At 43.5% G+C, this 57,671-nt stretch carries 47 protein-coding genes, 3 rRNA genes and 3 riboswitches (2 of these 53 running past the window's edge); of the genes, 46 read left to right on the forward strand and 4 right to left on the reverse strand.

The genetic code is table 11. The features are described from left to right. Positions 1 to 503, forward strand: partial view of a DUF421 domain-containing protein gene (locus HWX64_RS01000; protein ID WP_175986518.1) — the 3' portion only. Its footprint begins 181 nt before the window's first position; only the last 503 of its 684 coding nucleotides appear in the window; its start codon lies off the left edge, out of view; it ends in the stop codon at positions 501 to 503. A gap of 456 nt (positions 504 to 959) precedes the next feature. Next, positions 960 to 2,657, forward strand: coding sequence for a transglutaminase domain-containing protein (locus HWX64_RS01005; RefSeq protein ID WP_175986519.1), 1,698 nt, complete (start codon positions 960 to 962; stop codon positions 2,655 to 2,657). Positions 2,658 to 2,707: 50 nt separating this feature from the next. Here the strand turns inward: HWX64_RS01005 and mscL are convergent, their stop codons facing one another. Continuing rightward, positions 2,708 to 3,076, reverse strand: coding sequence for a large-conductance mechanosensitive channel protein MscL (gene mscL, locus HWX64_RS01010; RefSeq protein ID WP_175986521.1), 369 nt, complete (start codon positions 3,074 to 3,076; stop codon positions 2,708 to 2,710). A 203-nt stretch (positions 3,077 to 3,279) separates the two neighbouring features. Further along, a complete protein-coding gene (locus HWX64_RS01015) occupies positions 3,280 to 4,470 on the reverse strand; it encodes a glycoside hydrolase domain-containing protein (protein ID WP_175986522.1) in 1,191 nt (396 codons plus the stop codon). A 148-nt stretch (positions 4,471 to 4,618) separates the two neighbouring features. Here HWX64_RS01015 and HWX64_RS01020 point away from each other — a divergent pair, with 148 nt between their 5' ends. The 19 genes from HWX64_RS01020 to HWX64_RS01110 all read left to right on the forward strand — a co-directional run bounded on the left by HWX64_RS01020 (position 4,619) and on the right by HWX64_RS01110 (position 21,694). Continuing rightward, positions 4,619 to 5,821, forward strand: a complete 1,203-nt coding sequence (locus tag HWX64_RS01020) for a DHHA1 domain-containing protein (protein ID WP_175986524.1) — start codon at positions 4,619 to 4,621, stop codon at positions 5,819 to 5,821. Positions 5,822 to 6,610: 789 nt separating this feature from the next. Beyond that, positions 6,611 to 7,369 (forward strand): flagella basal body P-ring formation protein FlgA, encoded by a 759-nt coding sequence (locus tag HWX64_RS01025; RefSeq protein WP_175986526.1) that lies wholly within the window; start codon positions 6,611 to 6,613, stop codon positions 7,367 to 7,369. Beyond that, on the forward strand, positions 7,353 to 8,507 hold the full coding sequence (locus HWX64_RS01030) for an AAA family ATPase (protein WP_175986527.1): 1,155 nt from the start codon (positions 7,353 to 7,355) through the stop codon (positions 8,505 to 8,507). The genes HWX64_RS01025 and HWX64_RS01030 overlap by 17 nt, the downstream gene beginning before the upstream one ends. 10 nt (positions 8,508 to 8,517) lie before the next feature. Further along, positions 8,518 to 9,867 (forward strand): CpaF family protein, encoded by a 1,350-nt coding sequence (locus HWX64_RS01035; protein WP_175986529.1) that lies wholly within the window; start codon positions 8,518 to 8,520, stop codon positions 9,865 to 9,867. Continuing rightward, a complete protein-coding gene (locus HWX64_RS01040; RefSeq protein ID WP_175986531.1) occupies positions 9,864 to 10,790 on the forward strand; it encodes a type II secretion system F family protein in 927 nt (308 codons plus the stop codon). Before HWX64_RS01035 ends, HWX64_RS01040 begins: the two co-directional genes overlap by 4 nt. 4 nt (positions 10,791 to 10,794) lie before the next feature. Then, entirely contained in the window at positions 10,795 to 11,727 is a 933-nt protein-coding gene (locus HWX64_RS01045; protein WP_071617304.1) for a type II secretion system F family protein, read from the forward strand. A 35-nt stretch (positions 11,728 to 11,762) separates the two neighbouring features. After that, the gene (locus HWX64_RS01050) at positions 11,763 to 11,969 is read left to right on the forward strand and encodes a hypothetical protein (RefSeq protein WP_175986533.1); all 207 of its coding nucleotides are present in this window, start codon (positions 11,763 to 11,765) and stop codon (positions 11,967 to 11,969) included. A 25-nt stretch (positions 11,970 to 11,994) separates the two neighbouring features. After that, on the forward strand, positions 11,995 to 13,389 hold the full coding sequence (locus HWX64_RS01055) for a VWA domain-containing protein (RefSeq protein ID WP_175986534.1): 1,395 nt from the start codon (positions 11,995 to 11,997) through the stop codon (positions 13,387 to 13,389). A 15-nt stretch (positions 13,390 to 13,404) separates the two neighbouring features. After that, the gene (locus HWX64_RS01060) at positions 13,405 to 15,042 is read left to right on the forward strand and encodes a hypothetical protein (protein ID WP_175986536.1); all 1,638 of its coding nucleotides are present in this window, start codon (positions 13,405 to 13,407) and stop codon (positions 15,040 to 15,042) included. After that, positions 15,035 to 15,613, forward strand: a complete 579-nt coding sequence (locus HWX64_RS01065; RefSeq protein ID WP_175986538.1) for a hypothetical protein — start codon at positions 15,035 to 15,037, stop codon at positions 15,611 to 15,613. The genes HWX64_RS01060 and HWX64_RS01065 overlap by 8 nt, the downstream gene beginning before the upstream one ends. Before the next feature lie 26 nt (positions 15,614 to 15,639). Continuing rightward, entirely contained in the window at positions 15,640 to 16,017 is a 378-nt protein-coding gene (locus HWX64_RS01070; protein WP_175986539.1) for a hypothetical protein, read from the forward strand. Then, the gene (locus HWX64_RS01075; RefSeq protein ID WP_175986541.1) at positions 16,010 to 16,666 is read left to right on the forward strand and encodes a hypothetical protein; all 657 of its coding nucleotides are present in this window, start codon (positions 16,010 to 16,012) and stop codon (positions 16,664 to 16,666) included. Before HWX64_RS01070 ends, HWX64_RS01075 begins: the two co-directional genes overlap by 8 nt. After that, on the forward strand, positions 16,659 to 17,084 hold the full coding sequence (locus HWX64_RS01080; RefSeq protein ID WP_175986542.1) for a hypothetical protein: 426 nt from the start codon (positions 16,659 to 16,661) through the stop codon (positions 17,082 to 17,084). Before HWX64_RS01075 ends, HWX64_RS01080 begins: the two co-directional genes overlap by 8 nt. 2 nt (positions 17,085 to 17,086) lie before the next feature. After that, positions 17,087 to 17,488 carry a pilus assembly protein gene (locus HWX64_RS01085; RefSeq protein WP_175986544.1) on the forward strand — a complete coding sequence of 134 codons (402 nt, stop codon included), beginning with the start codon at positions 17,087 to 17,089 and terminating at the stop codon, positions 17,486 to 17,488. After that, a complete protein-coding gene (locus HWX64_RS01090) occupies positions 17,485 to 18,129 on the forward strand; it encodes a hypothetical protein (RefSeq protein WP_175986546.1) in 645 nt (214 codons plus the stop codon). The genes HWX64_RS01085 and HWX64_RS01090 overlap by 4 nt, the downstream gene beginning before the upstream one ends. 17 nt (positions 18,130 to 18,146) lie before the next feature. Beyond that, positions 18,147 to 18,353, forward strand: a complete 207-nt coding sequence (locus HWX64_RS01095; protein WP_175986547.1) for a hypothetical protein — start codon at positions 18,147 to 18,149, stop codon at positions 18,351 to 18,353. Between the two features lie 118 nt (positions 18,354 to 18,471). Then, complete coding sequence (locus tag HWX64_RS01100; protein ID WP_175986549.1) at positions 18,472 to 18,885, forward strand: hypothetical protein; 414 nt, start codon at positions 18,472 to 18,474, stop codon at positions 18,883 to 18,885. A gap of 346 nt (positions 18,886 to 19,231) precedes the next feature. Continuing rightward, positions 19,232 to 20,617: a VWA domain-containing protein gene (locus HWX64_RS01105; protein WP_175986551.1), complete on the forward strand. Its 1,386-nt coding sequence runs from the start codon at positions 19,232 to 19,234 to the stop codon at positions 20,615 to 20,617. A 186-nt stretch (positions 20,618 to 20,803) separates the two neighbouring features. Further along, the gene (locus tag HWX64_RS01110; protein ID WP_175986552.1) at positions 20,804 to 21,694 is read left to right on the forward strand and encodes a sporulation protein; all 891 of its coding nucleotides are present in this window, start codon (positions 20,804 to 20,806) and stop codon (positions 21,692 to 21,694) included. Positions 21,695 to 21,787: 93 nt separating this feature from the next. On the opposite strand, the gene HWX64_RS01115 is transcribed toward HWX64_RS01110, so the two are convergent. Further along, positions 21,788 to 22,474, reverse strand: coding sequence for a hypothetical protein (locus HWX64_RS01115; protein ID WP_175986554.1), 687 nt, complete (start codon positions 22,472 to 22,474; stop codon positions 21,788 to 21,790). Between the two features lie 608 nt (positions 22,475 to 23,082). Between HWX64_RS01115 and HWX64_RS01120 the strand changes: the two genes are divergently transcribed. The 12 genes from HWX64_RS01120 to rrf all read left to right on the forward strand — a co-directional run bounded on the left by HWX64_RS01120 (position 23,083) and on the right by rrf (position 43,128). After that, positions 23,083 to 24,552, forward strand: coding sequence for a nicotinate phosphoribosyltransferase (locus HWX64_RS01120; protein ID WP_175986555.1), 1,470 nt, complete (start codon positions 23,083 to 23,085; stop codon positions 24,550 to 24,552). A 71-nt stretch (positions 24,553 to 24,623) separates the two neighbouring features. Continuing rightward, positions 24,624 to 25,451: an ammonia-dependent NAD(+) synthetase gene (gene nadE / locus HWX64_RS01125; protein WP_175986557.1), complete on the forward strand. Its 828-nt coding sequence runs from the start codon at positions 24,624 to 24,626 to the stop codon at positions 25,449 to 25,451. Between the two features lie 427 nt (positions 25,452 to 25,878). Continuing rightward, complete coding sequence (locus tag HWX64_RS01130) at positions 25,879 to 26,835, forward strand: MoxR family ATPase (RefSeq protein WP_175986558.1); 957 nt, start codon at positions 25,879 to 25,881, stop codon at positions 26,833 to 26,835. A 1-nt stretch (position 26,836) separates the two neighbouring features. After that, on the forward strand, positions 26,837 to 28,054 hold the full coding sequence (locus tag HWX64_RS01135) for a DUF58 domain-containing protein (protein ID WP_175986560.1): 1,218 nt from the start codon (positions 26,837 to 26,839) through the stop codon (positions 28,052 to 28,054). Further along, positions 28,051 to 30,252 carry a transglutaminaseTgpA domain-containing protein gene (locus HWX64_RS01140; RefSeq protein WP_175986561.1) on the forward strand — a complete coding sequence of 734 codons (2,202 nt, stop codon included), beginning with the start codon at positions 28,051 to 28,053 and terminating at the stop codon, positions 30,250 to 30,252. Before HWX64_RS01135 ends, HWX64_RS01140 begins: the two co-directional genes overlap by 4 nt. Positions 30,253 to 30,292: 40 nt before the next feature. After that, positions 30,293 to 30,394: riboswitch (purine riboswitch) on the forward strand. A 642-nt stretch (positions 30,395 to 31,036) separates the two neighbouring features. After that, positions 31,037 to 32,590 carry a glutamine-hydrolyzing GMP synthase gene (guaA, locus tag HWX64_RS01145; RefSeq protein ID WP_175986563.1) on the forward strand — a complete coding sequence of 518 codons (1,554 nt, stop codon included), beginning with the start codon at positions 31,037 to 31,039 and terminating at the stop codon, positions 32,588 to 32,590. A 140-nt stretch (positions 32,591 to 32,730) separates the two neighbouring features. Continuing rightward, positions 32,731 to 32,832, forward strand: a riboswitch (purine riboswitch). Positions 32,833 to 32,951: 119 nt separating this feature from the next. Continuing rightward, entirely contained in the window at positions 32,952 to 34,286 is a 1,335-nt protein-coding gene (locus HWX64_RS01150; protein WP_175986565.1) for an NCS2 family permease, read from the forward strand. 183 nt (positions 34,287 to 34,469) lie between these two features. Next, positions 34,470 to 35,312 carry a glucose PTS transporter transcription antiterminator GlcT gene (glcT, locus tag HWX64_RS01155; RefSeq protein ID WP_175986566.1) on the forward strand — a complete coding sequence of 281 codons (843 nt, stop codon included), beginning with the start codon at positions 34,470 to 34,472 and terminating at the stop codon, positions 35,310 to 35,312. Between the two features lie 190 nt (positions 35,313 to 35,502). Then, on the forward strand, positions 35,503 to 37,581 hold the full coding sequence (gene ptsG / locus HWX64_RS01160; protein WP_175986568.1) for a glucose-specific PTS transporter subunit IIBC: 2,079 nt from the start codon (positions 35,503 to 35,505) through the stop codon (positions 37,579 to 37,581). A gap of 531 nt (positions 37,582 to 38,112) precedes the next feature. After that, positions 38,113 to 39,664, forward strand: a 16S ribosomal RNA gene (locus HWX64_RS01165). Between the two features lie 311 nt (positions 39,665 to 39,975). Continuing rightward, a 23S ribosomal RNA gene (locus HWX64_RS01170) occupies positions 39,976 to 42,911 on the forward strand. Between the two features lie 100 nt (positions 42,912 to 43,011). Further along, positions 43,012 to 43,128: ribosomal RNA gene (rrf, locus tag HWX64_RS01175) — 5S ribosomal RNA — on the forward strand. The 16S, 23S and 5S rRNA genes sit together here, the layout of an rRNA operon. Before the next feature lie 692 nt (positions 43,129 to 43,820). On the opposite strand, the gene HWX64_RS01180 is transcribed toward rrf, so the two are convergent. Then, a complete protein-coding gene (locus HWX64_RS01180) occupies positions 43,821 to 44,693 on the reverse strand; it encodes a TetR/AcrR family transcriptional regulator (RefSeq protein WP_175986570.1) in 873 nt (290 codons plus the stop codon). 159 nt (positions 44,694 to 44,852) lie between these two features. Between HWX64_RS01180 and HWX64_RS01185 the strand changes: the two genes are divergently transcribed. From HWX64_RS01185 to purN, 13 genes are all read left to right on the forward strand, one after another. Beyond that, positions 44,853 to 46,364, forward strand: a complete 1,512-nt coding sequence (locus tag HWX64_RS01185) for a DHA2 family efflux MFS transporter permease subunit (RefSeq protein ID WP_175986571.1) — start codon at positions 44,853 to 44,855, stop codon at positions 46,362 to 46,364. A gap of 783 nt (positions 46,365 to 47,147) precedes the next feature. After that, positions 47,148 to 47,681, forward strand: a complete 534-nt coding sequence (locus HWX64_RS01190) for a DUF2179 domain-containing protein (protein WP_231937957.1) — start codon at positions 47,148 to 47,150, stop codon at positions 47,679 to 47,681. After that, positions 47,678 to 47,878 (forward strand): NETI motif-containing protein, encoded by a 201-nt coding sequence (locus tag HWX64_RS01195; protein ID WP_175986573.1) that lies wholly within the window; start codon positions 47,678 to 47,680, stop codon positions 47,876 to 47,878. Before HWX64_RS01190 ends, HWX64_RS01195 begins: the two co-directional genes overlap by 4 nt. A gap of 87 nt (positions 47,879 to 47,965) precedes the next feature. Next, positions 47,966 to 48,067, forward strand: a riboswitch (purine riboswitch). Between the two features lie 148 nt (positions 48,068 to 48,215). After that, entirely contained in the window at positions 48,216 to 48,695 is a 480-nt protein-coding gene (gene purE / locus HWX64_RS01200; RefSeq protein ID WP_175986574.1) for a 5-(carboxyamino)imidazole ribonucleotide mutase, read from the forward strand. Then, positions 48,682 to 49,842, forward strand: coding sequence for a 5-(carboxyamino)imidazole ribonucleotide synthase (gene purK, locus HWX64_RS01205; protein WP_175986576.1), 1,161 nt, complete (start codon positions 48,682 to 48,684; stop codon positions 49,840 to 49,842). Before purE ends, purK begins: the two co-directional genes overlap by 14 nt. After that, positions 49,839 to 51,137: an adenylosuccinate lyase gene (gene purB, locus HWX64_RS01210; protein WP_175986578.1), complete on the forward strand. Its 1,299-nt coding sequence runs from the start codon at positions 49,839 to 49,841 to the stop codon at positions 51,135 to 51,137. Before purK ends, purB begins: the two co-directional genes overlap by 4 nt. Before the next feature lie 106 nt (positions 51,138 to 51,243). Next, positions 51,244 to 51,969, forward strand: a complete 726-nt coding sequence (gene purC, locus HWX64_RS01215) for a phosphoribosylaminoimidazolesuccinocarboxamide synthase (protein WP_175986579.1) — start codon at positions 51,244 to 51,246, stop codon at positions 51,967 to 51,969. After that, positions 51,957 to 52,211 (forward strand): phosphoribosylformylglycinamidine synthase subunit PurS, encoded by a 255-nt coding sequence (purS, locus tag HWX64_RS01220; protein ID WP_175986581.1) that lies wholly within the window; start codon positions 51,957 to 51,959, stop codon positions 52,209 to 52,211. Before purC ends, purS begins: the two co-directional genes overlap by 13 nt. After that, complete coding sequence (gene purQ, locus HWX64_RS01225; RefSeq protein ID WP_175986583.1) at positions 52,208 to 52,894, forward strand: phosphoribosylformylglycinamidine synthase subunit PurQ; 687 nt, start codon at positions 52,208 to 52,210, stop codon at positions 52,892 to 52,894. The genes purS and purQ overlap by 4 nt, the downstream gene beginning before the upstream one ends. Continuing rightward, positions 52,878 to 55,112, forward strand: coding sequence for a phosphoribosylformylglycinamidine synthase subunit PurL (gene purL / locus HWX64_RS01230; protein WP_175986585.1), 2,235 nt, complete (start codon positions 52,878 to 52,880; stop codon positions 55,110 to 55,112). The genes purQ and purL overlap by 17 nt, the downstream gene beginning before the upstream one ends. Further along, positions 55,088 to 56,509 carry an amidophosphoribosyltransferase gene (gene purF / locus HWX64_RS01235; protein WP_175986586.1) on the forward strand — a complete coding sequence of 474 codons (1,422 nt, stop codon included), beginning with the start codon at positions 55,088 to 55,090 and terminating at the stop codon, positions 56,507 to 56,509. Before purL ends, purF begins: the two co-directional genes overlap by 25 nt. Before the next feature lie 12 nt (positions 56,510 to 56,521). Beyond that, a complete protein-coding gene (gene purM, locus HWX64_RS01240; protein WP_175986588.1) occupies positions 56,522 to 57,562 on the forward strand; it encodes a phosphoribosylformylglycinamidine cyclo-ligase in 1,041 nt (346 codons plus the stop codon). Positions 57,563 to 57,575: 13 nt separating this feature from the next. Then, positions 57,576 to 57,671, forward strand: partial view of a phosphoribosylglycinamide formyltransferase gene (gene purN / locus HWX64_RS01245; protein WP_175986590.1) — the start only. It continues 480 nt past the right edge of the window; the window shows 96 of its 576 coding nt (coding positions 1-96); the start codon lies at positions 57,576 to 57,578; its stop codon lies beyond the right edge, outside the window.

The following is a 57,671-nucleotide window of genomic DNA, read 5'->3' on the forward strand; positions in this document are numbered from 1 at the left end:
TTTTGTCTTTTTTATATGCTGTCGGTTTGTGGACATTGCTGATGTTGGGTGTAGAATTTCTTACTTTGAAAATAAAATCGACACGCTCTGTATTAGTAGGGAAACCTGCAATAATCATTCGAGATGGTGTCATTGACCGAAATATTGCGAAAAAAAACAAATTAGATATGAATCAAATATTAAGCTTACTTCGACAAAATAATGTTTTTTCCGTACGTGAAGTCCAATACGGCACACTCGAACCTAATGGTCAAATCAGCACACTGCTAAAATCTAAATATCAACAACCAGACAAGCAAGATCTCAACCTGCCAGAAAGCTTTGTAGATCTACCGATCAGCTTAATTATTGACGGTGAAGTTTTATGGGACAATTTAAGTGAGTGTGGATTTGATGAAGAGTGGCTAAATAATGAACTAACAGCTAATGGGTATAATGATAAAACCAAGATTTTCTATGCAGATTGGAGAAAAAGTGAGGGTATTCATATAAGTCCTAAATAAAAATACATTGTGTTTATCAATGCTAACATGTGAAGAGCCCGGAGTTTCTAGGAGTGGAGGCTGGACATCTGCCTCCTAATCCCTGACACGAAACAAAAGAGGCTTCTCATTAGTAACCAAACTAATGGGAAGCTTCTTTTTTTCATTTCTTATTTTTTACTAGAAAATAAAAATCTAACTTTACTTTTCCTCTGCCTTTCCCTTGCTTTTTATAAATAATTTCCGATTGTGTTCTTTTAAGGATTGCCATTCTTTTTAAGGAATTGGATCGCCACTAAGCACAAGCGAGTCTTGCACAGAAATCAACTGCGGTGATCAAGGTTTATTTTCCGAAAATTCAGGTTTGAAGAATAAGGTAAAATGGGAAAAAAGAATCAGGAACCAAAAAATGTATAAAACGTACATATGAGAGATGATGCAAAACGGAGATGATTAATAAGCCTGGGGGAGAATCTTATGAAACGTAACAATCCAATAGCTTTCATAATGCTTTGTTTTATGACCGGTTTGCTGTCCCTGTCCGCATGCAGCAGTTCGGCTGATACGAAAGCTGAAAAAGAAGAGACGAAAGAAGAAGATAAATACGAAAAGCTCGTGAAAGAGAAAAACGGTGAGTTTGAGCTCGAACCGATCGAGCTGACCTCCTACAGCGAGGAAATAGGTGCGACCATGGAGGAGCCTTCACACAAGGAATTCGCCGCGAATGGGGAAGTGGTGATCAAAGGGGCTATCGAGAAGCATTCCGGATTGAAATCGGACTATGCCTGGATCAAGGTTCGCTCAACGGAGGAAGGACCGGCTGGCGACCAGCTTGAATATTACACGCCAATCGGGGATGGCAAGTTCAAGCAATCGATCCATTTCTTCAACGGCGAGGGAGAATACAGCGTGAAGGTGCAGCTGCCAAGTAAGGATCAAGAGAATTATTTTTATGACACGGCCTCCTTTATCGTCCATAATGTAAACCCTGAAATGAAGCGGGACGTGACATATACTCCGTTTGGCAGGGATGCCGAATTGAATGTGAGTCTCGATTCCAGTTATACGAAGGAAAGTGAAGTGTTCGCCCTGCAAGGTAAGGCGGGCCAGTTGACGGATAGCGATACCATCATGCTGAAGTTGAAAAAGGACAGTGAAACATGGACGCATGTCATTCCTGTTAAAGATGGAACATTCTCCTATGACGTGCCTTTATTTTATGGAAAAGGGGTTCATGAGCTTGAAGTGCTTGTTCCTGATGAGGAGCGGGAGAATTACTATCAGACAGCAACAACGATTTTAATCGATAACGAGTCTGAACGAATGATGAGTCCGGTTGAATACTCCGAGACCTACATGGAGCGTGGGGTCACCTTGGAATCCCCGCAATATGGAGGGGAAGAGACAGATGGATTGTACACGGTAAAAGGGACAATCGATCCGAAAGCCGAGTTCGGTCCGGAAACCGATCATATCTATATCAAGACGAAAAAAGGAGAGGATGAAGCGCTTGACGTCATTCCTGTGGAAGACTTCACATTCGATGATTCCTTCTACCTCCGATTTGGTCCCGGTACATACGAGGTGACCTTGAGTGTACCGGAAATCAAGGAAGAAAACAGTGATTCCTTCAGGTTCTACGGCTTTGCCAAGTTCGAAGTGGAATCGACCGGTGAAGATAAAAGGGATCTCCTGCCTTCAAGAGGCGTGGAATCTGATCATCCAACAATTGAAGAATTAGCTCAAAAGCTGACAGCCGGGAAGAAGACAGACCGTGAAAAAGTGAAGGCAATCTATGATTACACAGCGAAGAATGTCAGCTATGATGTAGAAAAGCTTGAAAATGAAGAATTCGAGTGGGATGATAGTGCCATGAAAACGCTCGACGAGGAAACGGGCGTATGCCAGGACTATGCTTATCTTGCCATCGCGCTCTTAAGGGCAAGTGACATTGAAGCGAGATTCGTTGAAGGGATGGCCCGGGGCGGATGGTGGCCGCAGCGGCATGCCTGGGTCGAAGCAAAAGTGGACGGTAAATGGCTGACGATGGATCCGACTTGGGGCTCCGGCTACATCAAGGATGATAAGTTTGTAGCGGATTTTAATGAGAAATATTTTGACCCGGATCCGGCCGAATTTGAAAAGACACATACTCGTACGGGGATATCCTATTAGTCAAAGAAAAAGGCATTCCTTCATTCTTAGAATGTGGAAAGCCTTTTTCTTTATTTCTTCAGTAAATCGCGGATCTCCGTCAAAAGTTCAACTTTCGGATCTACCACGGGTGCTTTTTCAGCAATTTCTTCTTTTCGTTTTAAACGATTGAATGCCTGGATGAATACGAATAGGGATAGGGCGATTATAATGAAATCAACAATTGCTTGAATGAATAGTCCATATTCGATCACTGCATCCCCAACTGTAGCCGTTAAATGTTCAAAGCTGATGCCTCCAAGGAGTGTACCTACCAGCGGCATGATGATGTAGTCCACTAACGCGGATACAATCTTCCCGAATGCAGCAGCAATGACCACTGCGACGGCTAAATCGATTACATTTCCTTTTAGGGCAAACTTCTTAAACTCTTTCAACATTTTGGACACCTCCTTCTTTAAAAGAGTATAAACAATAATTGATAGAATAAACAGATTGGTTATTTTTACTACATTGCTTTAAGAAGAGGGTTAAGAGACTTTGAAATAACAGTTGTATGATAAAGTCATGAAAACGTGGAAAAATAAATGCAGCTAACCTTATAAAGGTCAGCTGCATTTATTTTTTATTGGAGCCCAAGAAGTTATGGCTGCCAAAGGACCTCGAGCAAATCCTCATCGAACAAATTCGTATCGATATTACATGCCTCGGCATCGATGCCGTACTGCCAGCCGAGAGCAAGAGAGTTGTCAGGGGCTTCAGGGGCAAAATCAGGAGCATCAGCCTGGGTGGTGATTCCCACACTCGGTGAAGACGTCCAAATATAGTTCTCTTTCAAAATATCATTATTGCTTTCCACCGCTTGATTGTATTCTTTAAAGAGAGCTCTTTCCGTATCGAATATTCCATAAATACCAGATTCATATTTAGAAGAAGCTATTGTTTCATACCAGCCCCGGATAAACTCTGAATCCACCGGATAGGTCGGTTCAATATCTGCAAATAACGCGACACCTTCCGGGATCCCCAGCTCATCAGCAGCCTGGATGGCAGCCTTCGCTTGATTCACGCCATTTTCAAATCCGGTCGCATCACTGAAATTATTATAGATGGGAAGGATCGTATCCCCTTTGGAATGGATTAGTTCTACCTGTTCAGGGGATAAGCCGATCGAGACCCCATCCCGTGTTTTGATGTAGCGTCCGAACACTTCCGGGTCACCGAAATTATCCCTCACGCATGCATAGAACCCTTCCGTCGTTTCACTGGCAGAATCGATACCCCAGACGACTTCCGGGTTTGGATCCTGATTGCCATCACTTCCATCGCCACCGTTTCCATCCTCTCCCCCGCCGTTATTACGGCCGCTGGTTACGTTCCCTACATCATTGGTGACCTTCACATCCACATTGACTCCAAGATTGTTCAGTACGTTGTTATCCAAACCGTAGCTTCCGCTTCCGTTTAGGTAGTTTTTAAGGGTATTGGAAAGTGTGCCTTCTGCCTTTCCTTCAAATTGGTTATCAATCGAGTTAGAGAACGTCGATTTCCCACTGCCTTCTGCCTGGTTGTCGATCTCATTTTGTATGTCATAATCCGTATCACTGGTCATGTCATTCACAATGGTGGTTTCCACATTGGAGTTTCCGTAAATATTATTTTGTACATTGGTATGAATGGTGATGGTTGCATTGGATTGCCCAGTTGAAGGATTCATTCCGGCGGATTTTCTTGTTTCATCGCTTCCATCCTTAAGAAAATAAATCAGTGTCCCTAAATAAAGGATGATAAAGACAGAGACGATGGTCATGATCATGTTTTTGCCCAGATTCATATTCTCACCTTTTCACATTGATATCACAGGAATGACGCATTCTTCCCACTTGAATTCCTGATATTTTATGAAGGACTGGGTGTTTGTGTGCGGGCCCTTGGTGTTGGATATGATAAAGTAATAGAAAAAGGAGAGGAAAGGGAATCCAATGACGACAAAGTTATATTACGAAGATGCGTACCTGACAACATTTGGGACAACCATCCACCATCAAGGGCAGGAAGAAGACGGCCGCTGGTATGTTGTATTGGAGCAGACAGCTTTCTACCCGACTGGCGGGGGACAGCCGTATGATGAGGGAAGCCTTAACGGTATCAAGGTGCTAGATGTAGAAGAGGCTGCCGGGGAAATCCGGCATTATATAGAAAGGCCGTTTGAAGAACTTCCTGAAGCGGCCATGGGGAAAGTGGATTGGAAGAGACGGTTTGATCATATGCAGCAGCATGCCGGACAGCATATTCTATCCGCAGCTTTTGCAGAAGAGCTCGGATATGAAACGATCAGCTTTCATTTGGGAAAAGACATCCTGACCATCGATCTCGCCGTCGAAAAAATCTCTGGGGAAGATGCACTTAAAGCAGAAAAATTGGCCAACCTCGTGATCAGGGAAGCAAGGCCGATCGAAACGAAATGGATGACGGCAGAAGAAGCGGCTGCATATCCATTACGTAAGGCGCTTGCCGTATCCGATGATGTACGGCTGGTCATCATTCCGGACTTTGATTACAACGGCTGCGGGGGCACACATCCCCGCTCAACTTCAGAAGTGGGGGCCGTTAAAATCCTCGATTGGGAAAAGCATAAAGGACACATACGTCTCCAGTTCGTGTGTGGAGACCGGGTCCTGGAACAGCTTCATCAAAAGAATGAAGTACTAAAGGATCTGACAGCCCTGCTTCAATCCCCTCAAGAAAAAATGAAAGACGCAGCCCGTCAGCTGATCGATAAAGTCAAACTGCAAGAAAAGCAGATGGACGAATTGAAACAGGAACTGATAAAGTATGAAGCGGCAGAACTTTGCGGTAAAGTAATCCCGCTTGCAGAGGGCACCGGATTCATTAAAGGGTCCTATCAGAACCGCCCCATCCAAGAGCTTCAACAACTTGCCCGCCAGGTCATAGCCGAAAAAGAAGAAGCGGTTGTATTCCTTGCAGTCCAAAATGATGACAAACTTCAAGTTGTCGGAGCGAAAGGGAAGCAAGCGGACCAAAACCTAAAAGAACTCGCTCCCGAAATCTTCGCCCTGATCAACGGAAAAGGTGGAGGGAAAGAAGACTTTATCCAGGGCGGGGGAGAACCGGCCGTTTCCCCTGAAGCATTGCTGGATGAGATTGAAAAACTCCTTAAATAAGAAAGAAATGCTCCTCGTCAAAAGACGGGGAGCTCTTTTTATGGGGCGGGGTATTTAAACAGACACCCCTTCACAAATAATTACAATTACCTACTAAATTTAACATTTGTAATAAATCACCTAAAACTTACCATTTTTACCTCTGCTTCGACTGTTGATTTATATCTGTTGAAACTTTTGGCACGGAACTTAATGCCTTATATCCTGTGCTTTTCGCTTGTGTGTATAGTTCTAAAATAACAGACAGGATTCGACAAATCCCTGCGGTCATTGACGTTAGTAGTATGGGGTGATAATTAATATATAGGAAAAAATCATGAACAAAATATGACAATCAGGTTTTTAAACCTGAAATTGGTGGTAAATAAGAGTTGATTAAATTCCAAAATATTGAAAAGTGATACATTTGTATCATTTATGGGTGGAATTGACATCATGTTTATTTTTCATTCGTATATAGGTCTAGTGAAAAGGATTTGAATGGATACATAAGCAAGCAGAATGTAAATCATCCAGACCAAAGGAGAGAGAAGCATATGAGGAGATTGGCATCACTATTGATCAGCTGTTCGTTCATTGGCCTCCAGTGGAATCGAAATCACTAACAGATCCGTAGACCCTTCAACAGCAGGGGGATGTCCTGGCAAAAGAAAGACGATTTCACTGAAGAACTAGAAAGTGAAGAGTGAGAGGGAGAGTTTGTTTGAGGCGATGGAATGATGAATTTAATAGCTAGAACCATACTTGTAAGAATGTAGTTAATAACTCGGACAATGGAGTGAAGATGGAATGATTGAGTCCAAAAAAAGGGCATTTATATTTTTATTTTTAGCTTTTCTTTTAGCGCTTGTAGCTGGTTACTTAGTTTATGACAAGGTAAAAGATCTTAATTCCGAACTGGGCGGAATGACTAAGGTGTATGTTGCAAAAGGAGACATACCTTCAAGAACTTTGATAAAGGAAAACCAAATTCAAGCAATGGAAATACCGAATAAATTCGTAACAGAATCCCATGTTACAGGAAAGCTTGAATTAAAAGATAGGGTTTCTGTAGTCCCTCTAAGTGATGGAGACATTATTACAACAAATATGATTAAACCTGCCTCAAATCTAAATAATGAAAACGATAGAGTAGTAGCTATTTATAGGAATGACAAAATTCAATTTGATCAAGTAATAGCAGCCTTAGATAGAATTGACATCATAGTGTCCAGAGAGGTTAATGGCGAAAGAAAAACAGAATTATTTATGGAGGACGTTCCCGTCTCTTACGCTGAAGGTGATGAAAAAAGTTTTGCCGGGGTTGCCGTGGTAGTACCGAAAGAAAAAGCGTCTGAATTAATCCATGTACAAAACTATGCCGAACATATAAGGATATTAAAAGCAAATGTAGGAAAAGAATCAGAACCGGCTCAGACAGAAACTACTTCTGAAGCCAAACCTGAGGAAAAACCAAAAGAGGAAACGAAAAAAGAAGATAAACCAGCTAGTCAGGATAAACCAAAAGAATCAAATCAAGGAGATACAACAAATGGAAAAGAATCTTGATATTCTACTAGTTAGTGAAGATGAAATCATTACAAACCAAATACTCAATACATTAGAACAGGAAGAGAGTACCGTAACAGTTATCAGTCCGGAAGATACTGTAAGGGAAGTGAACAGACAGACCAGGGATATCATTGTGTTTGTTCAGTCAGATAATGATAATTCAGTAGAGTTGATTCAATATATTAAAACGGTTAACCCTACTACGTATGTGATCTTTCTGGCTGTAAGTTCAGAAATTACGGTTTTGAGAAATGTAACAAGAGCAGGAGCGGAGGATTTCTTCGTCTTACCGGATGAGATGTCTCTCTTCTTGAGCAGGTTTCCGACGATTAAGAAAAATTACGCATTGAAACAAAGCAGTCAAGAAGATAAGCAAGTGGTCTTTGGAAAAGGAAGGGGTCAAATCTTTTCCTTTTATAGTGCTAAAGGGGGGAGCGGAAAATCCGTTATCTCCTCGACATTTGCGCAAACCTTAAAGCTTGAATCAGCAGCAGAGGTCATTCTGCTTGATTTTAATTTTCAATATGGGGGGATAGAGACCATCATGTCCATCGAATCGAACCGGTCAATAGCAGATTTGTCACCGGTTATAAATGAGCTGAATGAGAACCACGTAAGAAACGTTTCTCAAACTGAATCTCACTCTCAAATGGAAATCCTGGTCAGCCCTTGTGATGCGGAAGTAGGGGAAACGCTGGATGAACAATTTATTGCTAAGTTATTAAGAACATGTCGAAGATCGTTTGATTACGTTATTATCGATCTACCTTCCGAAGTGAATAATTTAATGGTCACCACCTTAGAAGAATCAGACAAAATATATTATGTACTTTATCCGGAAACATCCTCGTTGAAGGTGTTAAAGCACTATGAAGAATTATGTACCAGGCTGGGGATCGATCTGCAGTCGCGTATGGAAATCATTCTTAATGAAGTTTCTAAAGAAAACGAACTTCAAGAAGGTGATTTAAAGGATATCTTGAGATTCCCGATTTCAGCATCCATTCGCAGAGATCTAAAAGGGCTGCAGCCATATGTAAATAAAGGAGAACCAATCAGAAAGTCTCCTAAGGAGAAGCGACTTATTCCTTTTGCTAAGGATGTCAGAAAGTTTGCTAAGTCAGTCTTAAACTAGGAGGGAAACGATGTCGTCTCTATTTGATAAACGAAAAGAAAAAATGAGTAAGAATCGACCGACTTCCTATGAATATGAGAATCACCTGGTGGATGATCTTGTAGAGCATTATAAATCCAGGTTATTAAGAGATACAAACCTCGAAGCCCTAACACAACTCACTCAAGGTGAGATGAGACTAAAGATTGAACAACTTGTATCACAATTCATGTCGGAAGAAAGAGTGATTATTTCACGGAATGACAAAGAGTTACTAATATCTAGAATTTTAGATGAGTCTGTGGGATACGGGCCTCTAGAGCCTCTGATTAATGATGAAACGATTACAGAAATCTTAATTAATGGATATGAAGAAATCTATGTTGAGAGGCTAGGTAAGCTAGAAATCAGTCATGTGAAGTTCAGGGATGATGAACATGTTAGGCACGTAGTAGACCGTATTGTTGCACCTCTTGGCAGGAGAATTGATGAAAGCTCACCAATGGTAGATGCAAGGTTACCAGATGGAAGCAGGGTGAATGCTGTCATACCTCCGATTAGTTTAAACGGTACGTTGGTTTCCATAAGGAAATTCAGAGCTGAACCGTTCAAAATGGATGATCTGCTTAACTTCAACACGTTAAATTCCAATATGTCTAAGTTTCTTGATGCCGTAGTTAAATCCAAATTAAATACATTGATATCGGGGGGGACAGGATCAGGTAAAACCACGATACTTAATGTCTTAGCTGCTTCTATACCATTTGGAGAACGCGTCATAACGATAGAGGATTCTGCAGAGTTAAGGCTGGATAGACCGAATGTAGTAGGGATGGAAGCAAGACCTGAAAATGTAGAAGGAAGAGGAGAGGTTTCTATCAGGAACTTGGTGAAAAATGCTCTTCGTATGAGACCCGACCGTATTATCGTAGGAGAGGTACGAAGCGGGGAAGCCTTTGACATGCTTCAGGCCATGAACACCGGTCATGAAGGTTCCATTACTACAGTCCATGCCAATTCACCTGAGGATGCGCTTCGACGTGTGGAAGCCATGGTCGTGATGGCGGGGATGGACCTTCCTTCTCATATTGTCAGAGAATATATAGTCGGTGCTTTGGATATCATCGTACAAGCAACTCGTCTAACGGATGGTACCAGGAAGATTATTTCAATCTCAGAAGTTATGAAAAATGCGGATGGAAGTCATGAAATGAAAGAAATCTTCACCTATAAACGTACAGCTATGAAAAAAGATGGCACGATCGAAGGATACTATACAGCTACTGGTTATGTTCCGAAATGTCTAGAGCGTTTGAAGGTATTTGGGAATGAAATATCCGAATCTGCCTTTAGCCCTCTATATGAGGAGGTGAGCACTTGATTGCAGCTTTAGTCACTACTCTGGCTACATTGGTATTTATAATTGCATTGAATTTTTTCCTCGAGTACAGGAAAGAAAAGCGGGAGTGGAGGAAGCAAGTTCACGACTTTTATAGTAATGGCGAGAAGAGAAAAAGTTACATTGTACTTTTGGGAGACCGATTTGATCGTACAGAGACAGCCAAACCCATTTATGAAAAGTTAAGATCTGCCAATATTCCATTGACGCCATCTGAGTACTTTGGAGCACAGGTAGTAGCCGCTATGGGGTTTGTTATCGTACTTGGCAACTTCTTTAACCTTAATTTTCTTATTAGCATTTTCGTATCGCTTATGTTTCTTGAGGGCGGAAAGAGGCTTGTCTTCTTATTAAGGAAAAATATAATAAAGCAGCGTCTTGCCCAGCAATTACCGGAAATATGCAGGCTTCTTGCAAACGCAACAAGGTCGGGGATGACTCTTAATCAGGGTGTCCAGCTTGCAGCTCAAGAAATAAGTGAACCTGCAAAGAGTGAATTTAAACGACTGGCTCAAGAAATTTCATTAGGTATTGATTTCAACACTGCAATCAGATCTATGGAGAAAAGGATCGATAATCGAGAATTCAAGTTATTTGTCGCTACCATACTCATTCAAAAAAAGGCAGGGGGTAATTTATTTTCTGTGCTGGATGAAATGGGTCAGACACTGGAAGAAAGGAAGATCCTGATGCAGGAAATCAAAACAATGACTGCGGAACAAAGATATGTAGCATATATCGTCCCTGTCATTCCAATATTTCTTGTTTTAATGATGAATAACATCATTGAGGGTTTCCTTGATCCGTTATTTACAGGTCTAGGTGTTATACTTTTGCTCCTATTCATAGGAGGGACCTTTTTGACATTCTTCTTAGTGCGAAAGGTTACCAACATTAGGGTGTGATGGCATGGATGGATTAATCGTAATTTTTTTAGTACTGACTCTATTATTTTTAGGCCTAAGCTTAAAAAGCTTCTATTCTTATATAGTGACAAAAAACGAATTGAAAAAAGAAGTAGCTCAAAAAACCTATATCTATAATTCTTTCGAAAAAAAAGCTACTAGAAAAGAAAAGATCTTAACCAAAATCTTTGGGTATGCGGATGATTTCACAGCAATCGGTCAGCGGGTTAATTTTTTCAGTGAAGATCACGAAATTAATAAGCTATTAATCAAAGCGGGACATCCATACGGATTGACTGTTGAGAGATTCCAGGGGTTAAAGATGTTCTTTCTGGTAATCGGACTGATAATAGGTGGAATATGCCTGGTTTTGCAGCTGCCGTTTTCGCAAGTCGCTGTTATCCTTTATCCCATTGCAGGTTATGGAGGGGCAATTCTCTGGTTAAATGGTAAAGCCAAGAAGAGACAGGAAGATCTTTCATTCCAGCTTCCTGACTTCCTTGACACGATGAGTGTCACACTTCAAGCAGGAGTAGGGCTAAATCAGGCTTTGCAAGATATAGTACCCTATTTTGAAGGACCAATCAAAGAAGAATTTGGTCGGTTCATCCAAGAATTAAGTGTAGGGGTTCCCAGGGGAGAAGCATATCAAACTCTCTTGGAACGGAACGACAGCAGGGAGTTCCAGCTCCTTATTAAATCATTGATTCAAGGCGAACGCCTTGGTGTTCCAATTTCAAAAACATTTAAACTGCAAGCTGAGGAAATGAGAAAAATCAAGAAAGAAATGATCAAAGAAAAAGCGGCGAAAGCATCACCGAAAGTAACGCTTATAACAACCTTTCTCGTTCTTCCATCAGCCCTAATACTTATTGGCGGTTTAATGATTATAAATATGTTTAGTGAAAACCGAAACATCCTACAGATGTTTCAGTAAATAAAAAATAAAACAACTTAAGGAGAGAAAAAATCATGATGAACAAATTAACAGCTCTATATGTAAAATTAACAACACCGGTGAAAAATGAAAGAGGTGCACAGTCACTTGAATGGCTTGGGCTCGCTGCATTACTGATCCTGGTATTAGGAATTGTTTCTACTGCAGTAAGTGATAGCAAAGGAAGCATTACAACGATAATCAGTAACATCTTCCAAAAAATCACTGACATGGTAGGCTAATTCACAATAATTAGGAGGCAGAAAAATGTACTTAAAGAGAATACTGCCTGTAGTACTAGGGGTATCGATATTTATTATCGGTTGTGGAAATGAAGAGAATGAAAAAGCAGATACTGCATCTCAGAAGGTAGAACAAACAAATGATGAATCTACTAAAGACAATAATGAAGAAAAAAACACTGAAAAGAATAAGGAAGAAGTTAAGTTAGATGTCAAACCACTGCCGTCTTCTTATGAAGAATTGGAAGAAATGCCTGTTGGTGAAGAATCCAAGCATATTCCCTTATTAACGCAAGAAGATAAAGAAAAAGCAGTGGAACGATTTAAAGGCTTGCCTGATGTTAAAAATAACCCATCAGAAGAGGAACTTGATTATTATTATCAAGAATTACTAAGTATGGTTCAAAGAGACTTTAAGGGCCCGGAAGAAATGATGAAACAGCTAAAGTTTCAGTCTTTTGGGAATCCAGAAATTGAAGACTCACGTTACCAATTCAAAGAAAATCTTAATGTTGAGATTATTCTTGATGCTTCAGGGAGTATGGCTCAAAACGCAGGTAATAATACGAAGATGGAGTCAGCCAAAGAAGAAATCCTGAATTTTGTAAAAGAGCTGCCAGAAGGAACAAAAGTAGGGATGAGGGTATACGGACATAAGGGAAGCAATGCAGATTCTGATAAAGAACTCTCTTGTAAAAGTTCTGAAATCGTATATCCAATAAACACCTATGAAACTGCCAAATTTCAAACAGCTCTGGACCAAGTGAAGCCGACAGGATGGACACCAATCTCTCTTGCTCTAAAAGAAGCTCAAAAAGATTTATCAAAGTTTAATGGAGAGAACAATACGAATATTGTTTACCTTGTAAGTGATGGGATTGAAACGTGTGACCAGGACCCGGTAGAGGCGGCAAAAGATCTGTATGATTCCAATTTAAACCCTATTATCAATGTGATTGGTTTTGATGTAGACGGTGAAGGTCAAAGGCAGCTAAAGGAAATTGCTGATACGACTGAGGGGATTTATTCTAATGTTGAAGATCAAGCAGGGCTAAAGGCAGAACTTAAAAAAATAAATAATGTTGCGGAAGCATGGGATAAATGGAAAGAAAAAGGTGAGGAATCAATCGAACTGAAAGAAGTCCAAAACAGTTTGGATATCTTCGAATATATAACCAAGGAAGATGTAAAGGCAACAGATGAAAGAGTTCAGATTAATTTATTACTCTCAACTTTCACTGAATTTGATTATATGAGTAAAGAATCAAGGGATTATTTACAAAATAAGAACAATGAGTACCATAAGTGGATCAGTGGAGAGATTGATGAATTTAAAAATCAATTGAAGGTATTAAACGAAAAGAACTATCAAGAAGCGAAAAAAGCACTGGAAGAGAAGTATCAACTTAATAGTCAATAGAACTGGGGTGATTATATGAAAAAAGTAAATAGCACAAAACTATTCAGCTTGATGTTAATTAGCATTCTTTTATTCTGGAATGTATTCCCGCTGGTTGGTGTGGCCGGTTCGTTTATCACCCCAGGAACACCCATCAAACCTGGCCAGGCAATCAGCCCAGGGGATCCTATTAGCGGAGGAGATTTTCTTGTACCAGGTGATGTCTATCAGCCGGGAGATGCAATAGTTCCGGGAGATTCATATAATGATGGGAAGAACATAAGCTCCGGGACACCGATTTTAGAAAACTTCCCATTGACTAACGGAACTTTCATCATTCCCAATGCTCCTCCGCTCCCTCCTAATTTTGTTTTTATTGGAGATAGCTTTACCCCTGGGGACCCGATTTCCCCTGGAGATCCATCGGGAGCCGGTGAAACCAGTTCAGGAAACGTGGATGGTAATGGTAAAGCTATTGAAGGCGGGGATCCAGGAAGTAACGGTAAAGCCGTTGAGGGAGGAGACCCTAATGGAGATGGTAAAGCCGTTGAAGGAGGAGACCCCAATGGAGATGGTAAAACTATTGAAGGCGGTAATCCTGATGGAAACGGTAAGGCTGTCGAAGGCGGAGATCCAAGCGGTAACGGAAATGCTGTAGAAGGTGGAGATCCGGACGGAAACGGTACAGGGTTCGAAGGCGGAGATCCCGATGCAAGTGGGAATTCTGTGGAAAATGGAAACCCTGACGGAGAAGGGAAAACTTCCGAAGGTACTGCCGACGAATCTAATCCATCTGTATTAAATTTGTTTGTTAGTAGCACCGATACCAATAGAGGTCCAGCGGGAGTTATGGTAGGTCTTCTTAAAGACTACAAAAGGTACGGACTAAGTGTTTTTGACAAAATTGCGCAAGCCGGCGCCTCTTATTATGCAGGTTTTAATTTTAAAGACTTAGGCAACGGAAAATACTCCGTTTATGGAAAGAATAAGTTAAACAATAAAATTTCAGATTGGTTTTATCAAAGATATAAAACGTATAAATTTGATGGGAATGAAGCACACTTTGGTCCCAATTCAAGACATATTGGAAAATCTAGGTTTGACAGTTTCTTTGAAAGTAAATCGATTGGTGGGGGCGCAGGCTTTTGGGGTAATACAAAAAATTCATTAGTAAAGTCCCTTAACGAATCATGGAATCCCGCCTCTAAGAGTTTTTGGAAATTTAGTAATTCATTAAAGCTGGGTGGGCCTGTAAATGCAGTTTTATCTTCGTTTAATTCAATTTACGATTATGGATTTGGCGATGATCCGATCAAACGATCAAAAGGAATAGGAAGTACAGATTTTGCAGCAACTCTTACTACTGATGTTGCAATAGGCGTTGGATCTACAGCTATTGGCAGTGTTGCTTCTAGTATGGCTGCTGGTGCACTGGCAGGCTCAGCTGTTCCGGTTGTTGGAACGGCCGTAGGAGCAATTGTGGGATTAGGAGCAGGGTTAACTACCACTTACTTAATTAACGGCACAGCTACTGGAAGAAGGCTTAAAGCAGGGGCTACTAAATTAATTAAAAATGCCTATGATGGTGGGGTTGATTTAGCTAAAAAAGGGGCGAAAGCTGTATCTGATGGTGTTTCATCTGCTTTTAAAAGGATAGGTGGTTTATTTGGCTAAAGAAGTTGTATCGTTTAAGAAGAGTAGAATAGTCCAAACTACATTTCTCTTACTCTTGATGGGATTTTTGTGTAGTTTTGTTCCTGAAGAAAATTGGACATTGTTAGGGTTTAATGTGGTTCTCTCATTAACAATTGGCTTTGTTTTCTACTTGCTGTGGAGGTATAACCGTCAAAACAGCAAGAGGTATTTTTCGCTACTATCATATTTTATGTTAGTAGCGTTATCGGTCTTTTTTTCAATTCCGTTATTTAGGGTGTTTGCTGATAGTTTTATTTTTTGGATAGCATTATTTTTCCTTATAGCTATGGCAGCGATCCCTTATTTTATATCTGAAAGAATTGCCAGAGGAGTACAAAACCCTACTAAATCTGCCCTGGGACGTGTCTACATGATTACTGTCCCCCTTATTATAGTTTTTGGCACAATATTATTTCTAAATGCGAACCTAAGCGCGAATCCTGATGCGTTTACAATCTCTATCTTTCTATTCTTTGGAGCTGTGTTTTTTCTTTTCATTGCTCCCATTCTTCTTATAACACCAGAAAGAATGAATGAATTAAACAAATAATTTTTATGCATAAGGGGTTGTATTTTATGTTTAGTTTAAAAGGACTGCTTCAAGCAGTCGGTATTACTTTGCTATTTACTATTATCATTTCGTTTATTATCGGTTTGTTTAATATGCCGTCACTGCCGGTAATCATTTACTTCCTATTTTTATTTTCCAATGTAGTTATAGGAATTGTAGCACCACTCAAAAATAAGCATACCCCTTATGCTGCAGCTTTTTTGGGAAGTGTATCATTAACCGTCTTGAACTATTTTGCTGCTTACTACATGTTTAATGTCTATGTTCTGGCTGATCCGGTGCAAATTAATAATAATCTATTGTTAAGTACTTCCTTATCACTTATAGCTGCGTTATTTGTTGTGAAAATAGTATATAGAAAGTTAGGTAGAGAAAATGTTTAAGGATAGCTTAGATATTTATAATCGGAATCTCCTTAAAATAATTCTATTAGGACTGGTTCTCGTTGTTCCAGTTTCAATATTTTGCTTTCAGGCAATTTTTTATGTATTTCAAGAGGTGGACACTCAGTATGCTAATATCTATGCAGCCTTAATCACATTGATTAATTTCACCTTGCTTTATCCGCCATTTATTAGAATTGCTTTATCAGAGGTGAATGACGAAGAATCTAGTACACTTAGGGAATTAATTAAAGAGTTTGTTAATGGTTTTGGGATGATTATATTATTTACTTTAGCTCTTTTTACTATTGCCGTTTGGGGGATTGTACTAATAGTCCCCTCTATCATTTGTGTAATTCTTCTTATCTTATTTCCACTATTTATAGATCAAAAGAAAGTTTCGCATATTTTCAAGAGAATTGGCAACGTGTTGATTAAAGAGAACTTCTTCATACTGATAGATTTGCTTATTATTCTTAGTATTAATCTTTTAGCATGGTCGGGCATCACTTTTCTCTTAAGCTCGTTTGATAATAACTTCTATGTTTACGTTATTTCCAGGTCATTGATCAACGCGGCTCTTTTCCCTCTTATCTATATTTACTTGACATTAAAATATAAAAACGGAGGAGAAGAATTGTATGTCTAAAAAACCAATGAAAAAAGTAAATGTTTTTCTTACGGTGTTTTTAACTGTAATAACTGGCGGGACTTATTTGGCTTTTTGGTTTATTAATAGAAAAAAAGAGATCAACAATATTACATCCGAAGATAAAATTCCCTATAAGTGGTGGATTGTTTGTGCAATATATTTGATTCTTTCATTGGTCATTAACTTCATTGGGGGAGCATTCCTAACACCTTATGGAGAAACTACCATTGAATCCATCAACCTGATATTATCGTATTACTTCTTAGGCTTATTGTATTACTCTGCTTTTAGAACTAAGGAAGTTATAGAAATGAACAGTCAGGATGTAGAAATAAAACCTGTATTATTGGTTTTATTTCACGTTTGGTATTTACAATTCAAGATTAATAAGATTGAAGAATTTGGGAGAGGTTAAAAATGAGTAAACTCTTTTCTAAGAGAATGAAAAACGAAAATGGTGCTCTTACGTTTGAGTTTTTAGGTATTCTACCTTTCTTCTTTATGTTCTTCCTGCTTTTATGGCAAGTCGTAGCCACTGGTTATGCTGTTTATACTGTTAAAACAGCTGTAAATGAAGGAGCCAAGACTTATTCAGCTACTAAAGACAGTATAGAAGCTGAAAATACGGTAAAAAATGCACTTGGATCAAGTTCAGTAATCTCATACAAAGGGGTTACTATCTCCCCAATGGATGCTAACGGGAAATTTGAAATGAATGTATCAGTTGACCATCCACTTGTGTTCATCCCGAAGCAATGGAAAGATAAAACAGCCCTTTCGTTTGATCAGTCAGCTGTAGGTCAGGTGCTTGTAAAATGAAGAAGTATATCAATAATGAAAAGGGAAATTCCATCTTCTTTATTTTATGGTTGTTTGGAATCGTGGCAATTGTATTTTTAATTGTAGCTAATGTTTCGAAGGTATATATAGTCCAGGCACAGGCTGATAATTCAGTGGAACAAGCAGCATTTGCGGGGACATCGGTATATATCACTGAAACGACCAAAACCATTGAGGAATTTGATAGAAGCCCCTTCTCAACTGCACAGAAAGTCTTAGATTTAGGGAAATCAATTCAAGAACAAGTAGAAGATAAACAAACTGAGTTTGAAAATTCAGGTCAGTCTTCTGATATTGCATATTTAAATGCTTTGAATGAAGTATTGACTAAGGAATTGGAAGAACATCCTCAACTGAAAAAGACATTTAAAGACCACTTTTCTCAAATTTCTATAGAGAACAAAGTTAAAAGTGCAGCTCAATCAATGATTAATGCAAACGGAGCTAATTCTGAAGAAACCGAAGTGAAACTGTCAGAGGATGATTGGAGAGTGGAAGTGAAATCTACAGCTACTTTTGAAAGCATCAATGATAATAAATTCGTAGAATACTTTGAACGGAAAATTCCTCAAAAAGGGTATGGACCGAAATTAAAGTACTTGGAAAATATCTATAACTGATCAAAGGTGGTTTTAAAATGGCCATAAAAGAAAAAAGCTGGAGAATTTTTTATTTATTCCTGATGATTTTCTTCTACGTGATATATGTACCAGTGTCTATTATAGAATGGCTGGCAGGGGATGGCGGTCTTCCTTTGACAGCAGTTGTGGTGGGAATAGCATTGCCCTATATGAGAAAGAACCATATTCATCAGATTCAGATGAAAGAAAATACGGGAGCTTGAATAAATCAGTTCAAGCTCTTTTTAGTAAAAATTAATTTCCAAAATAAGTAATATTAGTAGGTTGAAATACTTAATCTTGGTAGGGATAAAAAGAATAGATTAATAAGGAGTTAGTGCTTTGAACAAAGTAGATGCGAAGAAACGAGTGAATTTAATGGGGATTATCGCCTCAATAAGTCTGGGGATACAACTTTTGCTAGTTGTTATTACCATGGCGATAGGACAGTCTATTATTCCTGGTTTGAATATATGGAGCTTTATTGATTTAATAGTTGGTCTCATTTTGGTGGTATGGCTGTTTGTGAAAAAAAGCAGGACTGCCGCAGTTGGGCTGCTCGTTATGTATTTATTGGCTCAAATTATCATGTTGTTTTCAATTCAAAATGCAACTGCAGGCTTCTGGACTGGCAGATTAATCATGATGGCCTTGTTTATCACTGTTTATTCTCGAGGAGTCCATGCAGCTTTTGTGTTTCACAGATTAAAAAATGATAAAGAGACAAATAGGACAACGGATTCAATTTCTATATAGTTGTTAAAACTCAAAGTGTATTTATGGAGAGCCTACTTTAATCATTATAAATCATAATTTAACCAAGGAAATGAATGAAATAAATTAAATAAGCTAGAAATCAATATGTGTTTCCTTGGTGTACATAATTATTTTTAATATTCAGGGGGAAAAGAATAAAGAAAACCATAATAACAATTTTAATTGCAGCTCTCCTGGTTCTAAGTGGTTGTATAGAAAAAGAAATTAATGAAAAGTATAACTCCAACGTCTCTTAAGAATAGTATTGTTGATAAGCACACCGCTTATAATTAATAAAATTCTAACAAGACACTTCTTATTTTTACTATATAAAGGAGCTATTCATTTGAATAAAAAGTATATAAAAATAACAATGGTATTATTTTTATCCCTAATAATTATGGGATGCCAATCTCATAATGAAAAAACCGAAGGCAATAACCATGATCCAAAGGTAAAAACTGAACCCAAAAAAGAGAAACAACAGAATGATAATATGGACCAACTTTCGAATTTTCCAGAGTTAGTATCAGCCACGGATGCTCCTGAGACGTTAGAAGAAGTCATAGATTACCCTGCAGGACCATTTGCAAATTCAGATTTTGATGAAGGAAATAAAGAAGTCATTGACGCGGTAGAAAAACTTCCAACAATTGAAGGTGAGGTAGATGAAGAATTCCTTGAAGCTTATTGGAATTATCTACTTTCACTCTTTGCTGTAGATTACAAGGGCCCTGAAGTCATGTTAGATAAAATGAAAGTGAAGTCATTTGGGAGTCCCGACATTGAAGACCCCCGCTACCAATTCAAGGATAATCTAAATGTAGAAATCATACTCGATGCTAGCGGCAGTATGAAGACACAGATAAATGGAAGAACTAAAATGGAATTAGCGAGAGAAGCAATTAATACCTTTACATCTTCCCTTCCCAGGGAGGCAAAAGTTGCGCTTAGGGTATATGGTCATAAGGGCACAGGAAGCGATGCAGACAAAGAGATGTCATGTAAAGCAAACGAAAAGATTTATGATTTTCAAAGCTATGATAATAGCAAATTGAACAAAGCTCTGAATAGTATAAATGCTAAAGGGTGGACCCCGGTTGCAGCATCACTGAAGAAAGCCCAAAAAGATCTCTCGCAATTTCCTTCAGAACAAAACACGAACATCATTTTCCTAGTCAGTGATGGAATAGAAACATGCGATGGAGATCCAGTTGAAGCAGCTCAGTCATTACATAACTCAAAGGTAAATCCAATTGTGAATATAATTGGTTTTGATGTAGATGCTGCAGGTCAAAAACAGTTGCAGGAGGTAGCTGAAAGTGCTTCTGGTTCTTACGCCAACGTTTACGATTTAGATGAATTAAACGATGAATTCAATCGAGCAGAAGAAATTGCGGATAAATGGGAAATGTGGAAAAAGAAAGCACATAATGAAAATGATCTCCAAGAATATCTAAACACAAGTGAGATATTTGAATATACAAGTGATTGGTCTTCTAAGCACATAAAAGAAAATAACAACCTTTTGGGAGCCATTCTCTACCTTAAAGCAGAAGGGAAATTAACTAATCAAGCTCATAAATATTTATCCGATAAAGCCAATGGAAGACAATCGGATATAGTAAAATACTCGAAGGACATTGAAAGTGATCTCCATAAAATGAATCAAGCTACTTACAAAGAAATGAATAGGTTGATTAATGAGAAGTTTAATTCTATAAGTGAATGAAGAGTAATTCTGTTCAAAACAAAGATGGGATGAATGAGATTTTGAAGCGGCCTATTACACCTTGATTACACCGGGGTTTTTAGGAAAATGAAGGTTAAAGAAGATTGCCATTGGTTTTTAAAGCTAATCTTGCTCCAAACATTAGAAACTAGAAGAAAATGAAACTACTAATAAGGAGAGATCTAAATGTTCAACAAACAAAAAAAGGCGCTGAGCAATGCTAAGTTCAAAAAACTGATTACAAGAACAATCGGACATATATCCGTAGATACCGTATTAACCGAAGAAGAAGTGACTCCAGGGGATACAATGATGGGGGAAGTCCGGCTCTCAAGTAAGAAAGGGTTCAAAGAGGTAGAGAAAGTAAGTGTTTCTCTTATGCAGCAGTTTGCCACCGGAGAGGACCGCATTGGCAACTTGCCGTTGAATACGGTGGTGATGAAGTTGACGGAGGATCAGAAGGGTGAAAATGAAGTCATATTGCCTTTTGAATTGAAGGTGCCTCTATATACACCAAATAATGTGTGGAACAGAAAGTGCTGGGTCCAGACGGATATCGATCTTCCATATAGACTTGATCCCAGGGATATGGATTTTATCAATGTCCATGAACATCCAATCGTGACGCATGTGAACAGGGTACTGACTGAGGAAATGGGCTTCCGGAAAACAAACCGGGAAGAAGTCATTAATTATCCAGGATTCAAGGTCTCCTGGCATTCAGATAAACGAATACTCAACCACCCTCTATATCCAGCACTGTCAAAGAGGAACGTGGCATTGGCACATGAGCTCGAATATTTTGCACCGGAAGAATTCAAGGACAAGTACAAAGAAGTGGAACTGGTTTATGACATCAAAGAAGACGGTCTGGACCTTTATGTTGAAATCCAATTCTTCGTTCCTAAAGAAATTGGGGGAACCATGCAGCGTTTTGCTTTGAGGGAGAAAGGGTTGGACGAGCAAATCCATAAATTAAGCTTCACTTTGGAGGAACTGGAAGGATCGGAAGCTATTAAAGATAAAATGCTGGATCTCCTTAGAAACACCGAAATACCTGAAGAATTAAGAGTTTAATCAAACGTTTGTTTAAAAAGATTGAAGTCTTATTTTACTGAACTACAAAACTTCGAAAAAACCACTCGTCGTTGAGTGGTTTTTTCAAATAGGTCAATAATTTTTTTCAATCTTTTGTTTTATCGTTTCAATTTTTTCAGGAACAACATAGAGATAGTCAATCAGAGCTTCTAACAGTTCTATCAGCAGTTCTGCTGTTTTATCATCGATCTCCTTTTCCAGCTCAAGCATTTGGAAAAATGGGCTTTCCGGGCGGGTGAGCTGGCTTAATGTTTGGATGGGTGATGATAAATCAACATTCTTCGGCAGCTGCTCAAATTGCTCTGCTAAAGTCTGGCTTTTAGCTTTTTCCGCGTTCAGGTTTTTGACTAAACTTTCAAGAACCCGCTTGGTCATGACCGCCGTGGCTGAATGATCATTCGACTGGTTCACATTTAAAGCGGAGCGATAAGATCTCACTAGATCCTGCGAAATTCGCTTGTTATCTTGTATTTTATCGAGAGGACCATTTGTAACATGTGGATCATATACATGGACGGTGACTTCTTTCGTCTGGTTTGTTGAATTTTCCTTGATCATTAAAATAAAAGTAGAGGGTTTTTTGCACGCAGAACATATACCATCTGAGAAAACCCCGGTTTTAATCTGATAAAAATTCGCTTTTAATGAAAATTCTCCTTGTTTGCGACAAAGCGGGCATTGCGTCCGGACCTTTTTTGGGACTTTTAAGTATCCATACTGAGTAGATGATAATATCGACCCTGGCGTAATTTCTCTCATTTCAACCTCCTAAACAGCAAAGATTTTTCGTTTTATTGTAAAAGTATGAAAAATCATACAATTACTTCTATATAAAATTATAACTTTATAAAGCTGGACAACAAGCTTCAATAAATGGAAAATGAAACCAGTTTTTATTCAGGACAAGAACTATCGAGATAAGTGTCTATTAAAAAGATTCGAAGAAGTAGCCCAAAATATTGGGGTACTCTCTATTACAGTTAGTATAAAACTCTCTTTCGATGGCAGTTTGCAGAAAACAGCTAGGGAGGCCTTTCTAATCAAACGTTTGTTTAATAATATTTTTGTTATTTTGGCTTGTTCCAGCAGTTGATTGGAGTGCAAGGCGAAGACTCCTGCGGGAGAAGTGGCCAATGTGAGACCCCGCAGGCAAAGCCGAGGAGGCTCACGGGTCACCCGCGGAAAGCGAAGTCTTGCACGGAAATCAACTGCGGTGTTCAGTGGGACCCTTCAAGTTAAAAGAAAAAGAAATATTACACTTTTGAAATCCTTCCCCAACCAAAACATTCGGAAAAACCGCTATAATTGGGTAGAATAGAAACAATGGTTTTATTGACTAACGGTTGGAATGTAGAAGGAGAGAAATCATGACACATTTTACAGATGATAGCTTAGCATTGCATACAGATTTGTATCAGATCAATATGACGAAGGCCTATTGGGATGATGACTTCCATAATCGAAAGGCTGTTTTTGAGGTGTTCTTTCGAAAGCTGCCTTTTGGGAATGGATATGCGGTGTTTGCCGGTTTGGAACGTGTGATAGAGTATGTGAAAAATATTCATTTCAGTGATAGTGATATTGAGTATTTAAGAGAGCTGGGATATGAGGAAGAGTTCCTGCAGTATTTGAAGGATCTTCGATTCACCGGGACGATCCGTTCCATGCGGGAGGGGGAGCTCGCATTTGCGAATGAGCCGCTTCTGCGAATTGAAGCGCCTCTTGCTCAGGCACAGCTTCTCGAGACGGCGATCCTGAATATCATTAACTATCAAACATTGATTGCAACAAAAGCGAACCGGATCAAGCAGGTGGTTCATGATGAAGTGGTGATGGAATTCGGTACCCGCCGTGCGCATGAGCTGGATGCCGCGATCTGGGGGACACGTGCTGCTTTCATCGGCGGATTCGATGCCACCAGTAATGTCCGTGCAGGGAAGATTTTCGGAATGCCAGTATCAGGTACTCATGCCCATTCTTTGGTCCAGGCGTATCAGGATGATTACACTGCATTCCATAAGTACGCTGAGAGCCATAAGGACTGCGTGTTCCTGGTTGATACGTATGACACGTTGAAATCCGGCGTACCGGCCGCAATAAAGGTCGCGAAAGAGCTTGGTGATAAGATTAATTTTAAGGGGATCCGTCTGGATAGCGGCGACATGGCCTACTTATCCAAGAAAGCGCGAAAAATGCTGGATGAAGCTGGTTTTACTGAAACAAAAATTATTGCCTCCAATGATTTGGATGAATACACGATTTTAAATTTGAAGGCCCAGGGGGCAGAGATTGATGTATGGGGAGTCGGTACGAAGCTGATCACGGCGTATGATCAGCCGGCGCTCGGTGCTGTGTACAAGCTTGCTTCGATCGAGAACGAACAGGGGGAGATGGAGGATTCCATTAAGATTTCCAGCAATGCGGAAAAAGTTTCGACTCCTGGATTGAAAAAGGTTTATCGCATCATCAATAAGGTTAATCATAAATCAGAGGGGGATTATATCACGCTTGAGCATGAAAATCCCCAAAACGAAGACCGTGTCAAGATGTTCCATCCGGTTCACACGTATATCAGCAAGTTTGTGACGAATTTTGAAGCGAGAGAGCTGCATGCCGATGTATTCAGAGATGGTGAACTGGTATATGAAACACCTTCCCTTCAGGAAATGAGGGAGTTTGTCAACGAGAACCTGGAGCTGCTTTGGGATGAATACAAGCGTTCGATGAACCCTGAAGAATATCCGGTGGACTTAAGCGATGAGTGCTGGACGAACAAGATGAACCTCATCCAGAAGGTGAAAGCCGAAGTGAAGGAACGGTTCCATTCCGGCAGGTAATAGGAGTTGAGATGGGGTAAGATAAACAGGTATAATTAGATGTAATAAAACCTAACATGGAGTGTGAAAGTATGGATTCTCTTCAAAAACAGATTGTAGATGAAATGATGGTAACTCCCGATATCGATCCCGAGAAGGAAATACGCCGCAGTATAAATTTCATGAAAGAATACTTAAAGAAACATTCATTTTTAAAAAGTATGGTGCTCGGCATTTCCGGCGGTCAGGACTCTACTTTATTAGGGAAACTTGCCCAGATGGCAGTAGACGAACTGAATGAAGAAACCGGATCGGATGACTATGCGTTCTATGGGATCCGTCTTCCTTACGGTGAGCAGGGTGATGCCCAGGATGCCATCGATGCCGTGGAATTCATCAAGCCGTCAGTATCAATGACTGTTAATGTCAAGCCTGCAGTGGATGCCAGCTTTTCCTCTTTGAAGAAGGAAGGCATCGAGATGTCCGATTTTGTCAAAGGGAATGAAAAGGCACGTGAAAGGATGAAGGTTCAGTTCGCGATTGCGGCGATGAAGAATGGTGTCGTACTTGGTACGGACCATTCAGCTGAAGCGGTCACAGGCTTCTATACGAAATTCGGTGACGGAGCGGCAGACCTTGTACCTCTTTTCCGTCTCAATAAACGACAGGGGAAAGCGCTCTTGAAAGAGCTTGGCTGTCCCGAACATCTATACAATAAAATCCCTACAGCGGATCTGGAAGATGACAAGCCGTTGATTCCGGACGAGAAAGCGCTGGGTGTGACGTACGACCAGATTGATGACTACCTCGAAGGAAAAGAAGTCCCGCAGGAAGCCAGGGAAACGATCGGGAAACACTACTTGAAATCACAGCATAAGCGTCATCTGCCGATTACGGTGTTTGATGACTTTTGGAAATAAGACTAAAGAAAAGCCGATTCTCATATGATTGAGAGTTGGCTTTTTTTATGTGTGCACGAGCTGGGGTGGGAACGAATCGGATGGTGGAGCGCTATTTGGGAGATTAAATGCCTGTTATCGAAAGATTTTTGATCAAGATTAAAAGATTTTTCAGCCATACTCGATGATTAATATGTGAAACTAAAAGATTATCGTTCAAAACTCAAAGATTCCCCGACGAAGCATGATTCCCTTAACAATCGCCAGCCTGCACGCCTGTTTTTCCAAAAGATATTACTCAGAAAATGTACCCAACTCCACCCCACACGACAAATTTCCTAAAAATTCGTATTATTTTTTCCTCAAAATGGAGGATTTTTGGAAATCAAAACGAAAGTATTAATAGTTATAGAGAAAAAACATATAAAAGGGAAACAGGAGGGGTCATATGACACAGGAAGTAGTAAACCCGAAACTGCAAAATGTCGTTGAAAATATAGAGAAAGTCATGATTGGAAAGAGAAAAGTAGCGGAATTGAGCGTAGTGGCTTTGTTAGCTGGCGGACACGTGCTGCTTGAGGACGTCCCGGGTGTCGGAAAGACGATGATGGTCAGGGCGCTTGCGAAGTCTGTAGGGGCAAGCTTTAAGAGGATTCAGTTTACGCCGGATCTTCTTCCTTCGGATGTCATCGGTGTATCGATCTACAACCCGAAGGAGATGGAATTCAACTTCAGGCCGGGCCCGATTATGGGGAATATCATTTTAGCGGATGAAATCAACCGTACGTCCCCGAAGACGCAGTCAGCGCTGCTTGAAGGGATGGAAGAAGGAAGTGTGACCATCGACGGGAATACCCGCAGACTCGATAAGCCGTTTTTCGTTATGGCTACACAGAACCCGATTGAGTATGAAGGGACGTATCCGCTTCCGGAAGCTCAGCTTGACCGTTTCCTTTTAAAGATGAAGATGGGATATCCGGAGCCGGCTGAAGAGATGGAAGTGCTTCACCGGGCACAGAAGAACCCTCCGATTGATGAGCTGGAGGCGGTCATGACCCTGGAAGAGCTTCGTTACCTTCAGGAAGAAGTGAAGGAAGTATTGGTGGATGATACCATTAAGAAATATATCGTGGACATTGCTGGCCGTACGAGAATCCATGCGAATGTGTATCTGGGCGCAAGTCCCCGCGGCTCGATTGCATTGATGAAGGCGTGTCAGGCGTATGCATTCCTAAGAGGAAGAGATTATGTCGTTCCCGATGATGTACAATTCCTTGCGCCGTATGTATTTGCACATAGAATCATCATGAAGTCGGAAGCCCGTTATGAGGGGATCACACCTGAAGAAGTGGTGGAGCGAGTGATGGCGCGCATTCCCGTACCGGTTCAAAGGCTTGTGAGATAGTATGAAGAACAAACTTAAGATACTTAAGCCGATAGGCAAGCTTTTGCTTCTTCTTCTTTTAATTGCCATCACGTTTATATTTGCGATGTTTCAGGGTGGATTTGTGAGCTGGTTTCTATTTTACAGCTTCCTGCCTTTTGCTCTGTATTCACTGCTTGTATTCATGTACCCCCTTTCCGATTTTTATGTGGAGCGAAGGTTTGAATCTGTGGAATACAAAGCGGGGGATGAACTTAAGGTGACATTGACGCTGCGCAGGAAGCTCCCTTTTCCGCTGTTTTATATGATTCTTGAAGATGTGGTAACAGAGTCTCTATTCCAGCAGTCTCAATTTCAAAAAGCAAAATCGATGATATATCCGGGATTCAGGAAGGAAATAAAGCTGTCTTATTACATAGACGAGCTTCCCCGCGGTGAACATATTTACTCTGCGGTGCGCCTTAAGACGGGTGACTTCTTTGGGGTATTTGAAAAAGACGCTGTCATAGAATGCAAGGATCAGCTGCTCGTCTATCCTTCATTCGTGGAGGTTCCTTACAGACCGCTTGAGAACCGCTATGATCAAGGGATGACTTCATCGAATGTGAAGATACAGAAGGATACGACGATGGCGACGGGTGTCCGTTCGTATCAGCCGGGGGACCGCTTTTCCTGGATTCATTGGAAATCCTTCGCCCGGACAAATGAACTGATGACGAAGGAATTTGAAGAACGCCAGTCGCACGATGTACTTATCGTTCTTGACCGTGAGTATTCCTCTGTATTTGAACCGATGGTCACCTTCACTGCTTCTGTCATTCGCTCCATTATCAAAAAAGGGGCGCAGGTTGGACTGGTTTCAATCGGGAAGGAACATCAATCATTTCCGATAAGAGGCGGTGAAGAGCATCAAGGGCAGCTCTTCTATCATTTGGCGACGGTCCAGCCGGACAGCCGCTTTACACTAGGGAAAATACTTCAGGGTGAAGGGTTGAACTACTCTCAGTCTGCCGCTGTCTTTTTCGTTACAGCGTCCGTCTCGAAAAAAATGATCATGAGTGTCAATAATTATTCAAAACGCAACAGTTCAGTCGTGATTTTCCTCGTTAAGTCAAAAGGGGAGTCCTACACATCTGAGGAAAAAGCATTAAAAGCATATGCAGCTTCACGCGGGATTTGGCTGAAGGTATGCTATGACGGCGATTTCTCAACTGCCTTTTCGGAGGTGAAGCGAGCATGAGCGGAAAAGCATCTGCCAACCGATTTTATTCCGTCTTAATTTATCTGTTCGGGTTCCTGCTTTTGTGGGAGTGGCTGAAACCTTTGAAGGTTGTAACCGATACAGGTGATTTGACGTATTTTATTATTTTTATTGCATTGTCACTGACACTTTCCTATTTTGGGGTGCATTATTTGCTGTCGGGCATGGTTAAAACTATTTTTATCATGATCTCTTTACATGCCCTTTATATTCCGGGATCCTTGTTCGATCTCGCATGGCTGGGTGTATTCGCTAAAGACCTATGGCATAACTTGGGTCTCACGATTGGCAGGGATTGGTCAGGGTTGTCATTCGTCTATCGAAGCCTGCTGTTCTTTATCCTGCTGTGGCTGATGACGTATCTGATTTATTACTGGCTGTCGGTCAGGAAAGCGATTTTGCTTTTTTATATCATGACGGTTACGTATATAAGCGTCATGGATACGTTTACGGTGTATGAAGGAGACAAAGCGATCATACGTATCGTTGTGTTTGGGTTCCTGCTTATGGGACTGCTCGCGCTTGAGCGGTTGATCCAGGGTGAAAAGCTGCTCGGATCAAAAATGAGCAGGCACCGGTGGATCGTGCCGCTGACGGTGCTGCTTGGAGTCAGCTCAGTTGTCGCTTTTGCCGCACCTAAGGCCGACCCGATCTGGCCGGATCCGGTCCCGTATATTAAATCATTTGCGGAGGGTTCCGGCGGACTCCAAGGTGTGAGTAAGCTCGGCTACGATACGGACGATTCAAAGCTTGGCGGCCCTTTCATCGGCGATCCGACTATCGTTTTCACTGCTGAGGTTGCCAGGGAACATTACTGGAGAATCGAAACCAAAGATTTATATACGGGAAAAGGGTGGGAGCAGTCCATGGAAGAGGAGGCAGGAGTCCCTTTCCGTTCGGATGAAGAACTTCCATTTTCCCTCAATCCAAAAAATGAGGAACGTGAGCTTCAAACTGAAAAAGTCATGATTGAAGAAGCGTATCCTCATGTGGTCTATCCTTACGGGGTTGAAAAGGTGACTGGAAATGAAGAAGGTTCGTTCGAATTCATGCCTGTCAATGAGAAGATCAGAAGCTTTGATGAAGCCGGGGAGTCTGTAAGATTAGAAGAGTATACTCTCGATTATCGTTACCCTTCCTATTCTCAAAAAGGGATGAGGGCGGCGAACGCAGAACAGGAAGTGATGCAGGTTCCTGAGTTTGTGGAAAGATACACGCAAATACCTGAATCCACCCCGCAAAGGGTAAAGGATTTAGCGGTTGAAATCACCCAGGACGAAGCTGACTGGTATGACAAAGTCCGTGCCATTGAAGGGTATTTTGAAAAAGAGGCGTTTGTCTATGATCAATTCGACGTCGCGGTCCCGGAAGAAAATCAGGACTATGTCGATCAGTTCCTGTTTGAAACGCAAAGGGGATATTGTGATAACTTCTCGACTTCGATGGTCGTCATGGTCAGATCCCTCGGTATTCCCGCCCGCTGGGTAAAAGGGTATACAGAAGGGGATTACAGGCGCCAAATCGATTCAGAGTACAAGCTCTATGAAGTTTCGAATAATAATGCGCACTCCTGGGTTGAGGTGTTTTTCCCTGAAGTCGGCTGGGTTCCATTTGAACCAACCGTCGGATTCAACAGCAACATAGCGTATGAGTATGATTTGGATCTTGAAGATGCTGAAGAAGATCAGGTGCCGGTACCTGAAAAGGAGACGCCTAAAAAACCACTGGAACCTGAAGTGGATGAAACAACAAATGAAAGTGGATTTTCTATCAAGGATCTTTGGGACGACATTAAAACATTTTTTGCAGAAAACTGGGGTAAAATCCTGATTGGATTCATACTTTTGGCTGTGGCTGCTGCACTTGCCTACATTTACAGAAGGCGCTGGCTTCCTTACTTCCTGATTTTGTATTACCGGAGAAGAAAGTCGGAAGATGTTTATTCCGAAGCCTATATCTCATTGGTGAAACAATTAGGAAGATATGGATTAAAAATGCAGGACGGTCAGACGCTCAGAGGGTTCTCGCGTTATATCGATTCCTTCTTTGGAACCTATGAAATGACGAGTTTGACCAATCGTTATGAACGCACATTATATGGTCACAAGCCCGATCAGGAAGATTGGGTGAAGATGAGAGAATTATGGGAAAATTTAATTAAAAGGACAACTGGTTGACCGCTTCATCAACAAGGTTTAAAATGATGTCAAATTAATAATAGAGTTCGTTAGCATCCTTCGTATATCCTCGATAATATGGTTCGAAAGTTTCTACCCGGTCACCGTAAATGACTGGACTATGAAGGCAGTGTTCTATTTCGACATCTTTGCATGCCAAAAAACTAGAATCCTGCCTTTATACAGGCGGAGTCTAGTTTTTTTGCTTTTCTGGCCATTAATTGCCGCTGGTGATTTCCGTGCAAGACTACGCTTTCCGCGGGTGACCCGTGAGCCTCCTCGGCTATCGCCTCCGGGTAGAAAAGCGGAGGCGGCTCGTTCAGCCCCGACAAGCATAAGATGAATGGGCCGGGAAGGCGCTTTTTGCCTTCTTGGACCATTTAGCTTATGACCTCGAGGGGCTAGCCGCCAGAGCTGGACAAGTCTCACCTCCCGCAGGAGTCTTCGTCTTGCACTCCAATCAACAGCTTGGGAAAGTTAATACAACTGTATGTTTCCAGAATCCCAATCAACAATTCTTATAAGTAACCAAGGGTGGATTGGAGCGGAAGGCACTTGACTCCGACGGGATATAGAGGAAAAGTCGAGACCCCGCAGGCGGAACGCCGAGGAGGCTTGACTTCCTCCCCGCGGAAAGCAAGTGCCTGCAGCGGAATGGAACGGTCTCTGTTAGGGCTAGAAACAGAACACAATTTTTAAAGAATTGCTAACAAAAGGATGTATTTGTGGATGGTAAGGGAATCATACACAAAAGAGAGATAAATAAATGGATGAGGTGAACTGAATGCTAGGTAAAGAGGAATTGCATAATCAGGAAATGATCGTCGTTTTAGACTTTGGAAGTCAGTACAATCAGTTAATCACACGAAGAATTCGTGAATTCGGGGTGTACAGTGAACTTCACCCGCACACCATCACCCTCGAAGAAATCCAGGAAATGAATCCGACCGGAATCATTTTCTCGGGCGGCCCGAACAGCGTATACGGTGAAAATTCATTCCGTTGTGATGAACGGATTTTTGACCTGGATGTACCGATTCTTGGTATCTGCTACGGTATGCAGTTGATGACGATGCATTTCGGCGGTAAGGTAGAGCGTGCCAAGCACCGTGAATACGGGAAAGCGGCCATCAATATCGAGAAAACATCAAAACTCTTCTCCGGCCTTGAAGATGAACAAGTCGTATGGATGAGCCATGGGGATCTTGTGGTAGAAGCTCCTGAAGGCTTTGATGTAAATGCTACAAATCCATCATGCCCGATCGCATCCATGAGCAACGAAGAGAAAAATCTTTATGCCGTACAATTCCACCCGGAAGTTCGCCACTCTGTACACGGGAATGAAATGCTGAAGAATTTCGTATTTGAAGTATGCGGCTGCGAAGGCGACTGGACGATGGAAAGCTTCATCGATATGGAAATGGAGAAGATCCGTCAGACAGTCGGTGACAAAAAAGTCCTTTGTGCCCTTAGCGGCGGTGTGGATTCTTCTGTCGTAGCAGTCCTTATCCATAAAGCGATCGGCGATCAGTTGACGTGTATCTTCGTTGATCACGGCCTTCTCCGTAAAGGGGAAGCGGACAGCGTCATGAAAACATTCGCTGACGGCTTTAACATGAACGTGATCAAAGTGGATGCCCAGGACAGATTCCTCGACAAGTTGAAAGGTGTATCTGATCCTGAACAAAAGCGTAAAATCATCGGAAACGAGTTCATCTACGTCTTCGATGACGAAGCAACGAAATTAGAAGGTATCGAGTATCTTGCTCAAGGGACACTTTATACGGATATCATAGAAAGCGGGACAGCGACTGCACAAACGATCAAGTCCCATCATAACGTCGGGGGACTTCCTGAAGATATGCAGTTCACTTTGATTGAACCGTTAAATACTTTATTTAAAGATGAAGTGCGAGCGTTAGGTTCAGAGCTTGGTATTCCGGACGAGATCGTTTGGAGACAGCCGTTCCCTGGTCCGGGTCTTGGTATTCGCGTGCTTGGAGAAATTTCTGAAGAGAAGCTTGAAATCGTGCGGGAATCGGACTATATCCTTCGCGAAGAAATCAAGAAAGCCGGCCTTGACCGTGATATCTGGCAGTACTTCACTGTCTTACCTGATATCCGCAGTGTAGGTGTCATGGGAGATGCCAGAACATATGATTACACGATCGGAATCCGTGCCGTAACGTCGATTGACGGTATGACTTCCGACTGGGCACGTATTCCTTGGGATGTTCTTGAGAAGATTTCGACACGCATCGTAAATGAAGTCGATCACATTAACCGCGTCGTGTATGATGTAACGAGTAAGCCGCCTGCTACCATCGAGTGGGAGTAAACGATCGGTAAAATAAATGAGGGTAAATAATGCCCGCCCTGAACTCAAACCGAACATTTTATAATTAATTTTATAAAATGTTCGGTTTTTCTATTGACCGCTCTGTCGTTCGTTGGTACAATAGTCATGTCATAATAAATCTTAATATTTTATTGTTACGTCGTATAATTTCGGGAATAGGGCCCGAGCGTTTCTACCAAGCTACCGTAAATGGCTTGACTACGAGGTGATTGATGGAAGGACTTCATTTTAGCGCTGCTGTCCTATCTGTTTTTTATCTTACAGTCAAAGCTCTGAACTCTCGGTAGTTCAGAGCTTTTTTATTTTGAAATCTGCGACGCACAAGGGAGGAACTACAGAAATGAAGAATTTCTTTCAGTTTGAACAACTGGGGACGAATTACAGAAGAGAAATCATCGGGGGACTGACAACCTTCCTTTCAATGGCTTATATACTTGTTGTCAATCCGTTGACGTTGACACTCCAATCGGTACCGGATCTTCCGGACAGTATGAGAATGGACTCCGGTGCCGTGTTCGTAGCCACAGCTTTAGCTGCTGCAATCGGATCATTGATCATGGGGCTCCTCGCCAAATACCCGATCGCACTTGCACCGGGAATGGGGCTTAATGCATTTTTCGCTTATACGGTTGTTTTGACAATGGGCGTTTCATGGCAATCGGCTTTAACGGGTGTCTTAATTTCAGGAATAATCTTTATTTTACTGACGTTGACTGGAATTCGCGAGAAAATCATTAACTCCATCCCGGCTGAATTGAAGTTTGCAGTCGGAGCCGGTATCGGACTTTTCATTACATTTGTCGGTTTTCAAAATGCTGGAATTATCGTTAATAATGATGCTGTACTTGTAGGGATCGGGGATTTGACTCACGGTAACACCTTACTTGCGATCTTTGGAATTATCCTCACTGTGATCTTAATGACAAAAGGTGTAAAAGGCGGCATTTTCATAGGAATGGTCGCCACTGCAATTGTAGGTATGATTGTCGGTCTCATCGACACTCCGAAGGGTGTAGTGGACGCGGCACCTAGCCTTGCCCCGACCTTTGGTGCAGCGCTTGATCCGCTGTTTGGGGATGCAGGCAGCATTTTTACCATCCAGATGCTTGTTGTCGTCCTTACTTTCTTATTTGTCGATTTCTTTGATACAGCAGGTACACTTGTGGCAGTGGCGAATCAGGCAGGGTTAATGAAAGATAACAAGCTTCCGCGTGCAGGTAAAGCGCTGTTCGCTGATTCTTGTGCCACTGTTGTAGGGGCTATTCTTGGTACTTCAACGACGACATCTTATATTGAATCATCTGCAGGGGTTGCGGCAGGAGCGAGAACCGGATTTGCTTCAGTAGTCACGGGCGTTCTATTCTTGCTGTCCATATTCTTCTTCCCGCTGCTTGAGGTCATTACTGCACCGGTCACGGCTCCCGCACTTATCATCGTAGGTGTGCTGATGGTATCGTCATTAGGTGAAATTGACTGGAAGAAATTCGAAGTGGCTGTACCGGCATTCCTGACGATCGTGTCCATGCCGCTGACTTACAGCATCGCAACAGGTATAGCAATCGGATTTATCTTCTACCCAATCACTATGATCATGAAAGGCCGGACAAAAGAAATCCATCCGATCATGTACGGACTGTTCGTCATCTTTGTACTGTATTTTATATTTATCGCATAATATTTTTTGGGAACTGATCTCTTATTGAGGTCAGTTTTTTCTTTTTGAAAAAAGGATGTGGGAGGACAGAAGAGAATGTAATACTAATGGGGATTATATTTAATTGAAATATGTGTTCATTTTCGTTAAAATCATGAAATCGGATACTGTCGAAAATGGTCGAAATGATGGGGAGAAATTCATATGTCTACTTTAAGTGTAAAAAAAGCATTGAATAACAATGTGCTGATCGCCCAGCATGCGAATTATGGGGAAGTTGTACTGATCGGAAAAGGAATTGGGTTTAACCGGAAAAAAGGAGACCCGATTCAAAACGATATAGCTGAAAAAATGTTCGTCCTGAAAGGTGAGAAAGAGCAGGAACAGTATAAAAACTTGCTGCCCTTCCTTAATGAGGATATTTCCAACGTCATCATCTCGGCCATCGAATTGATACGAGAGCGCACGAATTCTTTTTTGAACGAACATATCCATATTGCCCTGACCGACCATATTCTCTTTGCCATCAACCGGCTGATGAGAGGGATGGAAATCCGCAATCCCTTTTTAGTAGAAACGAGGACTCTCTATCCATTTGAATACGAAATAGCCCGCGAAGTTGTGGAAATGATCAATGATATGACAGATGTGAACCTGCCTGAAGGGGAAGTGGGGTTCATTGCTCTTCATATCCACAGTGCCATGATGAATAAAGATCTTTCAGAAGTGAATCAGCATTCTCAGCTTATTTCAAGGCTTACGTCTATGATCGAACAGCAGCTGGACGTGAAAATCAACAAGGAAAGCGTAGACTATATGAGGCTTGTGCGTCATATTCGGTATACAATCGAGCGTGTCCTGCGTGAGGAACGTGTCGAGGAACCGGAAAAAATCGCAAAACTGTTGAAAGAGGAATACCCTCTCTGCTATAATTTATCATGGAAGCTGATCAAGATGATGCAGCAAACATTGAAGAAACCTGTTTATGACGCAGAAGCAGTATACTTAACCATGCATCTGCAGCGTATCCAGAACAAAGTTAAATAATGTACTTATCTATCTTACGTGTTACTGATTCGATCAGGCATGAGTAAAGAAGATAATTGAAACGTATTTTTTGGGGTAGTCTATCCTTATACGTTCATTATCCTCTTTTCTCATGCCTTTTTTGTTTGCAGCTATCATCTCATCTGCTGAAATAAAACACTATTTATCCATTAAAAGGAGGAAAACTTTTATGTTTAAAAAGGCTTTTGGCGTCTTACAAAAAGTCGGTAAAGCACTTATGCTTCCAGTTGCGATTTTACCGGCTGCCGGACTTCTGCTTGCATTTGGTAATGCCCTGCAGAATCCTACTTTATTAGAAATTGCTCCATTCCTTGCAAGCGGCGGAGTCGAAATGGTTGCCAGTGTCATGGAACAAGCTGGCGGAATCATCTTTGGAAACTTGGCACTCCTCTTCGCAGTCGGTGTAGCCATAGGGCTTGCTGGCGGTGAAGGTGTTGCCGGACTAGCAGCCATCGTTGGTTTCTTGATTATGAATGTCACGATGGGAACTGTGGAAGGATTGGGAATCGGTGATGTAACAGGTGAAGGGGTGGACCCTGCCTATGCACTTGTTCTTGGGATCCCTACACTTCAAACCGGGGTATTCGGCGGTATCATCGTCGGTATTCTGGCAGCGTATATGTATAATCGTTTCTTCCAAATCGAACTTCCTTCATATTTAGGATTCTTCGCTGGTAAACGATTCGTTCCGATTGCAACAGCAGCCTCTGCGGTTGTTCTGGGATTATTAATGCTTTTAATCTGGCCGCCGATCCAAAACGGCTTGAATGCATTCTCGAACTTTATGCTAGGTGAAAACAGAGCGTTTGCAGCCTTTATCTTTGGTGTAATCGAACGTGCTCTAATTCCATTTGGACTTCACCATATTTTCTACTCACCATTCTGGTTTGAGTTTGGAACGTACACATCGGAAGCCGGGAACATCATCCGCGGTGACCAGGCAATCTTTATGAAACAAATTCAAGACGGTGTTCAAGATCTGACAGCAGGTACCTTCATGACAGGTAAATTCCCGTTCATGATGTTCGGTCTTCCCGCAGCAGCACTTGCCATCTACCATGAAGCACGCCCTGAGCGTAAAGCGGTTGTAGCAGGGATCATGGGATCTGCTGCTTTAACATCATTCCTGACAGGTATTACAGAACCGATTGAATTCTCATTCTTATTCGTAGCACCGGTACTATTCGGTATCCATACGATTTTCGCAGGTCTGTCATTCTTAACGATGCATCTATTGGATGTTAAAATTGGTATGACATTCTCAGGCGGTCTGATCGACTATATCTTATTTGGTCTTATCAACCCGCAGACAAATGCATGGATTGTCATCCCTGTAGGTCTGGTATTTGCAGTCATTTACTACTTCGGATTCCGTTTTGCGATCCGCAAATGGAACCTGATGACTCCTGGTCGTGAAGAAGTGGAAGATGAAGACGACGCAGATGCAGGTACAGGTACAGCGGGCGAACTTCCATACAATGTTCTTGAAGCGCTGGGTGGAGAAGAAAACATCTCTCACTTAGATGCATGTATCACGCGTCTTCGTGTATCGGTAAACGACGCGAAAAATGTGGATAAGCCAAGACTTAAGAAGTTAGGTGCTTCAGGGGTGCTTGAAGTAGGTAACAGCATTCAGGCGATCTTTGGCCCTAAATCTGATACATTGAAATCGCAAATGCAAGACATTATGCGTGGTAAAGCTCCACGTAAAGCGCAAACAAGTGCGAATGAAGAAGTGGAACAACAAATTGAAGAAGTGAATCCTGATGCTCTTCAAACAACAGAAGAAGAAAAGAACGAAAAATTTGTAGCGCCTATCACGGGTGAAATCAAAGAAATTACAGAAGTGCCGGACCAAGTATTCTCTGGCAAGATGATGGGAGATGGATTTGCGATCGTACCATCAGAAGGAACAATCGTTTCTCCTGTCGATGGTAAAGTCGTTAATGTATTCCCGACTAAGCACGCTCTTGGCCTGGAATCCAAGAACGGACGAGAAGTGCTGATCCACGTCGGAATCGATACAGTCAAACTTGAAGGTAAAGGCTTTGAAGCACTGGTAAAAGAGGGAGACCAAGTAGAAGCAGGTCAACCATTACTGGAAGTAGACTTAGACTACATCAAAGAAAATGCGCCTTCTATTATGACGCCGATCGTCTTCACAAATCTTAAAGAGGGTCAGCAAGTGACTCTTGAAAAGACAGGTAAAGTGAATCGCAACGACGAAAACATCATCAAGATCGATTAGTGAAAGATGAAAACCCCGCACCGGTCTAAGTATCGGAGCGGGGTTTTCTTTTTATATAGAAGAAAGGAGGTATATGGAGTGGGGGGCTCCATCGGTGAAAGGGATTTTCTGCCCGGATTTCGACACTATCTCTATGTGCAGGTAAGACGTGAGGTGGAGTTCCGATTCAATAATAAAGGGTCGCAGAAGCGGAAGTATGGAGCATTAAAGATAGAGAAGATAGGTACAGGAATAGACTCTATTAAAAAGTTTAAATTAATTTAGCGAAAACTGTTGACGGAACTCGAAATGGTTGATATACTTTAAAAACCGTCGCAAGTGAGACGCGAAAACAACTAAATTTAATAGAAAAACTTATTAAAAAAGTTGTTGACAAGAGCGCCTCATTCTTGATATGATGGTTAGGTCGCTTCAAACGGAGCGCATCAACAAATTGAACCTTGAAAACTGAACAAAACAAGACAATACGTCAACGTTAATTCTAGATTTACCGCAACGATTGAATCGTTGCAAAAAGAGCTATTCAAACTTTTATCGGAGAGTTTGATCCTGGCTCAGGACGAACGCTGGCGGCGTGCCTAATACATGCAAGTCGAGCGGATCAAAGGGAGCTTGCTCCCTTTGATCAGCGGCGGACGGGTGAGTAACACGTGGGTAACCTGCCTGTAAGACTGGGATAACTCCGGGAAACCGGGGCTAATACCGGATAACTCAGTTCCTCGCATGAGGAACTGTTGAAAGGTGGCTTTTCGCTACCACTTACAGATGGACCCGCGGCGCATTAGCTAGTTGGTGAGGTAACGGCTCACCAAGGCGACGATGTGTAGCCGACCTGAGAGGGTGATCGGCCACACTGGGACTGAGACACGGCCCAGACTCCTACGGGAGGCAGCAGTAGGGAATCTTCCGCAATGGACGAAAGTCTGACGGAGCAACGCCGCGTGAGTGAAGAAGGTTTTCGGATCGTAAAACTCTGTTGTTAGGGAAGAACAAGTGCCGTTCGAATAGGGCGGCGCCTTGACGGTACCTAACCAGAAAGCCACGGCTAACTACGTGCCAGCAGCCGCGGTAATACGTAGGTGGCAAGCGTTGTCCGGAATTATTGGGCGTAAAGCGCGCGCAGGTGGTTTCTTAAGTCTGATGTGAAAGCCCACGGCTCAACCGTGGAGGGTCATTGGAAACTGGGGAACTTGAGTGCAGAAGAGGAAAGTGGAATTCCAAGTGTAGCGGTGAAATGCGTAGATATTTGGAGGAACACCAGTGGCGAAGGCGACTTTCTGGTCTGTAACTGACACTGAGGCGCGAAAGCGTGGGGAGCAAACAGGATTAGATACCCTGGTAGTCCACGCCGTAAACGATGAGTGCTAAGTGTTAGAGGGTTTCCGCCCTTTAGTGCTGCAGCTAACGCATTAAGCACTCCGCCTGGGGAGTACGGTCGCAAGACTGAAACTCAAAGGAATTGACGGGGGCCCGCACAAGCGGTGGAGCATGTGGTTTAATTCGAAGCAACGCGAAGAACCTTACCAGGTCTTGACATCCTCTGACAACCCTAGAGATAGGGCTTTCCCCTTCGGGGGACAGAGTGACAGGTGGTGCATGGTTGTCGTCAGCTCGTGTCGTGAGATGTTGGGTTAAGTCCCGCAACGAGCGCAACCCTTGATCTTAGTTGCCAGCATTCAGTTGGGCACTCTAAGATGACTGCCGGTGACAAACCGGAGGAAGGTGGGGATGACGTCAAATCATCATGCCCCTTATGACCTGGGCTACACACGTGCTACAATGGACGGTACAAAGGGCAGCGAGACCGCGAGGTTTAGCCAATCCCATAAAACCGTTCTCAGTTCGGATTGCAGGCTGCAACTCGCCTGCATGAAGCTGGAATCGCTAGTAATCGCGGATCAGCATGCCGCGGTGAATACGTTCCCGGGCCTTGTACACACCGCCCGTCACACCACGAGAGTTTGTAACACCCGAAGTCGGTGAGGTAACCTTTTGGAGCCAGCCGCCTAAGGTGGGACAGATGATTGGGGTGAAGTCGTAACAAGGTAGCCGTATCGGAAGGTGCGGCTGGATCACCTCCTTTCTAAGGAATATTTTATGGAACGTTTGACAGTCGAAGTTTTGTTCAGTTTTGATGGTTTGATTTCCATCAAAATGATATTACTTGTTTTACAACAAGTAATTCTTATTTTCTTTGCGCTTGCGGCAAAGCTGATTCGAAGATGTTGTCTTCACCTCAGCGCAAGGCAGCACGAAGAGAACTCACTGATGCGATTCACGATGTGAAGTAAATCAGTAGCCTTGTTCTTTGAAAACTAGATAAAGATAAATTGATAGTCAAGAAATTACCGAGTATCGCCATTTTAGGTTTTAACACCTTTTAACAACCAATTCGGTTAAGTTATGAAGGGCGCACGGTGGATGCCTTGGCACTAGGAGCCGATGAAGGACGGGACTAACACCGATATGCTTCGGGGAGCTGTAAGTGAGCTTTGATCCGGAGATTTCCGAATGGGGGAACCCATTGTTCGTAATGGAACAATATCCATACTTGAATACATAGAGTATGGAAGGCAGACCCAGGGAACTGAAACATCTAAGTACCTGGAGGAAGAGAAAGCAAATGCGATTCCCTGAGTAGCGGCGAGCGAAACGGGATGTAGCCCAAACCAAGAGGCTTGCCTCTTGGGGTTGTAGGACACTCTATACGGAGTTACAAAGGAACGGAGTAGACGAAGAAGTCTGGAAAGGCTCGTCAAAGAAGGTAACAACCCTGTAGTTGAAACTTCGTTCCCTCTTGAGTGGATCCTGAGTACGGCGGGACACGTGAAATCCCGTCGGAAGCTGGGAGGACCATCTCCCAAGGCTAAATACTCCCTAGTGACCGATAGTGAACCAGTACCGTGAGGGAAAGGTGAAAAGCACCCCGGAAGGGGAGTGAAAGAGAACCTGAAACCGTGTGCCTACAAGTAGTCAGAGCCCGTTAACGGGTGATGGCGTGCCTTTTGTAGAATGAACCGGCGAGTTACGATCCCATGCAAGGTTAAGTCGATGAGACGGAGCCGCAGCGAAAGCGAGTCTGAACAGGGCGAATGAGTATGTGGTCGTAGACCCGAAACCAGGTGATCTACCCATGTCCAGGATGAAGTCCAGGTAACACTGGATGGAGGTCCGAACCCACGCACGTTGAAAAGTGCGGGGATGAGGTGTGGGTAGCGGAGAAATTCCAATCGAACTTGGAGATAGCTGGTTCTCTCCGAAATAGCTTTAGGGCTAGCCTCATGTGTAAGAGTCTTGGAGGTAGAGCACTGTTTGGACTAGGGGCCCTCATCGGGTTACCGAATTCAGACAAACTCCGAATGCCAAAGACTTATCCATGGGAGTCAGACTGCGAGTGATAAGATCCGTAGTCGAAAGGGAAACAGCCCAGACCACCAGCTAAGGTCCCAAAGTATACGTTAAGTGGAAAAGGATGTGGAGTTGCTTAGACAACCAGGATGTTGGCTTAGAAGCAGCCACCATTTAAAGAGTGCGTAATAGCTCACTGGTCGAGTGACTCTGCGCCGAAAATGTACCGGGGCTAAACGTATCACCGAAGCTGTGGATTGACACCTCTAGGTGTCAGTGGTAGGAGAGCGTTCTAAGGACAGTGAAGTCAGACCGTAAGGACTGGTGGAGTGCTTAGAAGTGAGAATGCCGGTATGAGTAGCGAAAGATGGGTGAGAATCCCATCCACCGAATGCCTAAGGTTTCCTGAGGAAGGCTCGTCCGCTCAGGGTTAGTCGGGACCTAAGTCGAGGCCGATAGGCGTAGACGATGGACAACAGGTTGATATTCCTGTACCACCTCTTTTCCGTTTGAGCAATGGGGGGACGCAGGAGGATAGGGTAAGCGCACTGCTGGATATGTGCGTCTAAGCAGTTAGGCTGATGATGAGGCAAATCCCATCATCGTGAAGGCTGAGCTGTGACAGCGAGCGAATTATAGTAGCGAAGTTCCTGATTCCACACTGCCAAGAAAAGCCTCTAGCGAGGAAAAAGGTGCCCGTACCGCAAACCGACACAGGTAGGCGAGGAGAGAATCCTAAGGTGAGCGAGAGAACTCTCGTTAAGGAACTCGGCAAAATGACCCCGTAACTTCGGGAGAAGGGGTGCTCTTTGAGGTGCATAGCCTCGAAGAGCCGCAGTGAATAGGCCCAGGCGACTGTTTAGCAAAAACACAGGTCTCTGCGAAGCCGTAAGGCGAAGTATAGGGGCTGACGCCTGCCCGGTGCTGGAAGGTTAAGAGGAGTGCTTAGCGCAAGCGAAGGTGCGAATCGAAGCCCCAGTAAACGGCGGCCGTAACTATAACGGTCCTAAGGTAGCGAAATTCCTTGTCGGGTAAGTTCCGACCCGCACGAAAGGCGTAACGATCTGGGCACTGTCTCAACGAGAGACTCGGTGAAATTATAGTACCTGTGAAGATGCAGGTTACCCGCGACAGGACGGAAAGACCCCGTGGAGCTTTACTGTAGCCTGATATTGAATTTTGGTACAGCTTGTACAGGATAGGTAGGAGCCTTGGAAGCCGGAGCGCCAGCTTCGGTGGAGGCGTTGGTGGGATACTACCCTGGCTGTATTGAAATTCTAACCCGCGCCCCTTATCGGGGTGGGAGACAGTGTCAGGTGGGCAGTTTGACTGGGGCGGTCGCCTCCTAAAGAGTAACGGAGGCGCCCAAAGGTTCCCTCAGAATGGTTGGAAATCATTCGCAGAGTGTAAAGGCACAAGGGAGCTTGACTGCGAGACCTACAAGTCGAGCAGGGACGAAAGTCGGGCTTAGTGATCCGGTGGTTCCGCATGGAAGGGCCATCGCTCAACGGATAAAAGCTACCCCGGGGATAACAGGCTTATCTCCCCCAAGAGTCCACATCGACGGGGAGGTTTGGCACCTCGATGTCGGCTCATCGCATCCTGGGGCTGTAGTCGGTCCCAAGGGTTGGGCTGTTCGCCCATTAAAGCGGTACGCGAGCTGGGTTCAGAACGTCGTGAGACAGTTCGGTCCCTATCCGTCGTGGGCGCAGGAAATTTGAGAGGAGCTGTCCTTAGTACGAGAGGACCGGGATGGACGCACCGCTGGTGTACCAGTTGTCTTGCCAAAGGCATCGCTGGGTAGCTATGTGCGGAAGGGATAAGTGCTGAAAGCATCTAAGCATGAAGCCCCCCTCGAGATGAGATTTCCCATCACTTTATGTGAGTAAGATCCCTGGAAGATGACCAGGTAGATAGGTCAGAGGTGGAAGCATGGTGACATGTGGAGCTGACTGATACTAATCGATCGAGGACTTAACCACAAAGAGTCATTTTAAAATGAACACATTGGTCGATACTCGGCTTTCTTGACATCAATCCTTTATCTAGTTTTGAAGGAACAAACCTTCAATTGAATATTCGTCTGGTGATTATGGCGAAGAGGTCACACCCGTTCCCATGCCGAACACGGAAGTTAAGCTCTTCAGCGCCGATGGTAGTTGGGGGCTCTCCCCCTGTGAGAGTAGGACGTCGCCAGGCAAATAGGAAAAGCAGCTCTTTATGGGCTGCTTTTTTGTTTGGGTGAAAGGAGAATGCAGCTTTTTTAGAGTTGTGATTGGGTCAGAAAAATAATATGTGAATTGGAAAAATATCTGTTTTATTGAAAAAATAAAGCCCGGAAATGAAAAAATAATCATGGAAATTGAAGAAATAAACTCCGGCTCGCCACTCAACAATTTCCCAAGTGTGTATGCTCATCTTATTAATTAAAAACAATCAACTTTTTCCCTTTTTAGCCCTTTAATTTGTCTATTTTCATTAAAAACCCTTCTCCTTATTAAAAAAGAGGTCATGTTCGCCCTAAAAACGTATCGATAATCATAAAAATCTCCAAAATCATCACTTAGCCAAACACATAATCGGATTTATTATCGAAAATCAACATTTTAATATCGAAATCAACGAATCTATTATCGAAAATCCGACTTCTATTATCGAAACCGAAAAGTCTTTTATCCAATATTTAATGATTTTTTCGAGCCACACCTATTCTTATTAAATAAACCTATATATAATCGAAGTGCTCATCTTATAAGCATGTATCCCCACATTAATAAGGTACGACGTCACACCCACCCCTAAAACGATCAATCCCCACCTAAACAAAAAAGCTGCCAAGAAGATCCTATCTTCTTCGGCAGCTTCTAATCTAAAAAAATCAAACAAAGCCGCTAAACCGACTTCAAATAATACCACAGCATATTCGTGAATTTGTGTGCATGTGATTCATTGTCTGTCTCATTGAATAATTGCTGGAAAGGTTTTAAGAGCGGCTTTAGGACAATTTTACGGATGCGGTCACGCTGCAGTTCATTCATGATGGCATCGAACAAGTCCTGCTGCTCTTCATTAAATGCACTGTGCTTTTGAAACCGTTCTGCAAGCTCCAATACTTCTGTTTTTGTTACTGTGTGTTTATCGATATTGGATTGTAGCAGGTCGATTGCAGAATGACTCAGCATCGACGTGTCATGCTTTAACATATACGGGATGATAAGTTCGATATAAGACATGACAACCTCGACCAGCCTTTCTAATGGGGAGGAGCTGTTCGTCACCTTCATGGTAAACAATAAATATTGAAGCATCCCGTAAAATAATACAGTGCCCTCAAATGACACCTCCCTGATTTCATCGCCCATGACTTCGATGAACCGGTTGGACAGCCATTCCATTTCAATCATCCGGTGCTGCATCACCAGTTTCTTCAGTTCAGCTTCATTTGAAGATAAAATGGCCTCGAATAGGACATTTAGATTCCGTTCTTTGTTCAATTTTATAAGAATGGTGATTTGTTCTACAAGGACATTCCGGTCCTTGGCATCTTTGCCGATCTGCATCGCCACCCTCTGCTGGCTTGCGTCATAACGCAGATACTCTAATATATCGGCGATACAATCGTTTTTAGAAGAGAAATAATTATAGAACGTCCCTTTTGATATGTTTGCTTTTTCAATGATTTCCTGGATCGAAGTCTGTTGGAAACCTTTCTCGATAAATAATGATAATGCGATATCTGCTACTTTCCTTTTTCGATTATTCATACCGCCCTCCAGTCTCTCTCTATAGAGTAGTATAGTTTTCTTGGACTGGAAATACAATATTTTTATACCATAAGTATAAAAGTATTGATTTATTTGAACGATGGGTATAAAATAGTTCGAGTGACAAAATAAATAATTTGAACATAAAGGGATGAGGATATGGACTCGGCAATTCAAAACAATAAACCGCCATATTTAATGTTGGCGATACTCTTCATTGGAGCTTTCGTCGCATTTCTAAATAATTCGTTATTAAATGTAGCACTTCCATCGATTATGGTTGATTTGGAGATTGCAGATTATTCCACGGTACAATGGCTTGCTACAGGCTATATGCTTGTGAGCGGGGTGTTGATCCCGGCTTCTGCATTTCTGATTACACGTTTTTCTAATCGTCATTTAGTTATTACTTCGCTTGCCATTTTCACATTAGGTACAGCACTGGCCGCCTTTGCTCCGAACTTTGGTATGCTTCTTACCGGGCGGATGGTTCAGGCTGCAGGATCCTCTGTCATGGGTCCTCTTCTAATGAATATCATGCTAGTCAGCTTTCCGCGTGAAAAACGCGGTGCCGCCATGGGTGTCTTCGGATTGGTCATGATCACGGCTCCCGCTATAGGGCCTACGTTATCCGGTTATATTGTAGAACACCATGACTGGCGTTTGCTATTTGAAATGATATTACCTTTAGCGGTCATGAGTTTGTTATTGGCCGTTTGGAAATTCAGCAATGTAATGGAACAAAATAAAGAGGCAACTCTTGATATGCTTTCACTCGTCCTTTCCTGTATTGGTTTTGGAGGACTATTATATGGATGCTCTACCGCTAGTTCCGATGGCTGGACGGACGGCATTGTATTGACAACACTTATTGTCGGCGGCATTGCATTAGCTGCATTCATTATCCGCCAATTCAAGATTGATGAGCCATTATTGGACCTTCAAGTGTATAAGTATCCCATGTTTGCCCTTGCATCGGTGATTGCGATTGTCAATGCGGTTGCCATGTTTTCAGGGATGATTTTAACTCCTGCTTATGTTCAGAGTGTCCGCGGTATTTCTCCACTGGATTCCGGCTTGATGATGCTGCCGGGGGCGATCATTATGGGAATCATGTCGCCTATTACCGGGAAGTTGTTCGATAAATTCGGTCCCCGTGCGCTATCTCTGACCGGACTCAGTATTACAGCAATTTCAACCTATATGCTTGCAAACTTACAGATTGATACTAGTTATTCACATATCATCTTGATCTATACACTTCGTCTATTTGGAATGTCGATGGTGATGATGCCGATCATGACGAATGGATTGAATCAGCTGCCTAACCGCTTGAACCCGCATGGAACAGCGGTGAATAATACGGCACAGCAAGTGTCGGGCTCGATCGGTACGGCGATCCTGATCACCATTATGAACACTGTCGCGAAAACAGAAGCTGAAAGTCTGATGAGCGGGGTGGATCCGGCAACCGTCACGGAAACATCGACTGCTGCTTTAGCGCAGCAATCACTATTGGCAGGGATTCAATATTCGTTCTACGTAGCACTTGGAATCAATATTGCTGCATTGATATTGGCGCTCTTTGTTAAACGCGTAGACACAAGTGAAGAGGCAGTCAATAAAATCGAAAGCCAAAACAAGCCTGCAGCCAAACCTGCAACGGTTTAATAATAAATAAAAAGAGGTTCAACGACAGTGATGAGATGTCATCATAAAAGTCGTTGAACTTTTTTTTATCTTCCCGATTAAAAATTGTTATTGTTTTAACTGGATCCCGCTGTTGATTGGAGTGGAAGACGAAGACTCCTGCGGGAATAGCGTGTTAGGTTAGACTTGTCCAGCTCCAGGGCTTAGAGGCACATGTCATAAGTCAACTCGTCCAAGAAGGCAAAGAACGCCTTCGTGGCCGATTCGCCTTATGCCACCCGCCTCTGACCAAAGCCCTTCCGCTTTTCTAACCCGCAGGAGCGCACGCGACGAGGAGGCTCACCAACCGCCCGCGGAAAGCGAAGTCTTCCACGGAAATCAACAGTGGAGTTGGATACAAAAAAATAGACAAAAGCTGCAGCTAAGCTTTTGTCCAAAATGAAGAAATTTAGAATGAGCCTCATTTTATAAAGATTTTACACGAAGGAAGTGGCGTTCCTCATGTCGAGGAGTGAAATCTTTATTCATAAGCAAGTCTAATGATAACCGGATAAAAAGTGAAAGCTATTAGAGTAAGATTAGAATTTGATGAGAAATCCATTCAGTGCCCAATGAAAATACGTTTTTTTCCTGATTAAATAGGAAAAACACTAGTAGGGATGGTTTTTCTAGAAATTGACACTGCCGGCACAAGGATTAATTTACGTTGAATGGTTCAACTTTTCTCTTTTTTTTAGTAGAATTAATACTTAATTTGGGTATGTGGGGCAGAGGAGGAATGACAAGTTGTTAGAGAACAGTGTAATGATGGTCTTGATCATCTTGGTGATAAATATTGTGTATGTGTCATTTTTTACGATACGGATGATTTTGACTCTCAAAGGTTACCGTTATTTTGCAGCATTCGTGAGTACATTCGAGGTCGTCATTTATGTGGTCGGGCTTGGTTTGGTACTGGACAACTTAAATGAAATACAGAATCTGATTGCGTATGCGGTCGGGTACGGTATCGGTGTAGTGGTCGGCATGAAGATTGAAGAGAAGCTTGCGCTAGGGTATATTACGGTTAACGTTATAACAAAGGAATATGATAAGGCACTCCCGGATCAGCTCCGTTCGAAAGGATATGGGGTGACGAACTGGGAAGCGAATGGCTTGGAAGGGAATCGTATGGCCCTGCAGATCCTGACTCCGAGAAAATATGAGATGAAGCTGTATGCGACGATTAAAGAGCTTGATCCTAAAGCGTTTATCATCGCGTATGAACCGAAGACGATCCACGGCGGATTCTGGGTGAAGACCGTTCGAAATATACGTAAAGGAAAAATCAAAGTATGAGTAAAAAGAAGCTGTTATTTGAAGTGCAGGAGAATGAAACGATCAGTGATTGTCTGGACCGCATGAAAGAGGCGGGTTATATGCCGGTCAGAAGGATGGAGAAGCCTGTTTTTGAAGAACGGAAGTACGGCGGTAAAACAGATGTTGTCCCTGTAAGACAGACAATTGTGTTTGAAGGGAAGAAAATAGAAGAATGATTTCGGTAAAAACCGAACATTAATTTTCAGACATTTAAAATCGTTCGATTATTCGTTGACAGTGCCGCGGAATAGCGGTATGATGAAGACAAATAAATCGAATACCCTCATATAATAATGGGAATATGGCCCGTGAGTTTCTACCTGGCTGCCGTAAACGGCCGGACTATGAGGGGAAGTGACTGTCTGGATACAGAAGTGTCTTCAATGCCCCTGGCTGGAAGGGCTCTTTCTGTACGGTTAAAATACCCGGATCAATTGCTTTCTCTCATGATGAAGAGATCAATTGATCTGGGTATTTTTTTGCGAAAGATTACTAATGGAGGTGCCTGTCACGATGATATCGGTCATTATGGGAAGTACATCAGATTGGGAAACGATGAAGCATGCATGTGACATTCTGGAGGAGCTTCAGGTTCCGTATGAAAAGCGGGTCGTGTCGGCTCACAGAACGCCTGATTATATGTTCGAATATGCAGAATCTGCGAGAGAAAGAGGCATTAAGGTGATCATTGCAGGAGCAGGCGGCGCGGCCCATCTCCCTGGAATGGTGGCAGCGAAAACGACGCTTCCTGTCATCGGAGTGCCGGTGCAATCGAAAGCGCTGAACGGGATGGATTCACTTCTTTCCATCGTGCAGATGCCCGGCGGAGTGCCGGTAGCAACGGTCGCCATCGGAAAGGCGGGGGCCATGAATGCAGGTCTGCTTGCAGCACAGATTCTCTCAATCGATGATAAGCAATTGGCAGGCACATTGGAAAATAGGCGGGAAGCATTAAGGGAAAAAGTATTGGAAAGCAGTGATGACCTTGTTTAAGAAAACGATTTTACCTGGACAGACAATCGGGATCATCGGCGGAGGCCAGCTTGGAAGGATGATGGCTCTCGCAGCAAAGCATAACGGCTTCAGGGTGGCAGTATTGGATCCATCTCCTTCGTCGCCTTGTGCACAGGTTGCAGACTTGGTGATCACCGCTCCGTTCGATCAATATGAAGCATTGGACCGGCTTGCCGAAGCCTCAGATGTCATCACATACGAATTCGAGAATATCGATTACGACGCACTGAAGTGGCTGTCGGGCAGGGCATATGTGCCTCAGGGCGCTGAACTGATCCGCATTACACAGGACCGCATCCAAGAGAAGGCAGCACTGACTATATCGGGTGTTGAAGTGGCTCCTTATGCTGTGATTCAACAGGAAGAAGACATCTATGATAATATAGAAAAGCTTGGCTATCCAGCTGTTTTAAAGACATCGAGGGGTGGATATGACGGCAAGGGGCAATTCGTGATCCGGAGAGTGGAAGAAGTAAGCGAAGCGGCCGTTCTTTTAGAAAATGGACTTTGTGTGCTTGAGAAATGGATTCCTTTTGAAAAAGAATTATCGGTGATTGTGACCAGGAATCCTGAAGGTCAACAAACTCATTTTCCGGTGGTGGAAAATATCCATGTGGATAATATCCTGCATGAAACGATCGCTCCGGCGCGCATCGCTGAAGACATTTCACGTAAAGCGGTTGATATGGCTGAAAAAATAAGCGAGACACTGGATTTGGTCGGAACGCTTGCCATTGAAATGTTCCTGACGGAAAACGGATCCATATACATCAATGAATTGGCTCCGAGACCGCATAATTCAGGCCATTATTCAATCGAAGCGTGCGACTCCTCTCAGTTCGCCCAGCATATCAAAGCGATTTGCAACTGGCCGCTTGTTCAGCCGGCATTATTAAAGAACGCTGTGATGGTTAATCTATTAGGAGAGCATATAGACCCTATAATGAAAGCTATTCCAAATCAACCTGGCTGGTTTGTTCATCTCTATGGAAAAGATGTGCCAAAGCCGAAAAGGAAAATGGGGCATGTCACCCTTTTAACGGATGACGTCGAGGGCACATTGGCGGCTGTGAATGATGCCGGGATTTGGAAGGTGCAGGAAAAGATCGGAGGACGAATGAAATGATTGAACGTTATACACGCCCTGAAATGGGAGCGATTTGGACAGAGGAAAACAGATTCCAGGCATGGCTTGAAGTGGAGGTCCTTGCTTGTGAAGCCTGGTCTGAACTTGGCGATATCCCGAAAGAAGATGTGGCGAAAATCCGCGAAAACGCAGGCTTCAATGTGGAACGCATCAAAGAAATCGAAGCAGAAACACGCCATGATGTCGTGGCTTTCACGCGTGCCGTTTCTGAAACACTTGGGGAAGAAAGAAAATGGGTTCATTATGGATTAACTTCGACGGACGTAGTCGATACAGCTCTTTCTTATCAACTGAAGCAGGCGAATGAAATCATCCTGAAGGATCTTGAGCGATTCGTCGAGATTTTGAAAAATAAAGCGATCGAGCATAAACATACGGTGATGATGGGCCGGACACATGGTGTTCACGCCGAACCGACGACTTTCGGACTGAAGCTTGCCCTTTGGTACGAAGAGATGAAACGAAACGTCGAGCGCTTTAAAGCGGCTGCTGACGGTGTGGAATTCGGTAAGATTTCCGGGGCCGTCGGGACGTATGCAAATATCGATCCATTCGTTGAATCATATGTATGTGAAAAGTTAGGCATTAAGCCTGCACCGGTTTCCACTCAAACACTGCAGCGTGACCGCCATGCTCACTACATGGGTACACTTGCTTTGATTGCGACATCGATTGAGAAATTTGCTGTTGAAGTGCGCGGGCTTCAGAAGAGCGAAACCCGTGAAGTGGAAGAGTTTTTCGCAAAAGGTCAAAAGGGTTCATCAGCCATGCCTCATAAGCGCAATCCAATCGGTTCAGAGAATATGACGGGGATGGCGCGTGTGATCAGAGGTTATATGATGACTGCCTATGAGAATGTGCCGTTATGGCATGAGCGTGATATCTCTCATTCATCTGCTGAACGGGTGATTTTACCCGATGCGACGATCGCTCTCAATTACATGTTGAACCGCTTCGGCAATATCGTGAAGAACTTGACGGTATTCCCTGAAAATATGAAGCGCAACATGGATCGTACACTCGGGCTGATCTACTCACAGCGTGTCCTGCTTGCCCTGATTGATAAAGGGATGGCGCGCGAGGAAGCATATGATACGGTGCAGCCGAAGGCGATGGAAGCATGGGAGAAACAGGTTCCATTCCGTTCGCTGATCGAGGAAGACAGCACGATTACATCCAGGCTTTCTCCGGCGGAAATCGATGACTGCTTCGATTATAACTACCATCTGAAGCATGTCGATACGATTTTTGAACGCTGCGGACTGGTTGAGTAATATTTCGACAAGTACATAGGGCAGGGGTTTTTAAAAGGATCCCTCCCTTTTTTTATCCAAATATAGACTGAAGATTGCCAATATTGAAATTACAGGGGGATTTCAGATGGAAAAAGGGACGCTTTTATATGAAGGAAAAGCAAAACAGATTTTTTCCACGAACGATGAAGAGGTCGTCTGGATTCAATACAAGGATTCAGCCACTGCTTTTAACGGGGAGAAGAAAGCGGACATCGACGGCAAAGGGGTTTTAAATAATAAGATTTCGAGTGTGCTATTTTCAAAGCTTGCCGAACAAGGGATCGAGAGTCATTTCATCAAGCAGCTGTCAGATCATGAACAACTCGTGAAACGGGTGGACATCATTCCGCTTGAAGTAGTCGTACGGAATGTGATTGCCGGGAGTCTGTCCAAGCGCCTTGGCGTTGAAGAAGGGACTGAAATGCCGAAGCCGATCATCGAGTTTTATTATAAAAATGATGACCTCGGCGACCCGCTGATCACGGATGATCACATTGACTATCTCGAAATCGCCACAAAAGAAGAACGGCTGCAGTTAAGGGAAATGGCCCTCAATGTCAATGAAGTCCTTCAAGGGGTGTTTAAAGAAGCGGGTGTGCTGCTGGTGGATTTCAAGCTTGAGTTTGGGAAAGACCGCAGCGGGAAGATTCTGCTCGGGGATGAAATTTCACCGGATACATGCCGCCTGTGGGATCGGGAGACGAAGCAAAAGCTCGATAAAGACGTGTTCAGAAGAGAGTTAGGCAGTTTAACAGAAGTCTATTCAATCATATTAGAACGTTTAGGGGGAAAAGGTCTATGTACAAAGTAAAAGTTTACATCACGTTAAGAGAAAGTGTATTGGATCCGCAGGGGAGCGCGGTTAAACAGGCGCTTCATTCAATGGAGTTCAAGGCTGTGGAAGATGTGCGCGTCGGAAAGTATATGGAGCTTACCCTTCCATCGACGGTGGAGAATGTCGAAGCGGTTGTTGAAGAGATGTGCCACCGTCTGCTGGCAAACCCTGTCATCGAGGATTATCGATACGAAATCGAGGAGAGTGTGGCTCAATGAAATTTGCGGTGATTGTATTTCCGGGATCCAACTGTGATATTGATATGTACCATGCAATCAAGGATGAAATCGGGGAAGAAGTCGAGTGCGTATGGCATGATGACTTTTCTCTTGAAAACTATGATGCTATTCTTTTGCCGGGCGGATTCTCATACGGGGATTACCTGCGCTCAGGGGCGATCGCGCGCTTTTCGAATGTGATGAAGGAAGTCGTGAAGGCTGCTGAGCAGGGGAAGCCGGTACTGGGTGTGTGCAACGGATTCCAGATCCTCCTGGAAACGGGCCTTCTTCCGGGGGCGATGCGCCGGAATGACAGCCTGAAGTTCATCTGCAAGACGGTTCCGTTAACGGTTGAGAACAATGAAACGATGTTTACAAGCAGCTATGAAAAAGGAGCGCAAATTCAGATTCCGATCGCCCACGGGGAAGGGAACTACTTCTGTGATGAAGAGATGCTCGAGGAGCTTAAGGAGAACAATCAAATCGTGTTCACCTACAGCGGGGAAAATCCGAATGGGAGCGTTGCCGATATCGCGGGAATCACGAATGAGCGCGGGAATGTCCTGGGCATGATGCCTCACCCGGAAAGGGCGATGGACACTTTATTAGGTAGTGAAGACGGGAAGAAACTCTTTCAATCGATTGTCAAACACTGGAGGGAAAAACATGTCGTTAATGCTTGAACCAACCCCATCTAAGGTGAAAGAAGAACAGCTTTATCGTGAAATGGGATTAACAGACGAAGAATTTTCAATGGTGGAAAACATCATGGGAAGAACACCTAACTACACGGAGACCGGACTTTTCTCGGTCATGTGGTCAGAACACTGCAGCTACAAAAATTCCAAGCCTGTCCTTAAGAAATTCCCGGTAACAGGCGAGCGTGTTCTGCAGGGACCAGGGGAAGGAGCTGGGATTGTTGATATTGGCGATGATCAGGCAGTGGTGTTCAAAATCGAAAGTCATAACCACCCTTCAGCGATTGAACCTTATCAAGGGGCGGCAACGGGTGTCGGAGGCATTATACGTGATGTATTCTCGATGGGAGCGAGACCCATTGCCCTCCTCAACTCTTTACGCTTTGGAGAGCTGGATTCTCCTCGTGTTCAGTATCTATTTAAAGAAGTAGTGGCAGGGATCGCAGGCTACGGTAACTGCATAGGCATTCCGACTGTGGGAGGGGAAGTACAATTCGATGCTTCATACGAAGGAAACCCTCTCGTCAATGCGATGTGTGTCGGGTTGATCGATCATAAGGATATTAAAAAAGGACAGGCGCACGGAGTCGGCAACACCGTCATGTATGTTGGTGCGAAAACCGGTCGTGACGGGATCCATGGCGCAACTTTTGCTTCAGAAGAATTGAACGAAGGGTCTGAAGAGAAACGGCCTGCCGTTCAGGTTGGTGACCCATTCATGGAGAAGCTGCTTTTGGAAGCATGTCTTGAGCTTGTCCAAAACGATGCGCTCGTCGGGATCCAGGATATGGGGGCGGCCGGTTTGACCAGTTCGTCTGCGGAGATGGCGTCTAAAGCCGGTTCGGGTATTGAAATGAATCTTGATCTTGTCCCTCAGCGTGAGAGAGGCATGACGGCATATGAAATGATGCTTTCGGAATCACAGGAGCGGATGCTGATCGTCGTTGAAAAAGGCCGGGAGCAGGAGATTGTCGATCTATTTTCAAAGTATGACTTAGAAGCGGTTTCGATCGGGAAGGTGACGGATGACAAGCGTCTTCGCCTTCTTCATAAAGGAGAAGTGGTGGCGGATGTTCCGGTCGATGCCCTTGCCGAGGAAGCGCCTGTTTACCATAAACCATCTAAAGAAGCGGCTTACTATAAGGAATTTCAAGCAATGGAAACCGGGGTCCCGCAAGTAGAAGATTATAAAGAAACGCTGCTTGCTTTATTGCAGCAGCCGACGATCGCCAGTAAAGAATGGGTGTATGACCAATACGATCACCAAGTCAGAACAAGTACGGTTGTCAGCCCCGGATCGGATGCAGCGGTCGTGCGTGTGCGCGGGACGAGAAAGGCGCTGGCGATGACGACGGACTGTAATTCGCGCTATCTGTACTTGGATCCTGAAGTCGGCGGGAAGATCGCAGTGGCGGAAGCGGCCCGGAATATCGTTTGTTCTGGCGGTATCCCGCTCGCGATCACGGACTGCCTGAACTTCGGCAACCCGGAGAAGCCTGAAATCTTCTGGCAGATCGAGAAGTCCGTGGACGGAATGAGTGAAGCATGCCGCGAGCTCTCCACACCGGTCATCGGCGGTAACGTATCACTTTACAACGAATCGATGGGTACAGCTGTTTATCCGACGCCTGTTGTCGGGATGGTAGGATTGGTGGAAGACCTTGATCATATTACGACCCAAAGCTTCAAGGAAGCGGGAGATTTAATTTATATCATCGGGGAAACACATGCGGAATTCGGCGGCAGCGAGCTGCAGAAGCTGACGGAAGGAGAAATCTTCGGAAAGGCGCCTGCCATTGATTTGAAAGTCGAGCTTCGCCGTCAAATGCAGTTGTTGGAAGCCATCCAAAAAGGATTGGTTGCCTCGGCTCATGATATTGCTGAAGGCGGCCTTGCCGTGGCCCTTGCGGAATCTGCGTTCGGCACAAAAGGATTGGGAGCTGAAATCTTTGTTAACGGAGATTGTCATGTATCGGAGCTATTCAGTGAAACACAATCACGTTTCCTGGTTTCTGTAAAACCTGAGAACCGTGAAGAGTTTGAAAAGCTGGTAGGGGAAGCAAAGACAGTAGGAGCGGTAAAGGAAGATGGTGAGATCACCGTTGCATCCCGACAAGGGGAGATTCTTATACAAGCGACTGCAGAGGAGCTTGAATCAGCCTGGAGAGGAGCGATTCCATGCTTGCTGAAATCAAAGGTTTAAATGAAGAGTGCGGGGTGTTCGGGATATGGGGGCATCCGAATGCCGCACAAATTACGTATTACGGCCTTCACAGTCTCCAGCACAGAGGACAGGAAGGAACTGGGATCATCGTTTCGGACGGAGAGACGCTTCGCGGTCATAAAGGGGAAGGACTTGTAACCGAAGTGTTCCAGGAAGGTTCGATCGAGAAGCTCACGGGTGATGGAGCGATCGGGCATGTCCGCTATGCGACCGCAGGGGGCGGAGGCTATGAAAATGTCCAGCCTCTCCTTTTCAACTCGCAGAGCGGCGGGCTTGCACTTGCTCATAACGGGAACCTGGTCAATGCGAACGCCTTGAAGCATCAGCTTGAGGGGCAGGGGAGTATTTTTCAAACAACCTCGGATACAGAAGTCCTCGCTCATTTGATCAAAAGAAGCGGATATACCCGGTTGAAGGACCGGGTGAAGAATGCACTGACGATGCTGAAGGGGGCCTATGCGTTTCTGGTCATGACAGAAACGGAGATGATGGTGGCGCTGGATCCGCATGGTCTTCGCCCGTTATCCCTTGCTAAACTTGGAGATGCGTATTGTGTGGCATCTGAAACCTGTGCCTTTGATATCGTCGGAGCGGAATTCGTCCGTGACATCGAACCGGGAGAGCTCCTGATCATCAATGATGAGGGTATCACCTCGGAACGGTTCAGTTTTTCAAATGGAAATGCGATGTGCACGATGGAATATGTGTATTTCTCAAGACCGGACAGCAACATCCAGGGAATCAATGTCCACTCAGCCCGAAAACGGATGGGGATGGAACTTGCGTATGAAGCACCGATCGAAGCGGATGTCGTGACGGGGGTGCCGGACTCAAGCATTTCCAGTGCGATCGGCTACGCGGAAGCATCAGGGATCCCTTATGAAATGGGACTTATCAAAAACCGCTATGTCGGACGTACGTTCATCCAGCCGTCCCAGTCCCTCCGCGAACAGGGTGTGAAGATGAAGCTTTCGCCTGTAAGAGGGGTAGTCGAAGGAAAGCGCGTCGTAATGGTGGATGATTCCATCGTGCGCGGAACGACGAGCAAACGGATCGTCAGTATGCTGAAGGAAGCGGGAGCAAAGGAAGTACATGTCTGCATCAGTTCCCCTCCTATTAAAAATCCGTGCTTTTACGGGATTGATACGTCGACTCATGAAGAACTGATCGCGTCTTCTAATTCAGTGGAAGAAATGCGGCAGATCATCGGGGCGGATTCACTGACATTCCTAAGTACGGATGGTGTATTGAAAGCGATCGGGCGCGATGATTCTTCAGAGAACCGCGGGCAGTGCCTTGCGTGCTTCACCGGGAAGTATCCGACTGAAATCTACCCGGATACTCTTCATCCGCATGAAAAAGAGCTTGTGAAATAGGGGGAGATCGAGATGGCAAATGCGTATCGCCAGGCAGGCGTAGATATAGAAGCAGGATATGAATCGGTCGAACGGATCAAGAAGCATGTGAAACGGACGGCACGCGAAGGCGTACTCGGGCAGCTGGGCAGCTTCGGCGGTATGTTTGACCTGTCACAGCTTGGTTTAAAAGAACCGGTCTTGGTGTCCGGGACGGACGGGGTCGGGACGAAGCTCAAGCTTGCGTTCCTGGCTGACAAGCACGACACGATCGGCATCGACTGTGTCGCGATGTGCGTGAATGATATTGTCGTACAAGGAGCGGAGCCGCTTTATTTCTTAGATTATATAGCGACCGGAAAGGCTCATCCGGCAAAGATAGAAGGTATTGTAAAAGGAATTGCGGACGGATGTGAAATGGCAGGCTGCGCACTGATCGGAGGAGAAACAGCCGAGATGCCGGGGATGTATACAGAAGAAGAATATGATATCGCCGGATTTGCAGTGGGAGCCTGTGAAAAGAAAGAAATTGTAACAGGTGAGAACATTTCTGAAGGAAATATGTTAATCGGACTGGGTTCTAGTGGTATACACAGTAATGGATACTCATTAGTACGGAAGATCTTTTTTGAAGATCATTCTTTCGCTTTGGAAGAATCTTTACCGGAATTAAAAACCACACTAAGAGAAGCTTTGCTTACACCGACGAGGATTTATGTGAAACCGGTGCTGGCTGCTTTAAAACAGTATCGTATAAATGGAATGTCGCATATAACCGGCGGGGGTTTCATCGAGAACATTCCGCGGATGATGCCTGACGGGATTGGTGCCGTGATCCATGAAGGCAGCTGGGATGTACCGGATATATTCGCAGCCCTCAAGCAGTACGGCGGCATCCCTCAGGAAGAAATGTACAATATCTTCAATATGGGAATCGGCTTTGTTCTGGCAGTAAACGAGAGTGACGCGGAAGAGATTGTCGGATTCCTGAAAGAACAGGGAGAAGCAGCCTGCATCATCGGTAGGGTTTCTAAAGGTGAAGGAGTACAATTCGTACAAAAACCGAGTCAGTAATGGAGGCTTAGTCATGAGACAGATTGCCATTTTTGCTTCAGGAAGCGGAAGTAATTTTCAAGCATTAGTTGATGCTGTTCAAGCTGGGACGCTTAAGGCCAATATCAAG

The organism is Bacillus sp. Marseille-Q1617 (assembly GCF_903645295.1).
Lineage (GTDB): Bacteria > Bacillota > Bacilli > Bacillales > Bacillaceae_B > Rossellomorea.

Coding starts and splice junctions, on each gene's coding strand:
- purS (WP_175986581.1), top strand. CDS start 51,957: ATGTACAAAGTAAAAGTTTACATCACGTTAAGAGAAAGTGTATTGGAT.
- HWX64_RS01055 (WP_175986534.1), top strand. CDS start 11,995: ATGTACTTAAAGAGAATACTGCCTGTAGTACTAGGGGTATCGATATTT.
- HWX64_RS01130 (WP_175986558.1), top strand. CDS start 25,879: ATGACACAGGAAGTAGTAAACCCGAAACTGCAAAATGTCGTTGAAAAT.
- glcT (WP_175986566.1), top strand. CDS start 34,470: ATGTCTACTTTAAGTGTAAAAAAAGCATTGAATAACAATGTGCTGATC.
- guaA (WP_175986563.1), top strand. CDS start 31,037: ATGCTAGGTAAAGAGGAATTGCATAATCAGGAAATGATCGTCGTTTTA.
- HWX64_RS01060 (WP_175986536.1), top strand. CDS start 13,405: ATGAAAAAAGTAAATAGCACAAAACTATTCAGCTTGATGTTAATTAGC.
- HWX64_RS01150 (WP_175986565.1), top strand. CDS start 32,952: ATGAAGAATTTCTTTCAGTTTGAACAACTGGGGACGAATTACAGAAGA.
- HWX64_RS01180 (WP_175986570.1), bottom strand. CDS start 44,693: ATGAATAATCGAAAAAGGAAAGTAGCAGATATCGCATTATCATTATTT.
- HWX64_RS01080 (WP_175986542.1), top strand. CDS start 16,659: ATGTCTAAAAAACCAATGAAAAAAGTAAATGTTTTTCTTACGGTGTTT.
- HWX64_RS01030 (WP_175986527.1), top strand. CDS start 7,353: ATGGAAAAGAATCTTGATATTCTACTAGTTAGTGAAGATGAAATCATT.
- HWX64_RS01090 (WP_175986546.1), top strand. CDS start 17,485: ATGAAGAAGTATATCAATAATGAAAAGGGAAATTCCATCTTCTTTATT.
- HWX64_RS01005 (WP_175986519.1), top strand. CDS start 960: ATGAAACGTAACAATCCAATAGCTTTCATAATGCTTTGTTTTATGACC.
- mscL (WP_175986521.1), bottom strand. CDS start 3,076: ATGTTGAAAGAGTTTAAGAAGTTTGCCCTAAAAGGAAATGTAATCGAT.
- purF (WP_175986586.1), top strand. CDS start 55,088: ATGCTTGCTGAAATCAAAGGTTTAAATGAAGAGTGCGGGGTGTTCGGG.
- purC (WP_175986579.1), top strand. CDS start 51,244: ATGGAAAAAGGGACGCTTTTATATGAAGGAAAAGCAAAACAGATTTTT.
- HWX64_RS01025 (WP_175986526.1), top strand. CDS start 6,611: ATGATTGAGTCCAAAAAAAGGGCATTTATATTTTTATTTTTAGCTTTT.
- HWX64_RS01135 (WP_175986560.1), top strand. CDS start 26,837: ATGAAGAACAAACTTAAGATACTTAAGCCGATAGGCAAGCTTTTGCTT.
- ptsG (WP_175986568.1), top strand. CDS start 35,503: ATGTTTAAAAAGGCTTTTGGCGTCTTACAAAAAGTCGGTAAAGCACTT.
- purL (WP_175986585.1), top strand. CDS start 52,878: ATGTCGTTAATGCTTGAACCAACCCCATCTAAGGTGAAAGAAGAACAG.
- purQ (WP_175986583.1), top strand. CDS start 52,208: ATGAAATTTGCGGTGATTGTATTTCCGGGATCCAACTGTGATATTGAT.
- HWX64_RS01185 (WP_175986571.1), top strand. CDS start 44,853: ATGGACTCGGCAATTCAAAACAATAAACCGCCATATTTAATGTTGGCG.
- HWX64_RS01195 (WP_175986573.1), top strand. CDS start 47,678: ATGAGTAAAAAGAAGCTGTTATTTGAAGTGCAGGAGAATGAAACGATC.
- HWX64_RS01050 (WP_175986533.1), top strand. CDS start 11,763: ATGATGAACAAATTAACAGCTCTATATGTAAAATTAACAACACCGGTG.
- HWX64_RS01020 (WP_175986524.1), top strand. CDS start 4,619: ATGACGACAAAGTTATATTACGAAGATGCGTACCTGACAACATTTGGG.
- HWX64_RS01045 (WP_071617304.1), top strand. CDS start 10,795: ATGGATGGATTAATCGTAATTTTTTTAGTACTGACTCTATTATTTTTA.
- HWX64_RS01190 (WP_231937957.1), top strand. CDS start 47,148: ATGATGGTCTTGATCATCTTGGTGATAAATATTGTGTATGTGTCATTT.
- HWX64_RS01085 (WP_175986544.1), top strand. CDS start 17,087: ATGAGTAAACTCTTTTCTAAGAGAATGAAAAACGAAAATGGTGCTCTT.
- HWX64_RS01115 (WP_175986554.1), bottom strand. CDS start 22,474: ATGAGAGAAATTACGCCAGGGTCGATATTATCATCTACTCAGTATGGA.
- purM (WP_175986588.1), top strand. CDS start 56,522: ATGGCAAATGCGTATCGCCAGGCAGGCGTAGATATAGAAGCAGGATAT.
- purK (WP_175986576.1), top strand. CDS start 48,682: ATGACCTTGTTTAAGAAAACGATTTTACCTGGACAGACAATCGGGATC.
- HWX64_RS01015 (WP_175986522.1), bottom strand. CDS start 4,470: ATGAATCTGGGCAAAAACATGATCATGACCATCGTCTCTGTCTTTATC.
- HWX64_RS01095 (WP_175986547.1), top strand. CDS start 18,147: ATGGCCATAAAAGAAAAAAGCTGGAGAATTTTTTATTTATTCCTGATG.
- HWX64_RS01120 (WP_175986555.1), top strand. CDS start 23,083: ATGACACATTTTACAGATGATAGCTTAGCATTGCATACAGATTTGTAT.
- HWX64_RS01140 (WP_175986561.1), top strand. CDS start 28,051: ATGAGCGGAAAAGCATCTGCCAACCGATTTTATTCCGTCTTAATTTAT.
- nadE (WP_175986557.1), top strand. CDS start 24,624: ATGGATTCTCTTCAAAAACAGATTGTAGATGAAATGATGGTAACTCCC.
- HWX64_RS01110 (WP_175986552.1), top strand. CDS start 20,804: ATGTTCAACAAACAAAAAAAGGCGCTGAGCAATGCTAAGTTCAAAAAA.
- HWX64_RS01070 (WP_175986539.1), top strand. CDS start 15,640: ATGTTTAGTTTAAAAGGACTGCTTCAAGCAGTCGGTATTACTTTGCTA.
- HWX64_RS01035 (WP_175986529.1), top strand. CDS start 8,518: ATGTCGTCTCTATTTGATAAACGAAAAGAAAAAATGAGTAAGAATCGA.
- purB (WP_175986578.1), top strand. CDS start 49,839: ATGATTGAACGTTATACACGCCCTGAAATGGGAGCGATTTGGACAGAG.
- purE (WP_175986574.1), top strand. CDS start 48,216: ATGATATCGGTCATTATGGGAAGTACATCAGATTGGGAAACGATGAAG.
- HWX64_RS01075 (WP_175986541.1), top strand. CDS start 16,010: ATGTTTAAGGATAGCTTAGATATTTATAATCGGAATCTCCTTAAAATA.